Annotated in this window: 61 protein-coding genes, 1 tRNA gene and 2 pseudogenes (2 of these 64 running past the window's edge); 21 read left to right on the top strand and 43 right to left on the bottom strand. The window is 65.0% G+C overall.

Annotation, left to right across the window (positions count from 1 at the left end):
- Positions 1 to 321 carry the 5' end (the start) of a 30S ribosomal protein S2 gene (rpsB, locus tag EST26_RS02440; protein ID WP_291065102.1) on the bottom strand. Its footprint begins 435 nt before the window's first position, so 321 of the gene's 756 nt are visible here — the first part of the coding sequence; it begins with the start codon at positions 319 to 321; its stop codon lies beyond the left edge, outside the window.
- Between the two features lie 353 nt (positions 322 to 674).
- Here rpsB and EST26_RS02435 point away from each other — a divergent pair, with 353 nt between their 5' ends.
- Together EST26_RS02435 and EST26_RS02430 are read left to right on the top strand one after the other, a co-directional pair.
- Positions 675 to 1,943 (top strand): FAD-dependent oxidoreductase, encoded by a 1,269-nt coding sequence (locus EST26_RS02435; RefSeq protein ID WP_291065101.1) that lies wholly within the window; start codon positions 675 to 677, stop codon positions 1,941 to 1,943.
- Positions 1,944 to 1,987: 44 nt separating this feature from the next.
- Entirely contained in the window at positions 1,988 to 3,574 is a 1,587-nt protein-coding gene (locus tag EST26_RS02430) for an NAD(P)H-hydrate dehydratase (RefSeq protein ID WP_291065099.1), read from the top strand.
- Positions 3,575 to 3,588: 14 nt separating this feature from the next.
- Here the strand turns inward: EST26_RS02430 and EST26_RS02425 are convergent, their stop codons facing one another.
- Positions 3,589 to 4,140 (bottom strand): YggT family protein, encoded by a 552-nt coding sequence (locus tag EST26_RS02425; RefSeq protein ID WP_291065097.1) that lies wholly within the window; start codon positions 4,138 to 4,140, stop codon positions 3,589 to 3,591.
- A 39-nt stretch (positions 4,141 to 4,179) separates the two neighbouring features.
- A complete protein-coding gene (rnr, locus tag EST26_RS02420) occupies positions 4,180 to 6,423 on the bottom strand; it encodes a ribonuclease R (RefSeq protein ID WP_291065096.1) in 2,244 nt (747 codons plus the stop codon).
- Positions 6,424 to 6,456: 33 nt separating this feature from the next.
- On the opposite strand from rnr, the gene EST26_RS02415 reads away from it, so the two are divergent.
- Positions 6,457 to 6,541: transfer RNA gene (locus tag EST26_RS02415), tRNA-Leu, on the top strand.
- Positions 6,542 to 6,629: 88 nt separating this feature from the next.
- Here EST26_RS02415 and rimO read toward each other — a convergent pair.
- Complete coding sequence (gene rimO / locus EST26_RS02410) at positions 6,630 to 8,015, bottom strand: 30S ribosomal protein S12 methylthiotransferase RimO (protein WP_291065094.1); 1,386 nt, start codon at positions 8,013 to 8,015, stop codon at positions 6,630 to 6,632.
- Between the two features lie 262 nt (positions 8,016 to 8,277).
- On the opposite strand from rimO, the gene EST26_RS02405 reads away from it, so the two are divergent.
- Positions 8,278 to 8,754 carry a TlpA disulfide reductase family protein gene (locus tag EST26_RS02405; RefSeq protein ID WP_291065271.1) on the top strand — a complete coding sequence of 159 codons (477 nt, stop codon included), beginning with the start codon at positions 8,278 to 8,280 and terminating at the stop codon, positions 8,752 to 8,754.
- A gap of 37 nt (positions 8,755 to 8,791) precedes the next feature.
- Here the strand turns inward: EST26_RS02405 and EST26_RS02400 are convergent, their stop codons facing one another.
- Positions 8,792 to 9,244, bottom strand: a complete 453-nt coding sequence (locus EST26_RS02400; RefSeq protein ID WP_291065092.1) for a cytochrome c — start codon at positions 9,242 to 9,244, stop codon at positions 8,792 to 8,794.
- Positions 9,245 to 9,415: 171 nt separating this feature from the next.
- Here EST26_RS02400 and EST26_RS02395 point away from each other — a divergent pair, with 171 nt between their 5' ends.
- A complete protein-coding gene (locus tag EST26_RS02395) occupies positions 9,416 to 10,090 on the top strand; it encodes a cytochrome b/b6 domain-containing protein (protein WP_291065090.1) in 675 nt (224 codons plus the stop codon).
- Between the two features lie 27 nt (positions 10,091 to 10,117).
- Here EST26_RS02395 and EST26_RS02390 read toward each other — a convergent pair whose 3' ends face one another.
- From EST26_RS02390 to EST26_RS02270, 25 genes and pseudogenes are all read right to left on the bottom strand, one after another.
- Positions 10,118 to 10,636, bottom strand: coding sequence for a peroxiredoxin (locus EST26_RS02390; protein WP_291065088.1), 519 nt, complete (start codon positions 10,634 to 10,636; stop codon positions 10,118 to 10,120).
- A gap of 112 nt (positions 10,637 to 10,748) precedes the next feature.
- Positions 10,749 to 11,018: a 30S ribosomal protein S17 gene (gene rpsQ, locus EST26_RS02385; protein ID WP_291065086.1), complete on the bottom strand. Its 270-nt coding sequence runs from the start codon at positions 11,016 to 11,018 to the stop codon at positions 10,749 to 10,751.
- Positions 11,015 to 11,236: a 50S ribosomal protein L29 gene (gene rpmC / locus EST26_RS02380; protein WP_291065084.1), complete on the bottom strand. Its 222-nt coding sequence runs from the start codon at positions 11,234 to 11,236 to the stop codon at positions 11,015 to 11,017. The genes rpsQ and rpmC overlap by 4 nt, the downstream gene beginning before the upstream one ends.
- A gap of 16 nt (positions 11,237 to 11,252) precedes the next feature.
- Positions 11,253 to 11,669, bottom strand: a complete 417-nt coding sequence (gene rplP, locus EST26_RS02375; protein WP_291065082.1) for a 50S ribosomal protein L16 — start codon at positions 11,667 to 11,669, stop codon at positions 11,253 to 11,255.
- A 2-nt stretch (positions 11,670 to 11,671) separates the two neighbouring features.
- Positions 11,672 to 12,556 (bottom strand): 30S ribosomal protein S3, encoded by an 885-nt coding sequence (rpsC, locus tag EST26_RS02370; RefSeq protein ID WP_291065080.1) that lies wholly within the window; start codon positions 12,554 to 12,556, stop codon positions 11,672 to 11,674.
- 14 nt (positions 12,557 to 12,570) lie between these two features.
- Positions 12,571 to 12,900: a 50S ribosomal protein L22 gene (gene rplV, locus EST26_RS02365; RefSeq protein ID WP_291065078.1), complete on the bottom strand. Its 330-nt coding sequence runs from the start codon at positions 12,898 to 12,900 to the stop codon at positions 12,571 to 12,573.
- A 9-nt stretch (positions 12,901 to 12,909) separates the two neighbouring features.
- Entirely contained in the window at positions 12,910 to 13,185 is a 276-nt protein-coding gene (gene rpsS / locus EST26_RS02360) for a 30S ribosomal protein S19 (protein WP_291065076.1), read from the bottom strand.
- Between the two features lie 12 nt (positions 13,186 to 13,197).
- A complete protein-coding gene (gene rplB, locus EST26_RS02355; RefSeq protein ID WP_291065074.1) occupies positions 13,198 to 14,022 on the bottom strand; it encodes a 50S ribosomal protein L2 in 825 nt (274 codons plus the stop codon).
- A gap of 2 nt (positions 14,023 to 14,024) precedes the next feature.
- The gene (rplW, locus tag EST26_RS02350; RefSeq protein ID WP_291065072.1) at positions 14,025 to 14,339 is read right to left on the bottom strand and encodes a 50S ribosomal protein L23; all 315 of its coding nucleotides are present in this window, start codon (positions 14,337 to 14,339) and stop codon (positions 14,025 to 14,027) included.
- Entirely contained in the window at positions 14,336 to 14,956 is a 621-nt protein-coding gene (gene rplD, locus EST26_RS02345) for a 50S ribosomal protein L4 (protein ID WP_291065071.1), read from the bottom strand. Before rplD ends, rplW begins: the two co-directional genes overlap by 4 nt.
- Positions 14,956 to 15,630: a 50S ribosomal protein L3 gene (gene rplC, locus EST26_RS02340; RefSeq protein ID WP_291065069.1), complete on the bottom strand. Its 675-nt coding sequence runs from the start codon at positions 15,628 to 15,630 to the stop codon at positions 14,956 to 14,958. The genes rplD and rplC overlap by 1 nt, the downstream gene beginning before the upstream one ends.
- Positions 15,631 to 15,851: 221 nt before the next feature.
- Complete coding sequence (gene rpsJ / locus EST26_RS02335; RefSeq protein ID WP_291065067.1) at positions 15,852 to 16,166, bottom strand: 30S ribosomal protein S10; 315 nt, start codon at positions 16,164 to 16,166, stop codon at positions 15,852 to 15,854.
- An 11-nt stretch (positions 16,167 to 16,177) separates the two neighbouring features.
- Entirely contained in the window at positions 16,178 to 17,368 is a 1,191-nt protein-coding gene (gene tuf, locus EST26_RS02330) for an elongation factor Tu (RefSeq protein ID WP_291065065.1), read from the bottom strand.
- 164 nt (positions 17,369 to 17,532) lie between these two features.
- Complete coding sequence (fusA, locus tag EST26_RS02325; protein ID WP_291065063.1) at positions 17,533 to 19,635, bottom strand: elongation factor G; 2,103 nt, start codon at positions 19,633 to 19,635, stop codon at positions 17,533 to 17,535.
- An 85-nt stretch (positions 19,636 to 19,720) separates the two neighbouring features.
- Positions 19,721 to 20,191 carry a 30S ribosomal protein S7 gene (gene rpsG, locus EST26_RS02320; RefSeq protein ID WP_291065061.1) on the bottom strand — a complete coding sequence of 157 codons (471 nt, stop codon included), beginning with the start codon at positions 20,189 to 20,191 and terminating at the stop codon, positions 19,721 to 19,723.
- A gap of 161 nt (positions 20,192 to 20,352) precedes the next feature.
- Entirely contained in the window at positions 20,353 to 20,730 is a 378-nt protein-coding gene (gene rpsL / locus EST26_RS02315) for a 30S ribosomal protein S12 (protein ID WP_291065059.1), read from the bottom strand.
- 93 nt (positions 20,731 to 20,823) lie between these two features.
- Entirely contained in the window at positions 20,824 to 21,777 is a 954-nt protein-coding gene (gene gshB / locus EST26_RS02310) for a glutathione synthase (RefSeq protein WP_291065057.1), read from the bottom strand.
- A gap of 38 nt (positions 21,778 to 21,815) precedes the next feature.
- Positions 21,816 to 22,286, bottom strand: coding sequence for an adenylate/guanylate cyclase domain-containing protein (locus tag EST26_RS02305; protein WP_291065055.1), 471 nt, complete (start codon positions 22,284 to 22,286; stop codon positions 21,816 to 21,818).
- Positions 22,258 to 22,515 (bottom strand): CHASE2 domain-containing protein, encoded by a 258-nt coding sequence (locus EST26_RS02300; protein WP_291065053.1) that lies wholly within the window; start codon positions 22,513 to 22,515, stop codon positions 22,258 to 22,260. The genes EST26_RS02305 and EST26_RS02300 overlap by 29 nt, the downstream gene beginning before the upstream one ends.
- Positions 22,516 to 22,649: 134 nt before the next feature.
- Entirely contained in the window at positions 22,650 to 22,739 is a 90-nt protein-coding gene (locus EST26_RS02295) for a hypothetical protein (protein WP_291065269.1), read from the bottom strand.
- 140 nt (positions 22,740 to 22,879) lie between these two features.
- Positions 22,880 to 23,176 (bottom strand): annotated as a pseudogene (locus tag EST26_RS02290) (CHASE2 domain-containing protein); the annotation flags it as partial.
- A gap of 47 nt (positions 23,177 to 23,223) precedes the next feature.
- On the bottom strand, positions 23,224 to 23,844 hold the full coding sequence (locus EST26_RS02285) for an FHA domain-containing protein (protein WP_291065051.1): 621 nt from the start codon (positions 23,842 to 23,844) through the stop codon (positions 23,224 to 23,226).
- Between the two features lie 44 nt (positions 23,845 to 23,888).
- A complete protein-coding gene (locus tag EST26_RS02280) occupies positions 23,889 to 24,677 on the bottom strand; it encodes a Stp1/IreP family PP2C-type Ser/Thr phosphatase (protein WP_366474156.1) in 789 nt (262 codons plus the stop codon).
- Between the two features lie 527 nt (positions 24,678 to 25,204).
- Positions 25,205 to 26,221, bottom strand: coding sequence for a cytochrome-c peroxidase (locus EST26_RS02275; protein WP_291065049.1), 1,017 nt, complete (start codon positions 26,219 to 26,221; stop codon positions 25,205 to 25,207).
- 162 nt (positions 26,222 to 26,383) lie between these two features.
- Complete coding sequence (locus EST26_RS02270; RefSeq protein WP_291065047.1) at positions 26,384 to 28,498, bottom strand: UvrD-helicase domain-containing protein; 2,115 nt, start codon at positions 28,496 to 28,498, stop codon at positions 26,384 to 26,386.
- Between the two features lie 72 nt (positions 28,499 to 28,570).
- Between EST26_RS02270 and EST26_RS02265 the strand changes: the two genes are divergently transcribed.
- From EST26_RS02265 to hprK, 4 genes are all read left to right on the top strand, one after another.
- On the top strand, positions 28,571 to 29,536 hold the full coding sequence (locus tag EST26_RS02265; RefSeq protein ID WP_291065264.1) for an AEC family transporter: 966 nt from the start codon (positions 28,571 to 28,573) through the stop codon (positions 29,534 to 29,536).
- A gap of 145 nt (positions 29,537 to 29,681) precedes the next feature.
- Positions 29,682 to 30,011: a ribosome-associated translation inhibitor RaiA gene (raiA, locus tag EST26_RS02260; RefSeq protein ID WP_291065045.1), complete on the top strand. Its 330-nt coding sequence runs from the start codon at positions 29,682 to 29,684 to the stop codon at positions 30,009 to 30,011.
- A 146-nt stretch (positions 30,012 to 30,157) separates the two neighbouring features.
- A complete protein-coding gene (locus EST26_RS02255; RefSeq protein ID WP_291065044.1) occupies positions 30,158 to 30,628 on the top strand; it encodes a PTS sugar transporter subunit IIA in 471 nt (156 codons plus the stop codon).
- A gap of 15 nt (positions 30,629 to 30,643) precedes the next feature.
- The gene (gene hprK / locus EST26_RS02250; RefSeq protein ID WP_291065043.1) at positions 30,644 to 31,597 is read left to right on the top strand and encodes an HPr(Ser) kinase/phosphatase; all 954 of its coding nucleotides are present in this window, start codon (positions 30,644 to 30,646) and stop codon (positions 31,595 to 31,597) included.
- A 39-nt stretch (positions 31,598 to 31,636) separates the two neighbouring features.
- On the opposite strand, the gene EST26_RS02245 is transcribed toward hprK, so the two are convergent.
- Positions 31,637 to 31,879, bottom strand: a complete 243-nt coding sequence (locus EST26_RS02245; RefSeq protein WP_291065041.1) for a DUF2789 domain-containing protein — start codon at positions 31,877 to 31,879, stop codon at positions 31,637 to 31,639.
- 159 nt (positions 31,880 to 32,038) lie between these two features.
- Here EST26_RS02245 and fumC point away from each other — a divergent pair.
- Positions 32,039 to 33,456: pseudogene (gene fumC, locus EST26_RS02240) on the top strand (class II fumarate hydratase).
- Positions 33,457 to 33,798: 342 nt separating this feature from the next.
- On the opposite strand, the gene fur reads toward fumC, so the two are convergent.
- Positions 33,799 to 34,239, bottom strand: coding sequence for a ferric iron uptake transcriptional regulator (gene fur / locus EST26_RS02235; protein WP_291065039.1), 441 nt, complete (start codon positions 34,237 to 34,239; stop codon positions 33,799 to 33,801).
- A gap of 113 nt (positions 34,240 to 34,352) precedes the next feature.
- Between fur and EST26_RS02230 the strand changes: the two genes are divergently transcribed.
- The 7 genes from EST26_RS02230 to holA all read left to right on the top strand — a co-directional run bounded on the left by EST26_RS02230 (position 34,353) and on the right by holA (position 41,300).
- Positions 34,353 to 34,955: an outer membrane protein assembly factor BamE gene (locus EST26_RS02230; protein WP_291065037.1), complete on the top strand. Its 603-nt coding sequence runs from the start codon at positions 34,353 to 34,355 to the stop codon at positions 34,953 to 34,955.
- Positions 34,952 to 35,767: a 4-hydroxy-tetrahydrodipicolinate reductase gene (gene dapB, locus EST26_RS02225; RefSeq protein WP_291065035.1), complete on the top strand. Its 816-nt coding sequence runs from the start codon at positions 34,952 to 34,954 to the stop codon at positions 35,765 to 35,767. Before EST26_RS02230 ends, dapB begins: the two co-directional genes overlap by 4 nt.
- A gap of 24 nt (positions 35,768 to 35,791) precedes the next feature.
- Complete coding sequence (locus tag EST26_RS02220) at positions 35,792 to 36,451, top strand: MotA/TolQ/ExbB proton channel family protein (protein WP_291065033.1); 660 nt, start codon at positions 35,792 to 35,794, stop codon at positions 36,449 to 36,451.
- Complete coding sequence (locus EST26_RS02215; protein WP_291065032.1) at positions 36,448 to 36,894, top strand: biopolymer transporter ExbD; 447 nt, start codon at positions 36,448 to 36,450, stop codon at positions 36,892 to 36,894. Before EST26_RS02220 ends, EST26_RS02215 begins: the two co-directional genes overlap by 4 nt.
- Before the next feature lie 72 nt (positions 36,895 to 36,966).
- On the top strand, positions 36,967 to 39,666 hold the full coding sequence (leuS, locus tag EST26_RS02210; RefSeq protein WP_291065031.1) for a leucine--tRNA ligase: 2,700 nt from the start codon (positions 36,967 to 36,969) through the stop codon (positions 39,664 to 39,666).
- Between the two features lie 18 nt (positions 39,667 to 39,684).
- On the top strand, positions 39,685 to 40,233 hold the full coding sequence (gene lptE, locus EST26_RS02205) for an LPS assembly lipoprotein LptE (RefSeq protein WP_291065030.1): 549 nt from the start codon (positions 39,685 to 39,687) through the stop codon (positions 40,231 to 40,233).
- 14 nt (positions 40,234 to 40,247) lie between these two features.
- A complete protein-coding gene (holA, locus tag EST26_RS02200; protein WP_291065029.1) occupies positions 40,248 to 41,300 on the top strand; it encodes a DNA polymerase III subunit delta in 1,053 nt (350 codons plus the stop codon).
- Positions 41,301 to 41,317: 17 nt separating this feature from the next.
- Here holA and EST26_RS02195 read toward each other — a convergent pair whose 3' ends face one another.
- The 11 genes from EST26_RS02195 to EST26_RS02145 all read right to left on the bottom strand — a co-directional run bounded on the left by EST26_RS02195 (position 41,318) and on the right by EST26_RS02145 (position 51,606).
- Positions 41,318 to 41,929: a DUF1566 domain-containing protein gene (locus EST26_RS02195; RefSeq protein WP_291065028.1), complete on the bottom strand. Its 612-nt coding sequence runs from the start codon at positions 41,927 to 41,929 to the stop codon at positions 41,318 to 41,320.
- Positions 41,930 to 42,167: 238 nt separating this feature from the next.
- Positions 42,168 to 42,614, bottom strand: a complete 447-nt coding sequence (locus tag EST26_RS02190; protein ID WP_291065027.1) for a hypothetical protein — start codon at positions 42,612 to 42,614, stop codon at positions 42,168 to 42,170.
- Between the two features lie 28 nt (positions 42,615 to 42,642).
- On the bottom strand, positions 42,643 to 43,557 hold the full coding sequence (locus tag EST26_RS02185; protein ID WP_291065026.1) for a heme ABC transporter ATP-binding protein: 915 nt from the start codon (positions 43,555 to 43,557) through the stop codon (positions 42,643 to 42,645).
- A gap of 9 nt (positions 43,558 to 43,566) precedes the next feature.
- Positions 43,567 to 44,571 carry a tripartite tricarboxylate transporter substrate binding protein gene (locus tag EST26_RS02180; RefSeq protein WP_291065025.1) on the bottom strand — a complete coding sequence of 335 codons (1,005 nt, stop codon included), beginning with the start codon at positions 44,569 to 44,571 and terminating at the stop codon, positions 43,567 to 43,569.
- A 126-nt stretch (positions 44,572 to 44,697) separates the two neighbouring features.
- Positions 44,698 to 45,147: a ferritin-like domain-containing protein gene (locus EST26_RS02175; protein ID WP_291065024.1), complete on the bottom strand. Its 450-nt coding sequence runs from the start codon at positions 45,145 to 45,147 to the stop codon at positions 44,698 to 44,700.
- Between the two features lie 78 nt (positions 45,148 to 45,225).
- Positions 45,226 to 46,326 (bottom strand): iron ABC transporter permease, encoded by a 1,101-nt coding sequence (locus tag EST26_RS02170; protein WP_291065023.1) that lies wholly within the window; start codon positions 46,324 to 46,326, stop codon positions 45,226 to 45,228.
- Entirely contained in the window at positions 46,323 to 47,231 is a 909-nt protein-coding gene (locus EST26_RS02165) for an ABC transporter substrate-binding protein (RefSeq protein ID WP_291065022.1), read from the bottom strand. The genes EST26_RS02170 and EST26_RS02165 overlap by 4 nt, the downstream gene beginning before the upstream one ends.
- Positions 47,228 to 48,325, bottom strand: coding sequence for a ChuX/HutX family heme-like substrate-binding protein (locus EST26_RS02160; RefSeq protein WP_291065021.1), 1,098 nt, complete (start codon positions 48,323 to 48,325; stop codon positions 47,228 to 47,230). The genes EST26_RS02165 and EST26_RS02160 overlap by 4 nt, the downstream gene beginning before the upstream one ends.
- A gap of 32 nt (positions 48,326 to 48,357) precedes the next feature.
- Positions 48,358 to 48,669, bottom strand: a complete 312-nt coding sequence (locus tag EST26_RS02155; RefSeq protein WP_291065020.1) for a hypothetical protein — start codon at positions 48,667 to 48,669, stop codon at positions 48,358 to 48,360.
- A gap of 42 nt (positions 48,670 to 48,711) precedes the next feature.
- Positions 48,712 to 49,266 (bottom strand): pyridoxamine 5'-phosphate oxidase family protein, encoded by a 555-nt coding sequence (locus EST26_RS02150; protein WP_291065019.1) that lies wholly within the window; start codon positions 49,264 to 49,266, stop codon positions 48,712 to 48,714.
- 30 nt (positions 49,267 to 49,296) lie between these two features.
- Positions 49,297 to 51,606, bottom strand: a complete 2,310-nt coding sequence (locus EST26_RS02145) for a TonB-dependent hemoglobin/transferrin/lactoferrin family receptor (RefSeq protein WP_291065018.1) — start codon at positions 51,604 to 51,606, stop codon at positions 49,297 to 49,299.
- A 230-nt stretch (positions 51,607 to 51,836) separates the two neighbouring features.
- Here EST26_RS02145 and bfr point away from each other — a divergent pair, with 230 nt between their 5' ends.
- From bfr to EST26_RS02125, 4 genes are all read left to right on the top strand, one after another.
- Positions 51,837 to 52,313, top strand: a complete 477-nt coding sequence (bfr, locus tag EST26_RS02140; RefSeq protein ID WP_291065017.1) for a bacterioferritin — start codon at positions 51,837 to 51,839, stop codon at positions 52,311 to 52,313.
- Between the two features lie 122 nt (positions 52,314 to 52,435).
- Positions 52,436 to 52,657, top strand: a complete 222-nt coding sequence (locus tag EST26_RS02135; RefSeq protein ID WP_291065016.1) for a (2Fe-2S)-binding protein — start codon at positions 52,436 to 52,438, stop codon at positions 52,655 to 52,657.
- A gap of 52 nt (positions 52,658 to 52,709) precedes the next feature.
- The gene (locus EST26_RS02130) at positions 52,710 to 53,138 is read left to right on the top strand and encodes a CopD family protein (RefSeq protein WP_291065015.1); all 429 of its coding nucleotides are present in this window, start codon (positions 52,710 to 52,712) and stop codon (positions 53,136 to 53,138) included.
- A gap of 122 nt (positions 53,139 to 53,260) precedes the next feature.
- A protein-coding gene (locus EST26_RS02125; protein ID WP_291065014.1) for a VanZ family protein crosses the window boundary here: on the top strand, positions 53,261 to 53,405 show its 5' end (the start). The gene runs 953 nt beyond the window's last position; the window shows 145 of its 1,098 coding nt (coding positions 1-145); its start codon is at positions 53,261 to 53,263; its stop codon lies beyond the right edge, outside the window.

Genomic DNA, 53,405 nt, shown 5'->3' with positions numbered 1-53,405 from the left:
TTTGACGGTTTTGAAGTTGGTCAGCATGCCGCCGAGCCAGCGCTGGTCCACAAAGGGCACACCGGCACGGCGCGCTTCCTGGGCCACGATCTCGCGCGACTGGCGCTTGGTGCCGACCATCAGCACGGTGCCGCGGTTAGCGGTCAACTGGCGCACAAACTTGGCCGCATCTTCGAACAGCGGCAAGGTCTTTTCGAGGTTGACGATGTGGATTTTGTTGCGGTGACCAAAGATGTACGGCGCCATCTTGGGGTTCCAGAAGCGGGTTTGGTGACCAAAATGGACACCGGCTTCCAGCATTTCGCGCATGGAGATAGACATGAGATTTCTTTCCAGAGGTTGAGACTAAAATCCGACCCCGATCACCCGAATGACGCAGCGCAAGAACTGCGACTCGATCCAGGCAACACCCGGTTGGGCCGGTTTGCGATTGAGGATGCCCTCGACTCTGCCAAGCCTGATCCGGGCGTGAACCCAAATCCGTCTGAAGCAAAGCCTGTCGATTATAGCTGCCAGACTGTCACCCGACGGTATGCGACGGACGCAGATTGCCGCCAGCGCCCGCCACCCACTCCCAACCACCCCTTCATGCAACACCTTGTGCAGCGCGCCGAATCCGACCCGTTCAAGACCACGCCAGCCCCGCGGCTGCGCCTCGGCGCAGCGTCTTCGCCATGAAGCTGGCTGTCATCGGCGCCGGCATCGTCGGCATCACCAGCGCTTACGAGCTCACGCTCGATGGCCACGAAGTGACGGTCTTCGAGCGCCGCCAGACCGCCGCCGAAGAAGCCAGTTTTGCCTGCGGCGGCCTGATCGCTGCCGGCTGGAGCGTGCCGCTGCACAGCCCGGATCGGGGGTTGCGTCAACTGCTGCCCGGCCCACACAGCGCTGCGGCGCTGCGCCTGGTCGGCCTGCCGCGCGCCAGCCAGTGGCAGTGGTTGCGCCAGTGCTTGCGCGCCAGCACATCGGGCGCGCACCGCGCTGCAGCGGCGCAGTTGCACCTGCTGACGCGCTACAGCCAGCAGCGGTTGGACGCCTTGAGCAGCAGCTTGCAGTTGACCCACGACCGCGCCCAGGGACTGCTGGTGCTCTGGCGCAGCGAAGCAAATCAGGCTCAGGCCCACAGTGCGCTGGCGTGGCTGCGCGAGCAGGACTGGCCACACCAGATGTTGTCGCGCGCGCAGGCGCACCAGGTCGAGCCGGCCCTGAATGCCCATACCCCCTTGCATGCAGCGCTCTGGCTGCCCGAGGCGACAGCGGTGAACTGCCGTCAATTCGCCCTGCTGCTCAAAGCGCAGGCGCAGCAACGCGGTTGCCGCTTCGAATTTGCCCACACGGTCGAGCGCCTCAGCACAGCGGGCGGCGTGACGCTGACCCACTGCCAAGCGGGGCAGGATGCGCGCCACGAGTCGCGCTTTGACGCGGTGGTGGTTTGCGCCGGAGCCACCAGCGCGGCGCTGCTGCGCCCCTTGGGTTTGCATCTGCCGCTGCAAGCGGTTTATGGACATTCGATCAGCGCAGCGCTGCGCGAACCGCTGGACGCACCGGCCGCAGCGGTGCTGGATGCACACCAGCAGGTGTCTATCACGCGCCTGGGCCAGCGCATCCGCGTGGCTGGCGGCCTGCAATTCGGCGGCGCCCCTGCACGCGAGTCGGCCGCCGAGCTGCGCCGTCTGCACCAGGTCTTGTCGGACTGGTTTCCCGGCGCGGCCCGATTCGGTGGCGGCGGCGTGCAAGAATGGCAGGGTGCGCAGGCTTTTCTGCCTGATGCCGGCTTGCTGCTGGGCCAATCCCGGCTGCCCGCCGTCTGGTTCAACCTGGGCCACGGCGGCAGCGGCTGGGCACTGGCCTGCGGCTGTGCCCGCGCCCTGGCCGACCAGATGCAAGGCCGCGTCACCGATCTGGACCTGGCCGGCTTTGCCCCGCAGCGGCTCGGACTCTGAACCCGAATCTGAACCAGCTCAGACATTCGACACCGCTAGCGCAGATGTACCGAATCGACTCGACCCAGACCCACCCGCTCTACCGCGTCGCGGCCACGCGCGCCATCGAGCAAGCCGCGGCGGTCGGTCTGCCGCCGCACACGCTGATGGCGCGCGCCGGTTGGGCCGTTGCGTGTCTGGCGCGGGCGCTGGCGCCGCACGCGCGGCGCATCTGGATCGCCTGCGGCAGCGGCAACAACGGCGGTGACGGCTTGGTGGCGGCGACCCATTTGCACCAGTGGGCACAGACGCAGGCCGGCGGGCCCGAGGTGCTGGTCACGCACACCTTGCAGCACGGCCCGCAGACCGCGCCAGCGCCACCCGACGCGCGCTGGGCGCTGGCGGCAGCCCAACAGGCCGGCGTGCGCTTTGCCGAACAAGCGCCCGAACAGTTTGACCTGGCGATCGACGCTTTGCTCGGCATTGGCGCGCGCGCGTCGCCGCAGGGTGTGCTGGCGCAATGGCTGGCGCTGCTGCGGCACAGCAGCGCCCCGCTGCTGTGCGTAGACCTGCCCAGCGCGCTGGACGCCGACACCGGCGTGCTGGCCGGCTGGCCGCACACCACCGGCGAGCGCGCACCCAGCGGACCGCGCCACACCCTGGCGTTGCTGACGCTCAAGCCCGGCCTGTTCACCGCCGACGGCCGCGACGCGGCCGGTCAGGTCTGGTTCGATCCGCTACAAACTGCCGCCGCCCAACTGCCGCCGCCCTGCGCCTGGCTGGCCGGCCGCACCGATGGCGGCGCCGATCGGACTGGCCGCCTCCACATCAGTCACAAGGGCAGCCAGGGCGATGTGCTGGTGCTGGGCGGACAAGACATGCGGGTCGACGGCGCCGGCATGACCGGTGCGGCCCTGCTGGCGGCCCGCGCCGCCCTGCACGCCGGTGCCGGGCGCGTGTTCGTCGGCCTGCTGGGCGCACCAAGTGACGCTCCCGCGCTGCACTGGGACCCCATCTGCCCGGAATTGATGCTGCGTACACCAGCGGCGCTGCTCGACAGCGCCTTGTTGTCCAGCGCGGCGCTCGTCTGCGGCTGTGGAGGCGGCGCATCGGTGGCGGCCGTGCTGGCGCGCGTGCTGGCGTGCGCGCCCCGCCTGGTGCTCGATGCCGATGCGCTAAATGCAGTGGCGCACGAGCGTCCCTTGCAAACCCTGTTGCAGCAACGCGGCGCGCGCGGCTGGATCACGGTGCTGACGCCGCACGCGCAGGAAGCGGCGCGGCTGCTGGGCAGCAGCGCAGCGGCGGTGATGGCCGACCGCCTGCTGGCCGCGCACACCCTGGCCGAACGCTACGCCGCCCTGTGCGTGCTCAAGGGTTCGGGCACCCTGATCGTCGCGCCGGGCCAGACGGCACTGATCAACCCGAGCGGCAACGCAGCGCTGGCCAGCGCCGGCACCGGCGACGTGCTGGCCGGCCTGATCGGCGGCGCGCTGGCCCCACTGGGCGGCGCAACGATGGCGCAGGCACTGCCTCGGGTGGCGCAGGCGGTGTTCCAGCACGGCTGGCTGGCCGACCAGTGGGGCGTCGGCTTGCCGCCTCTGGGCACCCTGAGCGCGAGCCGACTGGCCGCGCAGGTGCGGCCGCTGGCCTGAGAGCTTGAGAGCGTTCAGCCCAGCAGCATGAGACCGACTTGCAGCAAGATGATGAGCAGCAGCACAGACAGATCGACGCCACCGATCAGGGGCACAATGCGGCGCACCGGGCGCAACAGCGGGCCGCACAGGCGCTCGAGCAGGGCCAGCACGGGTGCCTGCGGCTGCACCCAGGACAGCACGGCGTAAACCAGCAGCAACACCATCAAGCCTTGCAGCACGGTGCGCGCGAGCATCTGCAAGGCCAGCGCCACGACCGCCAGCAAGGACGCCGCCGGGGCAGGATCGACCGGTACCAGCCAGCCGGCCAGCAGCAGCTCGCAGCCGGCGTGGACCAGCGCCAGCAGCACGGCAGCCAGCAGGCTGCCCCAGTCAATGCGATTTTGCAGCAGGCGGCCCGGCAGGGTGCGACGCAGCGGCCGCACCAGCCAGTCGGTCAGCGCCAACACCAGCCGTCCGGGCTGAACCGTCATCTGGACGCGCTGCTGATTCATCCAGGCACGCAACAGGCACGCCGCCAGCAAGAAGAAAAACAAGGTGTCGAGCAGAAAAAATACGACGCTCATGGGATCAATGGCGGTGGGTTGGAAGCCGGCGGTGGCAGCTCAGGGCCGATTCGGGCGCGATTTTCCCCCAGCGCTGCGCGCGCCCGCTGGAGCTGGAAACTTTTTCTGCCGCGCCGTTTGGGGCGTGGCTGCGGCTGGCTTGGGCGACCCGCGGCGCGGCTTGCCGCTGCGAGCGTCGGGCTCGGGCGGGTCTTCATCCTGCCCGGACTTGTCACGCAGGGCGCGCAGCAGCACATCGTCTTGCGGCGTGACCAGGCGAAAGTCGATCCGCCGACCGTCCAGATCGACCCGGCTCACCTGCACCCGCACCCGGCTGCCGAGTGCATAGCGGATGCCGGTGCGCTCACCGCGCAGTTCCTGACGCGCCTCGTCAAAGCGAAAATACTCACCACCGAGTTCGGTGATGTGTACCAGACCTTCGACATACATGGCCTCCAACGTCACGAACAGGCCAAAACCGGTGACCGAGCTGACCACGCCGCTGAATTCCTCGCCCAGGTGTTCGCGCATGTATTTGCACTTGAGCCAGGCTTCGACGTCGCGGCTGGCCTCGTCGGCGCGGCGCTCGTTGGCGCTGCAATGCAAACCCGCCGCCTGCCAGGCCAGGCTGTCGACCGAGGCTTTCTTGACCGGCTCGGCCGCCCCCGTGCGGCTGCGTCCGGCCAGCCGCTTGCTCAGCTTGGCCTGCGCCTCGCCCGGCGTTGGCAGCACCGGCAACTGATAGCGCTGACCCGCCAGAATGGCCTTGATGACGCGGTGTACCAGCAAGTCGGGGTAGCGCCTGATCGGGCTGGTGAAATGCGTGTAAGCCTCGAAGGCCAGCCCGAAGTGGCCTTCGTTGTGGGGCGTGTAGATCGCCTGCTGCATCGAACGCAGCAGCATGGTGTGAATCTGCTGCGCTTCGGGGCGATCCTTGGTGGCGTTGGCTATCTGCTGAAACTCGATCGGCTGCGGGTTGTCGCTGATGGTCTGCCCCACCCCCATGGCCTTGAGGTATTGGCGCAGGGTTTCCTGCTTCTCGGGCGTCGGGCCTTCATGCACACGAAACAGTCCGATGTGCTTGCTGGTGCTGATGAAGTGGGCCGAGCAGACATTGGCCGCCAGCATGGCTTCTTCGATCAGCTTGTGTGCTTCGTTGCGGCTGCGCGGAACGATCTTTTCGATTCGGCCCGCGTCGTCACACACGATCTGCGTCTCCACCGTCTCGAAGTCCACCGCGCCGCGCAACTGTCGTGCGCCCAGCAAGGCGCGGTAGACCTCGTGCAAATGCAACAAAGCGGGCAGCAAGGCGCTGCGCTGGGCGGCTTCTGGCCCGCGGGTGTTTTGCAGCAGCGCCGCCACCTCGGTGTAGGTCAGGCGGGCGTGACTGAACATCAGCGCCGGGTAGAACTGATAAGCGTGTACCTCACCTTTGGCGTTGACCAGCATGTCGCACACCATGCACAGGCGCTCGACGTCCGGGTTGAGCGAGCACAGGCCGTTGGAGAGCTTCTCCGGCAACATGGGAATGACGCGGCGCGGAAAATAGACCGAGGTGGCGCGATCGTAGGCGTCGATGTCGATCGCCGAGCCGGTCTGCACGTAGTGACTGACGTCGGCAATCGCAACCAGCAAGCGCCAGCCCTTGCCGCGGCCGACCTTGGCCGGTTCGCAGTAAACCGCATCGTCGAAGTCGCGCGCGTCCTCGCCGTCTATCGTCACCAGCGGCACATCGCGCAGGTCGATTCGCTGGACGCGATCAGCGGCACGCACCTGCCCTGGCAACAATCGCGCCTGCGCCAGAGCGGCGTCGGAGAATTCATGCGGCACGCCGTATTTGCGCACCGCGATCTCGATCTCCATGCCGGGGTCGTCCACCTCACCCAGCACCTCCTTGACGCGGCCAACCGGCTGACCGTACAGCGCAGGCGGCTCGGTCAGCTCGACCACCACCACCTGCCCGGTGCGCGCTGCGCCAGTGGCAGCTCTGGGAATCAGAACGTCCTGGCCATAGCGCTTGTCTTCCGGCGCCACCAGCCAGACGCCACCTTCGTTGAGCAGCCGACCGATGATGGGCGCACGGGAGCGCTCGATGATCTCGGTGACGCGCCCTTCAGGCCGGCCCTTGCGGTCTAGCCGCACGACGCGGGCTTTCACCCGGTCTCTGTGCAACACCGCCCGCATTTCGTTAGACGGCAGATAAATATCGGCCTGGCCATCGTCGCGGATGACAAAACCATGTCCGTCGCGGTGACCCGAGACAACGCCTTCATATTCGGCCAACAGGCTGTTTTTTTCGCTCAATTTTTTCTGCTATGATCGCGCCTTTCCTGAGATGCCCAGGTGGCGGAATTGGTAGACGCACTAGTTTCAGGTACTAGCGCCGAAAGGCGTGGAGGTTCGAGTCCTCTCTTGGGCACCAATCATAAAGGCTTGCAAACCCAGCGTTTGCAGGTCTTTTTTTTGGCTGCGAGCAGCCGCACAAAACCCGGCCGATGCCGCAGCGGCGCTCAAAACGGCTCCGCCACCAGGTCGTGGCCTTGCGCCGCAACGACGCGTGCGCGCGTGAATTCGCCCACCCTGAGGGTTTTGCTGATTTTCTGCGGCGGCAACAAACGCACCAGTCCGTCGATTTGCGGCGCGTCGGCGAAGCTGCGCCCCACCCCGCCCTTCTTGCCCAGACCCGGTGCGGCATCCACCAGCACCTGCAAGATTGAACCCACGCGCTGGCGCAATTTTTCCACCGACACCGCTTCGGCCACCGCCATGAAGGCCGCCCGGCGTTGCTCGCGCAGCTCGGTCGGCAGGGCGCCGGGCAAGGCGTTGGCGCTCGCTCCCTGCACCGGCGAATAGGCGAAACAACCCGCGCGGTCGATCCGGGCCTGGCGAACGAAATCGAGCAAATGGGCAAACTCGGCCTCGGTCTCGCCCGGAAAACCAGCGATGAAGCTGCTGCGCAGCACGATTTGCGGGCAGAGTTCACGCCAGCGCGCAATGCGCTCCAAATTCTTCTCCCCGCTGGCCGGACGCTTCATGCGCTTGAGCACGTCAGGGTGGCTGTGCTGCAAGGGAACGTCCAGATAGGGCAGGCACAGGCCCTCGTTCATCAGCGGGATGATTTCATCGACGTGCGGGTACGGATAGACGTAATGCAGCCGCAGCCAGGCACCGTGTTGTTTGGCCAGGGTGCCGAGCGAGCGCACCAAGTCAAACAAGCGCGTCTTGACCGGCTTGCCGTCCCAAAAGCCGGTGCGGTACTGCACGTCAAGCCCGTAGGCCGAGGTGTCCTGACTCACCACCAGCAGCTCTTTGACGCCAGCCTCAAACAACTTGCGCGCCTCGGTCAGCACCTCGCCAATCGGGCGGCTGACCAGGTCGCCGCGCAGCGAGGGAATGATGCAAAAGCTGCAGCGGTGCTTGCAGCCTTCGCTGATTTTCAGATAAGCGTAGTGGCGCGGCGTGAGCTTGATGCCCTGCGGCGGCAGCAGGTCAATAAAAGGTTCGTGCGGTTTGGGCAGGTGCTGGTGCACCGCCGCCATCACCTCGTGCGTGGCGTGCGGGCCGGTGACAGCCAGCACGCTCGGGTGCATTTGGCGCACCAGGTTGGCGCCGTCAGCGGCCTGACGCGCCCCCAGACAACCGGTCACGATGACCTTGCCGTTTTCGGCCAAAGCCTCGCCAATCGTGTCCAGGCTCTCGCGCACCGCGTCGTCGATGAAGCCACAGGTGTTGACGATCACCAGGTCGGCGCCGGCAAAAGTTTTCGAGGTTTGGTAGCCCTCGGCACTGAGTTGGGTCAGAATGAGTTCGGAGTCGGTCAGCGCCTTTGGGCAGCCCAGGCTTACAAAGCCGACCTTGGGTGCAACAGCACCCGGCGTGGCAGGGATTTCGGTCATACGCGCGATTGTCTCAGACTGACGGCTTGCCGGCCTTGAGGATGCAGTGGCGGGGCAGTTTTGTCCCGACGTCGCGAAGCCCATGGCCTGTGCCATGGGCACTGATGAGGGGCAACAATGACCGCCCATGCGCCGCCAGCACCCCAACAGCGCCGCAGCTGCGTCTCATGGACAATCTCGGTTCAATGCTGGTGACTCGCCCAAGCTTTTTCGATCCATCATGACGCACGACACACCTTTGCCTTTGTCCCGCCGCAGCTTGTTGGTGACGCTGAGCGCGTGCGGCCTGGTTGCGTTGCTCAGCGGCTGCGGACGACGCGACGCAGCGCCGAACTCTACCTTTGTCTTGCTCGACGGCAGCCAGATCAGCACCGCTGATTTCAAGGGCCGGGTCACGCTGGTGAATTTCTGGGCCACCACCTGCGTTTCCTGCGTGCGGAAAATGCCCGCGCTGATCAGCACCTACAACAAGTTCAAGGACCGCGGTTTCGAGACCATTGCGGTCGCCATGAGCTACGACCCACCGGCCTGGGTGCTCAATTTCGCACAAACCCGGCAACTGCCGTTCAAGGTGGCGCTGGACAACACGGGCCAGATCGCCCGGGACTGGGGCGACGTCAGGCTCACGCCGACCACTTACTTGGTCGATCGGCAAGGCCGCATCGTCCGTCAGTTCGTGGGCGAGGCCGACCTGGCCGCCCTGCAGCAAATGATCGAGCGCTTGCTGGCGCAGAGCTGACGAGAACGCCCGGGCGTGCGCGCTGCTGCCGCAGCCGTCAATCGCGCCGGAAATCGTCGTGGCAGGCCTTGCAGCTCTGGGCGGCCGGGCCGAATGCTGCTCGCAGGGCTTGCAGATCGCCACTATTGGCCGCTGCGCTGAGTTTGACCACTTCGACCTGCATGCGCTCGGCGCCGGCGCGGAACCTGGCCTGCTCGGCCCAGACATGTGGCAAGGAGCGCGACGGGGCCATCTGGGTGCCAGTGCCGAAGGCAGCCCAGGGCAGCTTGCTGAGCGACTCGACCACGGCCGCATTTTCGGCCGCCACCCGGGCATCAAACGGCACGCGGCCATTGGCCATGGCACCCAGGCGGCCAAAATGTGCCCCCATCACGGTGAAGGCGGCTTGGCGGTATTTGACCGCGTCTTCAGGTTTTTGAAACTGAGCCATGGCCGGCGCCGCCAAGGCGGCAAGCGCGCCGGCCAAAGCCAGGGATGAGAAAATTTTCATGCTGGAATCCTGATCTGGGCTTGTTGCGTCGGTGTGGCCAGCCTGCGCCACTCCGGCCGTGTACGATGTTGCGCGGCGATGGTATCGCATGTCTGTGTCGAATCCGCAGTTGCCACCGCACGGGTGCCGCCGCCCCCAACACCCAGTCACATTTCACCTGCACAGCCTCCCATGCACCACACCCGCGTCTGGGACTTGCCCACCCGACTTTTTCATTGGGCTTTGGTTTTTTGCCTGCTCGGCTTGTACCTGAGCGCCAACCTGGGTGGCAACTGGATGAATTGGCACCTGCGCCTGGGCTATACGATGCTCACGCTGCTGCTGTTTCGCCTGCTCTGGGGTGTGTTTGGCGGCCACTGGTCGCGTTTTTCCAGCTTTCTTTTTGCACCGGCCGATCTGTGGGCCTATCTGCGCGACCGGGCCAAGCCCGAACACCACGTCGGGCACAACCCGCTCGGTGCACTGTCGGTGTTTGCCTTGCTGACGCTGCTGTTGCTGCAAGTCGGCACCGGCCTGATCAGCGACGATGACATTGCCTTTTTTGGCCCCCTAGTGTCCTTTGTCAGTGCAGAAACAGTCAACCAAGCAACTGCGTACCACAAGCGTGTGGGCAAAGTGCTGCTGCTGGTACTGGTGGCGCTGCACCTGTTGGCAATTGCCTATCACCACGTGGTGAAGAAAGAGCGCCTGCTGCAGGCCATGATCTCGGGTGACAAGCGCTTGCCCGAACCCGCTGCGGCCAGTCGCGACACGCTGCGCACGCGGCTGGCCGCGCTGGCACTGCTGGGGCTTTGTGCGCTGGCGGTCTACGCGCTGGTCGGTCTGGCTGGCCCGTCAGCCTTTTGAGCGCCGCCGGGGTCAGCGACCGCGCGTTCAGGCCGCGTTCAAGGACCTGGCCTGCGCCAGCAAGGTGGCGGCGTCGCTGACCTCGAACTTGCCCGGACCTTCGACGTTCAGCGTCTTGACCACGCCGTCTTGGATCAACATCGAATAACGATTGCTGCGCAGCCCCAGGCCCTTGCCGTTGAGGTCGAGCGTCAAGCCGGTGGCGTTGGCGAACGCGGCGTCGCCGTCGGCCAGCATGCGAAGCTTGCCCGCTGTCTTTTGCTCGCGCGCCCAGGCGCCCATGACGAAGGCGTCGTTCACGCTCAGGCACCAGATTTCGTCCACGCCAGCGGCCAGGAAGTCCTGCGCGTGCTCGACATAGCCCGGCAGGTGCTTGGCTGAGCAGGTAGGGGTGAAAGCACCCGGCACCGCAAACAGGGCAATCGTCTGGCCGCTGCTGGCGGCGTGCGTGTCGACCGGGTTGGGGCCGACGCTGCAGCCTTCGCCCGCAGTCTCATGGTATTCGAACAAAGTGCAGGCAGGAATTTTGTCGCCCGTTTGAATCATATGCTGCTCCTGAGGTGTCGCGCCGGCCGCGCTGCGGTCGGTGCGGAAATGAAAAAAGCGACCGAATTGTCGGTCGCTTTTCAATTCAGCGCTGCACGCGGCGCAAACAGGCCTATACCAGTGCGGCCTTTTCCACCAGGCGGCTGACGACCCAGTTCTTGGTGCGCGACAGCGGACGGCTTTCGGTGATCTCGATCACGTCGCCCATCTTGTAGTCGCTGTTTTCGTCGTGCGCGTGGTACTTGCTCGACTTGGCGACGATTTTGTCGTATAGCGGGTGCTTGACGCGGCGCTCGACCAACACCGTCACCGTCTTGCTGCGCTTGTCGCTGACCACCTTGCCGATCAAGGTGCGCTTGAGGGATGTTTTGGCTTCCGTCATGGAGTCGCTCCTTTTGTGGTGGACACTGCGGCGCGCTGCTTATCGGCCAGAATGGTCTTGGCGCGGGCAATCGCGCGTCGGGTCTGGCCCAGCGTGGCGTTGTTCTTGAGTTGTTGCGTGGCTTTTTGCATGCGCAGACCGAAATGGGCCTTTTGCAGCGATTTGACTTCGGCTTCAAGGCCGGCCACGTCTTTTTGGCGCAGTTCAGCAGTATTCATCTGGTGTTCTCCTGAATCACTGACCCAACATGCGCGTCACGAACGTGGTGCGCAGCGGAAGTTTGGCGGCCGCCAGCGTGAAGGCTTCACGCGCCAGCGCTTCGGGCACGCCGACGATTTCGTACAGCACCTTGCCGGGCTGGATCTCGGCCACGTAGTACTCGACCGAACCCTTGCCGTTGCCCATGCGGACCTCGGCTGGCTTTTGCGACACCGGCTTGTCTGGGAAAACACGAATCCAGATTCGGCCACCCCGTTTGACGTGACGCGAAATGGCACGGCGAGCCGATTCGATCTGGCGCGCCGTCAGGCGGCCACGATCGGTCGACTTCAGACCAAAGTCGCCAAAGGCGACGGTAGCACCATTGGTGGCGACGCCGGTATTGCGGCCCTTTTGTTCTTTTCGGAACTTGCGGCGAGCAGGTTGCAACATGTTTATTCTCCTTTGCCGTCCGCAGCTGCAGATGCGGGTGCGTCTTTGCGAACGCGCTTAACGGCGGGTTTGGGGTCGGTGCCCGCCACAGCGGCGGCGGGCTTGTCGCTGCCGTCGGCCGGCGCGGCGTTGGCACCCGGGCGGCGCACGGCGGCGCGCGCAGCCGGGCCAGCCGGACGCTCGCGGCGCGGGCCACGGGGGTCTCTCGGACGGCGATCTTCCTCGGCGCGCGTCTCGCTGGCAGCGGGCAGGTCGGTGCGACCCAGTGTGTCACCTTTGTAAACCCAGACCTTGACGCCGATGACGCCGTACGTGGTCTTGGCTTCCGATGTGCCGTAATCGATGTCGGCGCGCAGCGTGTGCAGTGGCACGCGACCTTCGCGATACCACTCGCAACGCGCAATCTCGATCCCGTTCAGACGGCCCGAGGACATGATCTTGATGCCCTGGGCACCCAGACGCATGGCGTTTTGCATGGCACGCTTCATGGCGCGGCGGAACATGATGCGTTTTTCCAGCTGCTGCGTGATGCTATCGGCGATCAGCTTGGCGTCGATTTCGGGCTTGCGCACCTCTTCGATGTTGACCGCCACCGGAACACCCAGCTTGATTGCCAGTTCTTTCTTCAGCCTCTCGATGTCCTCGCCCTTTTTGCCGATCACCACGCCCGGACGCGCCGAGTGAATGGTGATGCGGGCATTCTTGGCCGGACGTTCGATCACAACGCGCGATACCGAAGCGTTCTTGAGCTTTGTCTTGAGGTACTCGCGCACCTTGATGTCTTCGGCCAACATGCCAGCGAAGTCACGGTTGCTGGCGTACCAGCGGCTGGCCCAGTTGCGCGAGATCGCCAGGCGAAAGCCGGTCGGGTTTATTTTTTGTCCCATATCCTGTGACCTCTTCAGTTGCCAACCGTCACGTAGATGTGACAGGTGGGTTTGCTGATACGGTTGCCACGGCCTTTGGCGCGGGCCGAGAAACGCTTGAGCGTGCTGCCTTGTTCGACGTAGATGGTCTTGACGAATAGCTCGTCGATGTCGGCGCCGTCGTTGTGTTCAGCGTTGGCGATGGCGGAGTCGAGCGCTTTCTTGACGATGCCAGCGGCTTTTTTCTGCGTGAAGCTCAGTATGTTGAGCGCCTGATCGACTTTTTTGCCACGAATCAGGTCGGCCACCAGTCGGCCTTTGTCGACCGACAGGCGCACGCCGCGAACGATAGAGCGGGTTTCCATGGTGAATCCTTACTTCTTCGCTTTTTTGTCGGCCGGATGGCCTTTGAACGTGCGCGTCTGCGAAAACTCGCCGAGCTTGTGTCCGACCATCTGGTCGGTGATGTAGACCGGCACGTGCTGTTTGCCGTTGTGCACGGCAATCGTCAGACCGATGAAGTCGGGCAGCACCATGGAGCGGCGCGACCAGGTCTTGACCGGCTTTTTATCCTTGGTGGCGACGGCTTTCTCGACCTTGGCCAACAGGTGGTGGTCGACGAAGGGGCCTTTTTTCAGTGAACGGGTCATGGTGTGCAGCCTTTACTTCTTGCGACGCGACACGATCATCGACTGCGTGCGGCGGTTGTTGCGGGTGCGGTAACCCTTGGTCAGGTTGCCCCACGGATCCACCGGTGCGCGGCCTTCGCCGGTCTTGCCCTCGCCGCCACCGTGCGGGTGGTCGATCGGGTTCATGGCGGTACCACGCACCGTTGGGCGAATGCCCATGTGGCGCTTGACACCGGCCTTGCCGAGTTGGCGCAGGCTGTGCTCCTGGTTGGAGACTTCGCCCAGGGTGGCGCGGCACTCGACGTGCACCTTGCGCACCTCGCCCGAGCGCATGCGCACCTGGGCATAAATGCTTTCGCGTGCCAGCAGCACGGCGCTGGCACCGGCAGAGCGGGCAATTTGTGCCCCCTTACCGATTTGCAGCTCGATGCAGTGAATCGTCGATCCGACCGGAATACTGCGGATCGGCAGCGTGTTACCCACCCGGATCGGCGCTTCGGGGCCCGAATGCAGCGTGGCACCGACCTCAACACCGCGCGGAGCGATGATGTAGCGGCGTTCGCCGTCGGCGTAGCACAGCAGCGCAATGTGAGCGGTGCGGTTCGGGTCGTACTCGATGCGCTCGACCTTGGCCGCGATACCGTCTTTGTTGCGGCAGAAATCGACCACACGGTAGTGGTGCTTGGCACCGCCGCCCTTGTGGCGCACCGTGATATGGCCGTTGTTGTTGCGCCCGGCCTTCTGGAACTGCGGCTCCAACAGCGGTGCAAAACCAGCGCCTTTGTGCAGGTGATCGCGTGTGACCTTTACCATGCCGCGACGGCCTGGTGAGGTCGGTTTCATCTTGATGACGGCCATGATTAAATGCCCTCCCCGCCGAAGTTCAGTTCCTGACCCGGCATCAGGGTCACGTAGGCCTTGCGCACGTGGTCGCGGCGACCGCTGGTCTTGCCAAAACGCTTGGCCTTGCCTTTTTGGTTCAGCACCGAAATGCCCTTGACCTGCACCTTGAACATCAATTCCACCGCCGCCTTGATCTCGGGTTTGGTGGCGTCTTGCAGCACCTTGAACAGCACGGCGTTGTTCTTTTCCGCCTCTTGGGTGGCTTTTTCGGACACGATGGGTGCCACCAGCACCTGCATCAAACGGCCTTCGTCGTATTTTTTGATGCTCATGCAAACATCTCCTTGAGCTGGTCCATGGCGCCCTTGGTGACGATCACTTTCCTGTAGTGCACCAGCGAAACCGGGTCGGCATAGCGCGGCTCGACAATCAGAATATTGGGCAGGTTGCGCGAGGCCAGGTACAGGTTCTCGTCCACTGCATCGGCAATCACCAGCGCCGACTGCAGGTTCATGGCCTTGAATTTGTCGGCCAACTGCTTGGTCTTGGGCGAATCGACCTTGATCGACTCGACCACCGCCAAGCGGCCTTCGCGCACCAGTTGCGAGAAGATAGAGGCCATGCCGGCACGGTACATCTTCTTGTTGATCTTCTGGGTGAAGTTCTCATCCGGGCTGTTCGGGAAAATACGACCGCCACCGCGCCACAGCGGCGAGGAGGTCATGCCCGCGCGTGCGCGGCCGGTGCCTTTTTGCTTGAACGGCTTTTTGGTCGAGTGCTTGACCATTTGCCGGTCTTTTTGCGCCCGCGTGCCTTGCCGCGCGTTGGCCTGGTAGGCCACCACCAACTGGTGGATCAGCGCTTCGTTGTAAGCGCGACCAAACACGGTGTCGGGCACGTCCACATTGGCGGCGGCCTGACCCTGGTCGTTGAGGAGTTCGACTTGCATCAATTCACTCCTGCTTTGCTGGCGGCCTTGACGGCCGGACGCACGGTCAGAAAACCGCCATTGCAGCCGGGCACGGCGCCGCGGATCAGCAACAACTGGCGCGACTCGTCGACACGGAACACATCGAGGTTTTGCACCGTCTTGGTGACGTCGCCCATGTGGCCGGTCATTTTTTTGCCCGGGAACACACGCCCAGGGTCTTGCGCCATAGAGATCGAGCCCGGCACGTTGTGCGAACGGCTGTTGCCGTGCGAGGCGCGCTGCGAGCTGAAGTTATGGCGTTTGATGGTGCCGGCAAAGCCTTTACCGATCGAGGTGCCTTGCACGTCGACTTTCTGGCCGGGCGCAAACACGGCGTGCGCAGCGACCACGGCGCCGGGCTGGTAGCGGGCGGCGACGTCGGAGGCGACGCGAAATTCCTGGATGATTTCACCCGCTTCGACACCGGCTTTGGCCAGGTGGCCCGCTTCGGGCTTGGTGACGCGGGAGGCGCGACGCTGGCCATAGGTGACCTGCAGCGCATCGTAGCCATCGTTGGCCAGGGTTTTGACTTGTGTCACACGGTTGTTGGAGACGTCGACCACCGTGACAGGAACTGCATCCCCGTCATCGGTGAACAAGCGCATCATGCCCACCTTGCGACCCAACAACCCGAGGGAGTTGCTAAGACTCATTGTTTTCTCCGTTCCCGACTTCAATTGGCCGGGGCTGATGGTGCAGCGACTCACCCGCGAGTGGGTGCTGCGTTTGGGGTTTGCTCCAAGCCTTCTCTTGACCTGGCGCGCTGCTCTGACTGCGCACCTGAATGCTCAATCAGAAAAGCCCGCCAGTATAACCAGCGGGCTTTATTTTTGCAAGCCATTTCAGCGCAAGCGCCGAAAAACAGCAAGGCTGCTTACTGCAACTTGATTTCCACGTCGACGCCGGCCGGCAGGTCGAGCTTCATCAGGGCGTCGACCGTTTTGTCCGTCGGGTCGACGATGTCCATCAGACGCTGGTGGGTGCGGATTTCGAGCTGGTCGCGGCTGGTTTTGTTGACGTGCGGTGAGCGCAGAATGTCAAAACGGCGCATGCGCGTAGGCAGCGGCACCGGGCCTTTGACGATGGCGCCGGTGCGCTTGGCGGTATCGACGATCTCGGCCGCCGACGTATCGATCAGCTTGTAGTCAAACGCTTTTAGGCGAATACGGATTTTTTGCTTGGTAGACATGCGTGTGCTCCTTAAGCCAAAATCTTCGCCACCACGCCGGCCCCGACGGTGCGCCCACCCTCGCGGATGGCAAAGCGCAGGCCTTCTTCCATCGCAATCGGGTTGATCAGCTTGACCGTGATCGAGACGTTGTCGCCCGGCATCACCATCTCTTTGCCTTCGGGCAGCTCGATCGCACCGGTCACGTCGGTGGTGCGAAAGTAGAACTGCGGCCGGTAGTTGTTGAAGAACGGCGTGTGGCGCCCACCCTCGTCTTTGGACAGCACGTAGATCTCGCCGGTGAAGTGCGTGTGCGGCTTGATCGAGCCGGGCTTGCACAGCACCTGGCCGCGCTGCACGTCTTCGCGCTTGGTGCCGCGCAGCAAAATACCGACGTTATCACCCGCCTGGCCCTGGTCGAGCAGCTTCCTGAACATCTCGACGCCGGTGCAGGTGGTCTTTTGCGTCGCCGCAATGCCGACAATCTCGATTTCCTCGCCGACTTTGACGACGCCGCGCTCGATGCGACCGGTCACCACGGTGCCGCGCCCGGAGATGGAGAACACGTCTTCCACCGGCATCAGGAAGGTGCCGTCGACCGCGCGCTCGGGCAGCGGAATGTAGGTGTCGAGCGCGTCGGCCAGCTTCATGATGGCGCCTTCGCCCAGCTCGCCTTTGTCGCCTTCGAGCGCCAGCTTGGCCGAGCCGTGCACGATCGGGGTCGCATCACCCGGAAAGTCGTACTTGTCGAGCAGCTCGCGCACCTCCATCTCGACCAGCTCGAGCAGCTCGGCGTCGTCGACCATGTCGCACTTGTTCAGAAACACGATGATGTAGGGCACGCCCACCTGGCGCGCCAGCAAGATGTGCTCGCGCGTCTGCGGCATGGGGCCGTCGGCGGCCGAGCAGACCAGAATGGCGCCGTCCATTTGCGCCGCACCGGTGATCATGTTCTTCACATAGTCGGCGTGGCCGGGGCAGTCGACGTGGGCGTAGTGGCGGTTGGCCGTTTCGTACTCGACGTGCGCGGTGTTGATGGTGATGCCGCGCGCTTTTTCTTCCGGCGCCGCGTCGATCTGGTCGTAGGCCTTGGCCGAGCCGCCAAACTTGGCCGCCAGCACCGTGGTGATGGCCGCCGTCAGCGTGGTCTTGCCATGGTCGACGTGGCCAATGGTGCCGACGTTGACGTGCGGCTTGGTCCGCTCAAATTTTTCTTTTGCCATTTTTCAATTCCTCAAAAAGAACAAGGCCCGTGTCGGTTTAAGGTTTCCGACCCTGGCCTGCCACGGGCAGCAGGCCAACCGCTGGCGCGGCGTCGAAGACCATCTGAACAGAAGTAGGCCTGGCACGCCGCAGCAAGAACTGCCGTGCCGCTACCGGCCCAGGCTTACTTGGCGCGCGCGGCGACGATGGCTTCTGCCACGTTGCGCGGCGCCTCCGAGTAGTGCTTGAACTCCATCGAGTAGGTGGCGCGGCCCTGCGACATCGAGCGCAGCGTGGTCGAGTAGCCGAACATCTCGGACAGCGGCACCTCGGCCTTGATGGCCTTGCCGCCGCCGGCCATGTCTTCCATGCCTTGCACCATGCCGCGGCGGCTCGAGAGGTCGCCCATCACGTTGCCGGCGTAGTCTTCCGGCGTTTCCACCTCGACCGCCATCATCGGCTCCAGGATCACCGGGCTGGCCTTGCGGCAGCCTTCCTTGAAGCCGAAGATGGCCGCCATCTTGAACGCCATTTCGGACGAATCGACGTCGTGATAGGAACCGAAATGCAGCGTGACTTTGACGTCGACCACCGGGTAGCCGGCCAGCACGCCCGTGGTCAGCGCTTCGAGCACGCCCTTTTCCACCGCCGGAATGTATTCGCGCGGCACCACGCCGCCCTTGATGGCGTCGACGAATTCAAAGCCTTTGCCGGCTTCGTTCGGTTCGATCTTGAACACCACGTGGCCGTACTGACCCTTGCCGCCCGACTGCCGAACGAACTTGCCTTCGGAGTCTTCCACCGTCTTGCGAATGGTTTCGCGGTAGGCCACCTGCGGCTTGCCGACGTTGGCCTCGACGCCAAATTCACGCTTCATGCGGTCGACAATGATCTCCAGATGCAGCTCGCCCATGCCGGCAATGATGGTCTGGCCCGATTCCTCGTCGGTCTTGACGCGAAACGACGGGTCTTCGGCCGCCAGCCGCTGCAAGGCAATGCCCATTCTCTCCTGGTCGGCCTTGGTCTTGGGCTCGACCGCCTGGGCGATCACGGGCTCGGGGAAGACCATGCGCTCGAGCATGATGATGGCATCGGGGTCGCACAAGGTCTCGCCGGTGGTGACGTCTTTGAGTCCGACGCAGGCGGCGATGTCGCCGGAGCGGATTTCTTCCACCTCCTGCCGGTTGTTGGCGTGCATCTGTACGATGCGGCCAATGCGCTCTTTCTTGCCCTTGACCGCGTTGTAGACCGTGTCGCCCTTTTTCAGCACACCGGAATAGACCCGCACAAAGGTCAACTGGCCGACGTAGGGGTCGGTCATCAGCTTGAACGCCAGCGCCGAGAGCTTCTCGGCGTCGGCGGCGCGGCGCGTGGTAGGCGCTTCATCTTCATCTGTGCCCTTGACCGGCGGAATGTCCACCGGCGACGGCAGAAAGTCGACCACGGCGTCCAGCATGCGCTGCACGCCCTTGTTTTTGAACGCGGAGCCGCACAGCATGGGCTGAATCTCGGTCGCCAGCGTGCGCGTGCGTATGCCTTGCTTGATTTCGGCTTCGCTCAGGTCGCCTTCTTCCAGGTACTTGTTCATCAGCTCTTCGCTGGCTTCGGCAGCGGCTTCCAGCATCTTCTCGCGCCACTCTTTGGCCAGCGCCAGCAAATCGGCCGGAATGTCCTGGAATTCAAATTTCATGCCCTGCGAGGCTTCGTCCCAGATGATGGCCTTCATCTTGATCAGGTCGACCACGCCCTTGAAGCCTTCTTCGGCCCCGATCGGAATCACGACCGGCACCGGGTTGGCCTTCAGGCGCAGCTTCATCTGCTCGACCACCTTGAAGAAGTTGGCGCCGGTACGGTCCATCTTGTTGACGAACGCCAGCCGCGGCACCTTGTACTTGGTGGCCTGACGCCAGACCGTCTCGGACTGCGGCTGCACGCCGCCGACGGCGCAGTACACCATGCAAGCCCCGTCGAGCACGCGCATGGAACGTTCGACTTCAATGGTGAAGTCGACGTGACCGGGGGTGTCGATGATGTTGAAGCGGTGCTCGTCGAAAGACAGGTCCATGCCCTTCCAAAAGCAGGTGGTGGCGGCCGACGTGATGGTGATACCGCGCTCTTGCTCCTGCTCCATCCAGTCCATGGTGGCGGCGCCATCGTGCACCTCACCGATCTTGTGATTCACACCGGTGTAGAACAGAATGCGCTCGGTGGTGGTGGTCTTGCCGGCATCGATGTGCGCGGAAATGCCGATGTTGCGGTAACGCTCAAGAGGCGTGTTGCGGGGCATGATGATTCCTGGTTTGAGGTTTGCGCTGCCGCAGCCGACGCCGAGCCACGCGGCTCGGCTGCTCGGACCGGGGCGATTCTGCTGCTTAGAAGCGGAAGTGGCTGAAAGCCTTGTTGGCTTCGGCCATGCGGTGCACCTCGTCTCGCTTTTTCATGGCGCCGCCGCGACCCTCGGTGGCCTCGACCAGCTCGTTGGCCAGCCGCATTGCCATCGACTTTTCGCTGCGCTTGCGTGCCGCTTCCTTGATCCAGCGCATGGAGAGCGCGAGGCGACGCACCGGGCGCACTTCGACCGGCACCTGGTAGTTGGCGCCACCGACGCGGCGCGACTTGACCTCCACCATCGGCTTGACGTTGTTGATGGCGGTCGAAAAAATTTCTACCGGGCTCTTGCCGGTTTTCTTCTCGATTTGCTCCAAGGCACCGTAGATGATGCGCTCGGCGACCGCTTTTTTGCCGCCTTCCATGATGACGTTCATGAATTTGGAGAGTTCGACGTTGCCGAACTTGGGGTCCGGCAGGATTTCACGTTTAGGGACTTCGCGACGACGTGGCATTTTTTACCTCTTGATTGCTTCAGTTGGCGTCTTTTCAGACACCGCAAGGGTCAACAAAACCCTCACTTACTCGACCCACCCGAAATCGTTCGAGCCTGGGGTCACGACGCTGCTTCACCGCGCCACGCGGCAAACAGCACTTTTTGCTCTGCCGAGCAGAATTACTTGGCCTTGGGCTTCTTGGCGCCGTACTTGGAGCGCGACTGCTTGCGGTCTTTGACGCCTTGCAAGTCGAGCGAGCCGCGCACGATGTGGTAGCGCACGCCGGGCAAGTCTTTCACCCGACCGCCGCGCACCAGCACCACGCTGTGCTCTTGCAGGTTGTGGCCTTCGCCGCCGATGTACGAGATGACCTCGAACCCGTTGGTCAAGCGCACCTTGGCGACTTTGCGCAAGGCCGAGTTCGGCTTCTTGGGCGTGGTGGTGTAGACACGGGTGCACACGCCGCGGCGCTGCGGCGAGTTCTCCATGGCCGGGCTCTTGGACTTGGTCTGTTCGACCTCCCGGCCGTGGCGCACGAGTTGATTGATGGTTGGCATGAAACGTCCCTAAACGTCTGGAAAAAGCGAAAACGAAAACTCCTCGGAATATTCCGAAAAGCCCTCAATTATAGCACGCGCCGCTGGCTGGACCTAAGCGCCGGCGCTGATCCGGGCTTCGAGCGCATCGACAAACAGGGCGGCGACGTCAAACCCGGTCTGTGCGCTGATTTCCTGAAAACAGGTCGGGCTGGTGACGTTGATCTCGGTGACGTGTTCGCCGATCACGTCCAGCCCCACCAGCAGCAGGCCGCGCGCCGCCAGTTGCGGCCCCAGGCTGGCGGCAATCTGGCGATCGCTGTCGCTGAGTGCACGCGCCACGCCTTTGCCCCCTGCGGCCAGGTTGCCGCGCTGCTCGTTGCCCTGCGGGATGCGCGCCAAACAGTAAGGCGCGGGTTGGCCGCCGATGATCAGCACGCGCTTGTCGCCGTCTTTGATTTGCGGCAGGTAGCGCTGCACCATCACGCTGGTGGCGCCGCCCTGGTTGAGGGTTTCGATGATGGAGCCCAGGTTCATGCCGTCTGGACCCACGCGAAAAATGCCTGCGCCGCCCATGCCGTCGAGGGGTTTGAGAATGATGTCGCCTTGCGCGGCGTGGAAGTGGCGAATCGCCTCGGGTGAGCGCGTCACCAGGGTGGGTGGGGCGAACTCGGAAAACTCCATCAGCGCCAGCTTTTCCGGGTGGTCGCGCAGCGCGCGCGGTCGGTTGAAGACGCGCGCGCCCTCGCGCTCGGCCTGCTCGAGCAAGTGGGTGGCGTAGAAATACTCGCTGTCGAACGGCGGGTCTTTGCGCATCAGCACGGCGTCGAAGTCGCGCAATGCCGCGCGCTCATGCTGCAGCACACGGTACCAGTCGTCGGCCTGGCCGCTCAGGCGGATGCGCCGCACCAGCGCCGTGACCAGCTGGCCACTGCACCATTGCAACTGCTGCGGCTCGCAGGCCGCCAGCGTGTGACCGCGCCGCTGCAATTCGCGCATCATGGCAAAGCTGCTGTCTTTCTGGGTCTTGAAGGTGTGCAGCGGGTCGGCAACGAAAAGAATGTTCATGGTCGGCCATTGTGCCGGGTTTGTACGCAGGGCAGGAATCATCCGGGCCAGTGGCGGCTGCCGTCCCAGCCCGGATTGCTGCTGGCTCGGGTGCGCGTCGTGGCGACCCGCTCGGCGCTGCGCCGGTACAAGGCCCGCTGCGGATGGCGCGCTTGCAATTCGCGCAACAAGTCCGCGCAACGCTGCCAGTCTGCCGCACGCCAGGCGTCCAGCGTCAACTGCCAGCGCCCGAGTTCTTCGACCTGCTCTTCAGTCTGGGCCTGGAGCGGGCACAGCGGGCTGTAGATGCCAACAGCGCTGTCTTTGCCCTTGCTGTGTACGCGGTCGAGTTCCTGCCAAACAAAGCCGCTGGCCTGCTCGCGGGTGGCCTGGCTGGCCACAATGTCCACGCCGTACTCGGGCGCCAGGCTTTCGAGCCAGGCGCCGAAGTTGACTGCTTCGCCGATCACGGTGTAGCTGCGCCGCTGCGCTGAACCCATGTCACCGACGCACATCGGACCGGTGCCCATCCCAATGCCGATCTCGATGGCAGCCAGCCCCCGTGAACTGCGCCCATTCGTAGCCAAGCGCACAGTCGGGTCTGTGTTTGAGCGTACCGTCGAGCAGGCCGGCGATCAGATTGGCGTGCGTCTCCACGCCAGGGGTGGCCGCGCCCGCAGGCGTGGCGCGCAGATCGAACAGGCCCGGCGCCGAACTGCCCACCAGCACGATCTTGCCTTCGAGCTGACGCGCTGCCACGCGCCCGGCCAGCAAATCACTGGCCGAGATGTACTGAACCTAAATCCGGCAGTTGACCGCGCAGTTTGCGCTGGAAACGCCCAGGAACACACACTCATTTGACCACGAAGGCAGTCACCTGCTGGGTGAGAGCGCTACAGCGCCAGCGCCAGCGACTCGTAATACCGCCCATTGTGTTGCGCCAGCAGCGGCAGCGAACGCACCAGGCCGTCGGCGTCGACCACGGCGTTGAAGAATCCGGCCCGGGGTGCAGCCTGCGCCAGCGGCGCGATATTGGCTGCGTAACCGTCCCACGACGCGGCGCACGCAGCCGTTCGTGCGGGTGCAGAGGAACAGCGCGCTCAGGCTCGGCAAACACCATGTCAAAGCCGAGCACGGCAATGCGCTGCTCTTCAAACAGCGTATCGACCAGCCGCGCCAACTGCTCACGCGACCAGGGCCAGCGACCCAGCTCAGTCAGGCTTTTTTCGTCGATGTCGACGATCACCACCCGCTGCTCCAGCGTGGCAGGCATGAACGCGCGCAAACGCGCATCTTCTATCAGGTGCTCCAGTCGCTGCAGCGCACCCAGCGGCAGCACAGCGCTGGCGTGCAACAGGGCAAAGAGCAGCGGCAGCAGGGCCAGCGCCAGGCGCGGGCCGCGTCGGCTCAGAGCCCGCATGGGAGCGCCGCAACCAAGAGGTCGCCCGCGCGCCGCGCTGCAGCGCCTTACTGCAGCACGAAGCGCATTTGTGTGCCCGCAAGATCAATCAGATCGCCATCGTGCAGGTCGACCGCCTCGGCGCCCAAAGGCCGGCCGTTGACGCTTGGCTTGACAGCACCCTCGACCAGCGCGACCACATAGCCGTGCGGACGGCGCGTGATGGCCGCCACCGCCAGCCCCGGCTTGCCCATGGTGGTGACCACCTTGACCAGCGGCACCTCGCGCCCGGTGGCCGGGCCAGACAAGACCTTGATCAGCGCCTGCCTCAGCGGCACGGCGGCCGACTGCAGCTGGCCGGCCTGGATGACAGCGGCCTTTTCGACCGAATCGGCGGCTCCGCCGTCGTGCGCAAATCTGATTTTGTATTTGCCGATCTCGATCGTGTCGCCGTTGTGCAACTGCTGCTTTTTGATCGCCTTGCCGTTCACGTAGCTGCCGTTGGTGCTGCTGAGGTCTTCCAGAAACACCTCGGCGCCCGACATTTGCAGCACGGCGTGCTCACCGCTGACCGCCAGGTTGTCGATCACGATGTCGTTGTAGGGGCGACGGCCCAGCGTGGTGCGGTCCTTGGTGAGCTGCACCTCTTTGATGACAACGCCATCGATGGAAACGATCATTTTCGGCATGGCCGACTCCTGTGGAATCTGTAAAACCTGTCTTGTCTATAGCGTCAACCCAGCACGCGCGCAAACAGACTCTTGCGCGCTGACGTCGAATCCACACGCACCAATATCACCGAGACATTATCACGCCCGCCGCTGTCGTTGGCGGCGTCGATCAGCGCCTGCGCCGTCTGCGCCAGGGTTCCCGACCGCTCCAGAATGGTTTTGATGTGCTCGTCGCTGATCATGTCGTTCAGACCATCGGAGCAAAACAAGTACCGGTCGCCGGCTTCGATGCGGTATTCATTCATCTCGACCGCCACCTGCTCCTCGGCCCCGAGCGCGCGCGTGACCAGGTTTTTATGGGTGGCAAACAGCGCCAGCTCGGGCGAGATCAAGCCGGCATCGATCTGTTCTTGCAGCAGCGAGTGGTCGCGGGTGAGTTGCGTCAACACGCCCTGGCGCCAGCGGTAGCAACGCGAATCGCCCACGTGCCCGGTCAAGATCTGCGCGTCTTGGAACACCGCTGCAACCACCGTGGTGCCCATGCCGGCGTGGTGCGGGTTGGCGTTGGCGGCGTTGAAAATCGTTTGGTTGGCAGTTTGCAGGCTGAGCTGCAGCGCCCGCCTGAGCTCGCTCTGATTGGCCAGGCGAGCATGTTCAGACAGCCAGCGCCGCATCTCAGACATGACCGTGGCGGCGGCCATGGCGCTGGCGACCTCACCTGCGTTATAGCCCCCCATGCCGTCGGCCAGCACCACCATCTGATGCTGCACGTCATACGCGACCGCATCTTCGTTGTTGTTCCGCACCAGGCCCGCGTCAGTCAAACAAAAATACTCAAAAATCATAGTCATGAATTTATAACTGAAAACCTGGTGCGTATTGGCAAAACACCAAAATGTCTTGTACCGGGCGACCTCAACAAGCGTCACAGCAGCGCACGATCTGGCTCAGAGCCTACGACATTGTGTAGCTTCTGCATTGAAATAAATGAGCACCAAGCTCTTAGGCCCGGCATCGTTCGGGCTTGTACCCCGTTCGGGCTGAGTTTGTCGAAGGGCTTCGACAAGCTCAGCCCGAACGGGGTACAAGCTCAGCCCGAACGGATTTCAAGCTCAGCCCGAACGGATATTAAGACTTCACCGGGCCGGATCAACAGACCAGTCGGTCACATGCGTTTTGGAAGGCATGTTTCTGGAACGGGCTCGGTACCTCTTTGCAAAGCTTCCCACGCGCGGTCAGCCTCATGCAGTGGCGCTTCGCTTTGCGCACGGTGACCCGCTTACGGCGGGATTTGCACCCGCAGGTGTGCGCCCATGCCGGGCGCACCAGGCGCAAAAAAACCGGCCCGAAGGCCGGTTTTCGCTGACGCCTGCGGCGTTCAGTTGAACGGCCGTGGCGGCGGGGTCTTGTCGCTCGAGGGCGGCAGAATCGGCAGCATGAGGCGGGGCTGTTGACCGGTCAGGGTTTTCAGGAAGGCCACGATCTGGGCATTTTCCTGCGCCGTGTACACACGGCCCAACTGCAAACGGCCCATCACGTCGACCGCTTCGGTCAGCGTCCTGGCCGAACCGTCGAAGAAGTAGGGGTAGGTCAGTTCGACGTTGCGCATCGTCGGCACTTTGTGCTTGAAGCGGTCAGCGTCCCTGCCCGTGACGCCAGCGCGACCGATCGGCTGGGGGTTGACGCTTTGAAAGGCTTGCACCACGCCCAGGCGCTGAAACGAGGTGCCGCCCGCGTTGGGGCCGTTGTGGCAGGCCACACAGCCGCTGTCCCTGAACAAATGATAGCCGGCCAACTCGTCTTTGGTGATGGCGTTGTCCTCGCCGTCGAGCCAGCGGTCAAAGCGCGAATTGGGCGTGACCAGGGTTTCCTGGAACGCCGCCAGCGCGGTAGTGACCTGGTCAATCGACATCTGGTCGGTGCGAAACACGGTGCGGAATTCACTCGCATAGCCGGGAATGCTGCGCAGCACGTCCATCGCCACCTCGTGCGTCGATGCCATCTCGCCCGGGTTGGCAATCGGGCCGCCCGCCTGCTCTTTGAGCGTCAGGGCGCGGCCGTCCCAGAATTGCGCCAGGTTCAGGCTGGAGTTGAGCACCGTCGGCGCGTTGATCGGGCCTTGGGACCAGTTGTGACCGATCGAGGTCTTGAGGTTGTCCGAGCCGCCGCGGCTCAGGTTGTGGCACGAGGCGCAGGAGATGAAGCCCGAGCGCGACAAGCGCGGATCGTGGAACAATTTTTTGCCCAGTTCGACCAGAGCCGGGTCAATGTTGCGCACCGCCGGAATGGTCTGAATCATTGAATCGCGCTTTTGCGCCAGCGCCGCTCCTGTACTCATGAGGGTGGCGGCTGCTACGGCGCACAGCACCCAGTGGATGGCTCGCGGGGTTTTCATGGTGTGTCCTCTTTCGGTGGGTCAGGCAAGATCACGGCAGTGCAGCAAAGCGGCAGGGCGCTCGTGCGCAGACACTGGCTCGTGACGAAATCACTCTAATCGGACAAACCCGAACCACGCTTGATGCAAGTCAAGCCATCGCCGCGCATGAATAGCTTTCAGCTATGGAACTTTTATGGCTCTTGCTATCGCCTGCACAACTTCGTTGTGCGCTGCCACTTTCAACGCCGCCTGTTCACTGGCGCGCTGGGCGAATTCGGCGCGCAGCGCACGCAATTGCTCGCGCGGGTCTGCGCGCGTGCTGACCTGATCGAGCGCCATTTCGGCAATGAAACGGCTGGGCTGTCCGGGCACGCTGGCGCGCCCGACCTTGCGCCGCTTGAGCCAGCTCACTGCCAGCGTGCGCTGCGCCCGCGTGATGCCGACGTACATCAGGCGGCGCTCCTCCTGCAGGCGCAGCGCCAGCACCTGTTGGGCGTCGGCGTCCTGGTCTGGCGCTGCTTCGAGCTTGAACGGCAGCAGGCCTTCGTTGACACCCACCAGCAGCACGTGTGGCCACTCCAGCCCCTTGGCGGCGTGCAGGGTCGACAACGTCACCACATTCTGATCTTGTTCGCGCTCCGACAGGGTCGAGAGCAGGGCAATGGTTTGCACCACGTCCAACAGGTTTTTGCGTTCGGACGGCAGCGCTGCCGCACTGCCGTCCTCAAGTGGGCCGCCGCAGCGCTTGGCCACCCAGTCGCAAAAGTCCAGCACATGGGCCCAGCGAACGCTGGCGGCCTTGGCACTGTCTGCGCTGTCGTGCAGGTGTTTTTCGTAGCCGATGTCGTGCAGCCATTCGCCCAGCAAGGCGCGTGCCGCTTCAAAACCCAAGGTGTGGCGGGCGCGGTATTGCAGCTCGTTGACGCTGCGACCGAATTCGTGCAGCGCAGCGAGCGCGCGCGCCGGCAACGCGGCAGCCAGCGAATGGGAAAACAGCGCCTCGAACAAACTGAGCTTGTATTGGCTGGCAAAGTTGCCCAGTTGTTGCAGCGTGCTGTGTCCAATGCCGCTCTTGGGCGTGGTGGCCGCGCGCAGGAATGCCGGGTCGTCGTCCGGGTTGGCCAACAAGCGCAACCAGGCGCACAGGTCACGGATTTCGGCGCGGTCAAAGAAGCCTTGTCCGCCCGAGACGCTATACGGTATTTGTGCACGCCGCAGTGCCTGCTCAAAGACGCGCGCCAGGTGGTTGGCGCGGTACAGGATGGCAAAGTCGCGCCATTGCGGCGCCGCCGACTGCGCGTACAAGCCCTGGATACGCGCCACACAACGCTCGGCCTCGTGCTCTTCGTGGTCGGCTGCGCTTACGCGCACCGGCTCGCCCTCGCCCAGCTCGCTCCAGAGCGTTTTCGGATACAGCTTGGGGTTGGGGCCGATGACGTGGTTGGCGGCGCGCAATATGGCGCCAGTCGAGCGGTAGTTCTGTTCCAGCTTGATGACTTTGAGCGCGGAAAAGTCCTGCGGCAGCCGTTTTAGGTTGTCCAGCGTGGCGCCGCGCCAGCCGTAAATGCTCTGGTCGTCGTCGCCGACGGCGGTCAGCCGCGCGCGCTCACCGACCAGCAGTTTGAGCAACTCGTACTGGCTGGCGTTGGTGTCCTGGTACTCATCGACCAGCACGTGGCCCATCTGTTTCTGCCATTTTTCGCACACCTCGGGGTGCAGGCGCAGCAGCTTGAGCGGCAGGCTGATGAGGTCGTCAAAATCTACGCTCTGGTAAGCGCTCAGGCGTTCTTCGTAGTGCGCCATGAGGGTGGCGCAGTGCTGCTGCTCTGGGTTCTGCGCCGCCGCCAGCGCCTGCTGCGCGTTCAGGCCGGCGCTCTTCCAGCCGCTGATGCACCACTGCCACTGCCGCACCTGCGCCAGATCGGTGCTGGCGCCGCAGTCTTTGAGCAAACTGGTGATGTCGTCGCTGTCCAGAATCGAGAACTGCGGCTTGAGGCCGAGCGCCGCACCGTCGGCGCGCAGCAAGCGCACACCCAGCGCGTGAAAGGTGCAGATCAAGACCTTTTGCGCCGGGCGGCCAACCAACTGCTTGGTGCGTTCGCGCATTTCGGCCGCCGCTTTGTTGGTGAAGGTGATCGCGGCAATGCGCTCGGGCGCCAAGCCAGCCTGGATCAGTCGGCCAATTTTGTGCGTGATGACGCGCGTTTTGCCCGAACCGGCGCCAGCCAGCACCAGCGACGGTCCGCCCAGGTGGTTGACCGCTTCGAGCTGAGCCAGATTCAGTCCGCTGGACATTTCAAGAGATGGGCACGCGCGCCGGTGACAAGGCAGCCGATGATAGTGGAGCTTGCCTGCGACAATGCCGCCGTGCTGCAAATCCTGCTCGTGACTTTTCCGTTTTTTGCGCTCGTGTTGGCTGGCTTTGTGGCGGCGCACCGGCGCTGGCTGCCACTGGAGGCGATCCCCGGACTCAACGGCTTCGTGCTGTACTTTGCGCTGCCGGCCATGCTGTACCGCTTTGGCTCGACCACGCCGGTGGCGCAGTTGCTCGACGCCTCGGTGTTCGGCGTCTATTTGCTGTGTGCGCTGGCCATGGTGGCGTTTGCCATCGCCATGACGATCAACCAGCGCCTGCGCTGGAACGACGCCTCGTTCGGTGCGCTGGTGGCTTCTTTTCCCAACACCGGCTTCATGGGTGTGCCACTGTTGGCGGCACTGCTCGGGCCGCACAGCGTGGGCACCGTGATCGTGCTGATCCTGGTCGACATGGTGATCACCAGCTCGCTATGCATTGCGCTGTCGCGGCTGGATGAAAGCGCGGGTCACAATGGGCGCGCAGCCATGCGGGTGGCGGGCCAAAAGGCGCTGCGCGGCGTCCTCACCAACCCCATGCCCTGGGCCATCATTCTGGGCGCGCTGGCCTCGGCGGTGCAGTTCACGCTGCCCGCGCCGCTGCAAAAAACTGTCTGGCTGCTAGCCGACGCCGCGTCCCCAGTGGCGCTGTTCACCATCGGCGCGGTGCTGGCGCGCGCGCAACTGCAGTCCAGCCACCCGATGCCGCTGAGCGACTACGTGCCGGTGGTGCTGATGAAGCTGCTGCTGCACCCGCTGCTGGTGCTGGCCGTGGGCAGCGCAGCCATACAACTGGGGGTGCCGCTCGACCCCTTTGCCCTTACCGTGATGGTGCTGATAGCGGCGCTGCCCAGCGCCAGCAACGTCTCGCTGTTGGCCGAGCGTTTCGGCGCCGACAACGGACGCATCGCCCGCATCATTCTGGTCAGCACCGCAGCCGCCTTTCTGACTTTTTCGGCCGCGGTGGCGCTGCTCACCTAAAGCATTATTTTTACGTTTTGTTGCCGTCGTGGTTGGTGCCGGCGAAGATTCATGCGGCATAGTGGCCTCGTGACATCCCCGTGACCGCCGGGCAATTTGTCGGCTTGGCGGTTTGTGTCCCACCGGAGCATAAGGAGGCTCTTTTATGAACTTGACGATCAGCGGCCATCATCTTGAAGTTACGCCCGCGCTGCGCAGCTACGTCACCAGCAAGCTCGAACGCATCACCCGCCACTTTGACCAGGTGGTAGATGTCAAGGTGCTGCTGATGGTGGACAACCAGAAAGAAAAAGACCTGCGCCAGCGCGCCGAGTGCAGCATTCACGTCAAGGGCCGCGACCTGTTCGCGGAAAGTGCCCACGCCGACCTGTACGCGGCAGTAGATGAGTTGGCCGACAAACTCGATCGCCAGGTGTTGCGTCATAAAGACAAACTGCAGGAGCACAACCACGAACCGGCCAAGCGTTTGATGTGACGCGCGTCAGCGAGACGCCCGTCTCGACCTCCAGAAAAATATGCTGCACTGCAACAAACCACTTGAAAAGTCAAGCGGCTTTTTTTGTGGCTGCAGTCTAGCCAAGGCCGATCCAGTCGGCATAATTCGCCTCTCAAGAGGCCCGTATGAACCGACTTTCCGCCATTTTGCCCGCCGCGCAAGTTCTTGCGCGCGTGGAAGCAACCAGCAAGAAACGTGCGTTTGAAGAAGCCGGCTTGTTGTTTGAATCCCTGCACGGTCTCAACCGCGCCCTGATCACCGACAGCCTGTTTGCGCGCGAGCGCCTGGGATCGACCGGTCTGGGCCACGGCGTGGCGATTCCGCACGGCCGCATCAAGGGCCTCAAGCAGCCGCTGGCTGCGGTGTTCCAGTTGGCCAGCCCGATCGGCTTTGACGCCCCGGACGAACAACCGGTGCAACTCGTGATCTTCTTGCTGGTGCCCGAAGCGGCAACCCAGAAGCATCTGGAGATTTTGTCCGAAATCGCCGAACTGCTCAGCGACAGCGGGCTGCGCGAGCAGCTCAAAGCAGCCAGCGAATCCCAGGCCTTGCACCGCCTGATTGCGGCCTGGCAGTCGGTGCACGCCGCCGCCTGAGCGGGTGCTGCGGCCGTGAAACCGACCGTCGTCAGCGCCGATGTGCTGTTTGAAGACCACCGCGACAACCTGAAGTGGCAATGGGTGGCGGGGCTGGGTGCCAGCGAGCGCCGCTTTGACGAAGTAGCGGTGCGCGCGGCGCGCTCCGGCGCCGATCTGGTCGGCTACCTGAATTACATCCACCCGTATCGGGTACAGGTGCTCGGCCAGCGCGAGGTCGCCTACCTGAGCAGCCCGAACGAAGACGACAACCACCGCCGCGTCGCCCGCATCGTGACACTCGAGCCGCCGGTACTGGTGGTGGCCGACGGCCAGACCATTCCCGCCAACCTGCTGGCGATGTCCGAGCAGGCACAAATACCGACCTTCTCCACCCAGCAGTCGGCCGCCTTCGTGATCGACGTGCTGCGCGCCTACCTGTCGCGCCATTTCGCCGACCGCATATCCATGCACGGCGTGTTCATGGACATCCTGGGCATGGGCGTGATGATCACCGGCGAATCGGGCCTGGGCAAGAGCGAGCTTGGCCTGGAGCTGATCTCGCGCGGCCACGGCCTGGTGGCCGACGACGCGGTCGACCTGCACCGCATCAACCAAGCCAGCATCGAAGGCCGCTGCCCGGAGCTGCTGCAAAACCTGCTCGAAGTGCGCGGCATCGGCCTGCTCGACATCAAGACCATTTTTGGCGAGACCGCCGTGCGCCGCAAGATGCGCCTGAGCTTGATCGTGCATCTGGTGCGCAAGGAAACCCTGGAGCGCGACTACGAGCGCATGCCGCACGAGCCCTTGTACCAAGACGTGCTGGGCGTTCCGGTGCGCAAGGTGGTGATTCAGGTGGTGGCCGGACGCAACATCGCGGTGCTGGTCGAAGCCGCCGTGCGCAACACCATTTTGCAACTGCGCGGCATCGACACCTACCAGGAATTTGTCGCGCGCCACCGCGCTACCATGCTGCGCGGCGACAACTGAAGCCGGCGGCAGCGCAGGGGCTTTGCGACCCCCGCCCTTTCAGCGCATTGGTTCGCGCAGGGCCAGGTTGAGTTGGTCCACCACTTCGGCCCAGTCGGCGTCGCCCACCAGTTCCTCGCGCAGCAGTGCGGCCTGAGCCGGCGTCCAGAAGGGTGCATCTTCCAGCCGGGTGCGCGGGTCCAGCGGCGAATGCCGCTGGATGAAAACGGCGATGTCTTTCTCGTTGCCGGACAGGCCCAGTTGGGCAAAGAGTTCGCAGAACTGGTGGTAGTGAGGCGACATGGTGGGCTTCCTTTTCGGCCCCGCCTGGCAGGGCAGGCGGCGCAGACTGTATTGAACCGATATTGTCCATTAGACGCACCTGCGGTGCTCTGCGCACAACGGCGGGTGTGTAATAGCCTCCTCGACCAAGTTGTCCGCCACTCCCGCAGGAGCATCGTCATGCCATTGCTCACCCCCACCCCATCCGCTGCCACGCGCACGGAGTGGGACACTTTCGGCCCCATCGAGGTGCCCAAGGAGCGGCTCTGGGGCGCGCAGACGCAGCGCTCGCTGGCCTGCTTCGCCATCTCCACCGAACGCATGCCGCAGGAGATCGTGCGGGCGCTGGCCATGGTCAAGCTGGCCAGCGCCCGCGTGAACCTGGAGCTGACCCTGCTGGCGCCCGATAAGGCCATGGCCATCGTCAGCGCGGCCGAAGAGGTGCTGGACGGCGAGCACGATGCCGAATTCCCACTCTCGGTCTGGCAAACCGGCTCGGGCACGCAGAGCCATATGAATATGAACGAGGTGCTGGCCAACCGGGCTTCCGAGCTGCTGGGCGGCCCGCGCGGCCCCGGCCGTCTGGTGCACCCCAATGACGACGTGAACCTGGGCCAGTCGTCCAACGACGTCTTCCCCACGGCCATGCATCTGGCGGCGGCGCACGACATCATCGTGGCGCTGCTGCCGGCGCTGGCGGGCCTGCGCCAGACGCTGGCGACCCAGGCCGCAGCCTTTGCCGACATCGTGAAGATAGGTCGCACCCACCTGCAGGACGCCACGCCGCTGACGCTGGGCGACGAGTTTTCGGGCTATGCGGCGCAACTGGCGCAGGTGGAGCTGCATATCCAGGCCAGCCTGTCCGCGCTCTACCCGCTGGCCATCGGCGGCACGGCCGTGGGCACGGGCCTGAACACCCACCCCGAGTTCGGGCCACGGGTGGCAGCCGAGCTGGCCCGGGGCGCGCATCTGCCCTTCACCAGCGCGCCCAACAAGTTCGCGGCCCTGGCTGCGCACGACGCTCTGGGGCGATGCACGGGGCCCTGAAGACGCTGGCGGTGGCGTTGATGAAGATAGCCAACGACGTGCGCTGGCTGGCTTCGGGCCCGCGCGTCGGCCTGGGCGAGATCACCCTGCCCGAAAACGAACCGGGCAGCTCCATCATGCCGGGCAAGGTGAACCCCACGCAGTGCGAGGCGCTCACCATGCTGTGCTGCCAGGTGATGGGCAACGACGTGGCCATCACCATTGGCGGCGCTTCGGGGAATTTCGAGCTCAACGTCTACAAGCCGCTGATCGCCCACAATCTGCTGCAAAGCATCCGTCTGCTGGCCGACGGCATGGCCAGCTTCGATGTGCATTGCGTGCGCGGCATCGAAGCGCAGCGCGAACGCATCCAGTCGCTGCTGAACAGTTCACTGATGCTGGTGACAGCCCTGACCCCGCACATAGGCTACGACCGCGCCGCGGCCATTGCCAAACACGCGCACCAAAAAGGCAGCACCCTGCGCGAGGCGGCGCTGGCCTTGGGCGACGTGAGCGCGGCGGACTTCGATCGCTGGGTGAACCCGGCTGACATGGTGCGGCCGCAGGCTTGACGGTGCTTTCGCACCGGAAAGCGTCAGGGTTCGCCAGAAAACCTTCCGAAACGCGCGCGATGGCTGCCGAGTGGGGTCTGAGCGCCGCCAGCGAGTCGCGGCATGCCGCGACTCTTTCTGCAACGCCAGTTGCCGCCTTTTTGCCCTATCCGGTTGGCGCCCTCTGCACACGCGTTGCAACCGGCTCCTGGCCTATTGATCCGGCCCGGTGAAGTAGCAACCGTTCGCCCTGAGCCTGTCGGAAATACCAGCTCAGCCCGAACGGAGCGCAAGACTGCTGCGGGCCGGATCAATAAGCTTGCGACGCATGCTCGGCGTCTGAACCGTCCGAGTCAGGCTCCATCAGCCCCGATCACCGCTTTTGCGGTGCGGGCAATCGGTCTTGTTGCAGTTGGCATAAAGGGATAGGGCGTGCTCCTGCAGAATGAAGCCGCGCGCCTTGGCCACCATTTGCTGGCGCTTTTCGATTTCGGGGTCGAAAAACTCCTCTACCCGGCCGCAGTCCAGGCACACCAGATGGTCGTGGTGCTGGCCCTCGTTGAGTTCGTAGACCGCCTTGCCGGACTCGAAGTTGCTGCGCGTGAGCAAGCCGGCCTGCTCGAACTGCATCAGCACCCGGTAGACCGTGGCCAGCCCGACGTCGGAATGGGCTTGCAGCAGCACGCGAAACACGTCCTCGGCGGTCATGTGGCGCTGCTTGGCGCTCTGGAACACCTCCAGAATCTTCAGGCGCGGCAGCGTGGCTTTGAGCCCGGTGTTCTTCAGTTCATCGATGTTGGTCATGGCTGGCTGGTGCAGGGCACCGACGGCAAAAGAACCTCCGGGGCTACAATGGCCGCATCATATCGTCAGCGCTGCGCTTGACGCTCGTACCGGTGTATTCCATGCCTCACCCCATGCATCATTTCAGTCGTTCTCGCCCAAGCTCCCGCGCTCGCTCGCAGCCCTGGCGCGCCGCTGCGCGGCTGGGCGCACTGGCGACCGTGCTGATTTTGTCGGGTTGCGCCGCCGTGGGCGAGCGGCTGCCCGCCGTGCCCAGCATCACCGGCCTGATCACGCCTTACCGCATCGACATCCAGCAGGGCAACGTGGTCACGCGCGAACAGGCGCAGGCGCTGCAAGTCGGCCTGTCGCGCCAGCAGGTGCGTCAAATTCTGGGCTCGCCGTTGCTGAGCAGCATTTTTCACGGCGAGCGCTGGGACTACGTGTTCACGCTGCAGCGCCAGGGGCAAGAACCGCAGCAGCGTCGGCTGACGGTGTTTTTCAAGGACGACGTGCTGGAGCGCGTGGAGAGCGACGAGCTGCCGACCCAAAATGAATTTGTCGCGGCGCTGGCGCACCAGCGCGTGGTGGCGCGGCCACTGCCGCTGCAAGCCACACCCGAGCAGTTGAGCGCGTTCTTGGAACGGCACCCGCCGCTGGCTGCACCAACCCCGGTGCCGCCCACGCCCGGGCGCGTATTCCCGCCGCTGGAGGCCGGCGCCGGAGCCGCCCGATGAGCGCGCCCGCCCTGCACCGCGTCTGCGTGGCCGGTGCCAGCGGCCGCATGGGGCAGATGCTGGTCGAAGCGGTGCGCGCCAGCGGCGATTGTTGTTTGACGGGCGCGCTCGACCTCGCCAGCAGCTCGGCCATCGGTCGGGACGCGGCCGCATTCGCCGGCCAGACCAGCGGCGTGCCCATCGGCGCCGATTTGGCCACGGGGCTGACCGGCAGCGAATTCCTGATCGACTTCACCCGTCCTGAAGGCACGCTGGCGCATCTGCGCGCGTGCGTCAAACACGGCGTGAAAGCGGTGATTGGCACCACCGGCTTCAACGACGCGCAAAAACAGGAAATCGCTAGCGCCGCGCAACAAATCGCCATCGTCATGGCGCCCAATATGAGCGTGGGCGTCAACGTCACGCTCAAACTGCTGGAGCTGGCGGCGCAGGCCCTGGCAACAGGTTACGACATCGAAATCATAGAGGCGCATCACCGCCACAAGGTCGACGCGCCCAGCGGCACCGCGCTCAAAATGGGCGAGGTGATTGCCCACGCACTCGGGCGCGATCTGCGCGACTGCGCGGTCTATGCGCGCGAGGGTGTGACCGGCGAACGCGACCCCTGCAGCATCGGCTTTGCCACCATTCGCGGCGGCGACATCGTCGGCGACCACACGGTGCTGTTTGCCGGCACGGGCGAGCGCATCGAGATCAGCCACAAGTCGAGCAGCCGCGCCAGCTACGCCCAGGGCAGCCTGCGCGCGCTGCGTTTTCTGGCGCAGCGCCCGCGCGGGCTGTACGACATGTTTGACGTGCTCGGCCTGCGCTGAGCGGTCGGCCGCAGCAGCAGCACCGTGGGCGCCTGGCAAACCCTCAAGCAAGGCGACGCCATCAGCCAGGGCGTGGCCTTGCTGCTGCTGGCCATGTCGGTGGCCAGTTGGGTGGTGATTTTCTGGCAGGGCTGGCGATTGCGCCGCGCCCGCAGCCAACTGCAACTGGCCTGCACCGCCTTTTGGCAGGCCGCGCAACTGGACGAGGCGCAACAGCGTTTGCAGGCGCTCGATCCCCAGCGCCTGCTGCTGCCCTTGCTGCTGGCAGCGCGCCACCTGCAGCGCAGTGCGCCGAACACGCTGGCCGCCGACGCCCAGCGCACGCAGCAACTCACCCGTGTGCTGCGCGATGCGCTGCATCGGGTGTTGGAGCGCTTGCAGTTCGGCCAGGTGTTGCTGGCCTCGGTGGGTGCCACGGCGCCCTTCGTCGGCCTGCTGGGCACGGTCTGGGGCATTTACCACGCGCTCAGCGCCATCGGGCTCGATGAGACGTTTCGCATCGAGCAGGTCTCTGGCCCGGTGGGCGAGGCGCTGGTGATGACCGCTGCCGGGCTGGCCGTGGCCATTCCGGCCGTGCTGGCGTACAACGTGCTGGGGCGTCAGATCGCGCGCATCGAGGCCGATCTGGAAGGCTTTGCGCACGATCTGCACGCCTTGCTTTGCCCAGCCGGGGGCCAGGCATGAGCTTTGGCCGCTTGGAACAGGCCCGCAGCCAGCGGCCAATGAGCGAGATCAACGTCGTCCCGCTGATCGACGTCATGCTGGTGCTGCTGGTGATCTTCATCATCGCCGCCGCCCCCGCTCTGTCCAGCCGGCTGGTGCTGGAGCTGCCGCAGGCGCAGGGCAAGACCGCGACCAGCCCTGCCCCGGCCTATGTCTCGATCGGGCTGGACGCGCAGGGCCAGACCTTTTGGGACGACCAGCCGATCGACAACGAGCAGTTGCGCCAGCGCCTGCAGCAAGCCGCACAGCGCAACCCGGCGACCGAAGTGCAGTTGCGCGCCGATGCCGCCGCGCCCTATGGCCGCGTGCTGCACCTGATCGGGCAGGCGCAGGCGGCGGGCCTGTCGCGCATCGGCTTCGTCGCCGACCCGAGCGCTGCTGCCACGGCGCCAGCAGCGCGCTGAAGCTGTCGGCAGCCAAACGCCTAAAATTCAGCCACCCCCTTTCTCCTGCACCGGCTGGCCGGTTTCTGGTTCATGCAAGAAAAATACGCCCACCAAGACGTCGAGCGCGCCGCGCAAGCGCACTGGAACGCCACCGACGCCTATCGCGTGCGCGAGGACAAGCGCAAACCCAAGTACTACGCCTGCTCCATGCTGCCCTACCCCAGCGGCAAGCTGCACATGGGCCACGTGCGCAACTACACCATCAACGACATGCTCACGCGCTACCTGCGCATGAACGGCCACAATGTGCTGATGCCCATGGGTTGGGACGCCTTTGGCCTGCCGGCCGAAAACGCGGCGCTCAAGAACGGCGTGCCGCCGGCCCAGTGGACCTACGACAACATCGCCCACATGAAGCAGCAGATGCAGGCCATGGGGCTGGCGATCGACTGGAGCCGCGAGATCGCCACCTGCGACCCGACCTATTACCGCTGGAACCAGTGGCTGTTTCTGAAAATGCTGGAAAAGGGCATTGCCTACCGCAAAACCCAGGTCGTCAACTGGGACCCGGTGGACCAGACCGTGCTGGCCAACGAGCAGGTGATAGACGGGCGCGGCTGGCGCACCGGCGCGCCGGTGGAAAAACGCGAAATTCCGGGCTACTACCTGCGCATCACCGCCTACGCCAACGAGCTGCTCGAGCACGTGCAACTGGGCAACCCCAAGGCCACGCTGCACGGCTGGCCCGACAAGGTGCGGCTGATGCAGGAAAACTGGATCGGCAAGAGCGAAGGCGTGCGCTTTGCTTTCCCGCACGAGATCAAAGGCGCCGACGGTGCTTTGATTGGCGATGGCAAGATGTACGTCTTCACCACCCGCGCCGACACCTTGATGGGCGTGACGTTTGCCGCCGTGGCGCCGGAACATCCGCTGGCGCTGCACGCAGCGGCCAGCAACCCGGCGCTGGCGACCTTCCTCGAAAGCTGCAAGACCGGTGGCAGCACCGAGGCCGAGCTCGCCACGCAAGAGAAAAAGGGCATGGCCAGCGGCCTGTTCGTGCGCCATCCGCTGAGTGGCGAACCGATCGAGGTCTGGGTTGGCAACTACGTGCTGATGAGCTACGGCGACGGCGCGGTCATGGGCGTGCCGGCGCACGACGAGCGCGATTTTGCTTTCGCGCAGAAGTACGGCCTGAAGATCCAGCAAGTGGTCGCACCCAACCCGGCGCTGGTGTCCCCCGAAGAGGCATACCGGTTCAGCGACGAAGCCTGGCAAGACTGGTACACCGACAAGCAACATGGCGTGTGCGTCAACTCCGGCGTGCTCGACGGTTTGACCTACAAGGCCGCGGTCGACAAGGTCGCCTTGCTGCTCGCAGAAAAGGGGCTTGGCGAGAAGAAAACCACCTTCCGCCTGCGCGACTGGGGCATCAGCCGCCAGCGCTACTGGGGCACGCCGATTCCCATCATCCACTGCGCCGAACACGGCGCGGTGCCCGTGCCCGAACAAGACCTGCCGGTGCTGCTGCCGCCGGACTGCATCCCCGACGGCAGCGGCAACCCGCTGCACAAGCACGAGGGTTTTCACGCCGGCGTGGTCTGCCCCGTTTGCGGCCAGAGCGCACGGCGCGAGACCGACACCATGGACACCTTCGTCGACTCGAGCTGGTACTTCATGCGCTACTGCGACCCGAGCAACGCCGAGCAGATGGTGGGTGACGGCGCGAACTACTGGATGCCGATGGACCAGTACATCGGCGGCATCGAGCATGCCATTTTGCATCTGCTGTACGCGCGTTTTTGGACCAAGGTGATGCGCGACCTCGGGCTGCTCAAGGTCGACGAACCCTTTGCCAAGCTGCTCACGCAAGGCATGGTGCTCAACCACATCTACTCGCGCCGCACCGAACGGGGCGGCAAAGACTATTTCTGGCCGCACGAGGTGGAAAACGTGCTCGACGAAGGCGGCAAGATCGTCGGCGCCCGGCTTCAATTCGCCGTCGGCGCACTGCCCGCGGGCAGCGCCATCGACTACGAAGGCGTGGGCACCATGTCCAAGTCGAAGAACAACGGTGTCGATCCGCAGGACTTGATCGAAAAATACGGCGCCGACACGGCGCGCCTGTACACCATGTTCACCGCCCCGCCCGAGGCCACGCTGGAGTGGAACGACGCGGCGGTGGAAGGCAGCTACCGCTTCTTGCGCCGGGTCTGGGCCTGTGCACACCGCAACGCCGACGCGCTGCGCACCGCCTGCGCGCAAGACCTGAGCCAGGCCAGCCTGCGCCCCGAAGCGCGCGCCTTGCGCCGCGAGATGCACCTGGTGCTCAAACAAGTCAGCTACGACTACCAGCGCATGCAGTACAACACGGTGGTCTCGGGCTGCATGAAGCTGCTCAACGCACTGGAAGACTTCACTTTCGACCACAGCCCAGGCGACGCCGCGCTGCGCTGCGAAGGCCTGTCGCTGCTGCTGCGCATGCTCTACCCGGCCTGTCCGCACCTTGCCCATGCGCTGTGGACGGAACTGGGTTACGCCCGCGCCCAGGGCGAGTTGCTCGATGCCCCTTGGCCGGCACCGGACGAAGCGGCGCTGCAGCAAGACGAAATCGAACTGGTGCTGCAAATCAACGGCAAGCACCGCGGCAGCCTGCGCGTGGCCGCCGGCGCCGAACGCGCCGCCGTCGAAGCCGCAGCGCTGGCCAGCGCTGCGTTCCAGAAACACGCGCCCGGCACCAGCCCCAAGAAGGTGGTGCTGGTGCCGGGGCGTTTGGTCAACATCGTGCTCTGAGAGGCTGCGCTGCTCGCCATGAATCTTTCCTCCCCCGTCGCTCCCCTGGCGCCTACCCGGCGGCGGCTGCTGCGTGCGCTGACGCTGGGCGGCGCTGCCCTGCTGGGCCTGTCCGGCTGTGGCTTTGTCTTGCGCGGGACACCCCGCTTCGCCTTTGAATCGCTGCGCGTGCAAGGCCACGAAAACACACCGGTGACGCGCGAATTGCGTGCCGCGCTCAGCGCGGCCGGACTGCGTGTGCTCACCCACGACACACCCGCCAACGCCGCTGCAGCCCAGGTCGTGCTGAACGTCATGACCGATCAGCGCGAACGCACCGTGGTCGGCCAGACCGCCGCCGGCCAGGTGCGCGAACTGCTGCTGCGCACACGCTTTCGCTTCAGCCTGCGCCGCGCGGACGGCCAGGAACTGCTGCCCGAGACCGAGTTGCTGCTCGAGCGCCCCATCAGCTTCACCGAAGGCGCGGTACTGGCCAAAGAGGCCGAAGAAGCGCAAATCTACCGCGACATGCAAACCGATCTCGTGCGCCAGCTCATGCGCCGCCTGGCGGCCGTGCCGGCGCGCTGAGCCAGCGCCGCGCCATGCAAATTGCTGCCGCCCAACTTGCAGCCCACGTGCAGCGTGGCCTGCAAAAGCTGTACACGCTGCACGGCGACGAGCCGCTGCTGCTGCAAGAAGCGGCCGACGCGCTGCGCACCGCGGCACGCCAGCAAGGCCACAGCGAACGCCGCGTACACAGCGTGCTGGGTGCGCACTTCGATTGGAGTGCGGTGCTCGCCAGCGTCAACTCGCTCAGTCTGTTTGCCGACAAACAACTGGTCGAAATCCGCATCCCGTCCGGCAAACCCGGCAAAGACGGTGCCACCGCCTTGCAGCAAATCGCCGCCAGCGCGCCCGGCAACGACAGCACCCTCACGCTGGTGCTGCTGCCCAAGCTCGATGGCGCGAGCCAAAAGAGCGCCTGGTTTGCTGCGCTGGAGAGCGCAGGCGTGAGCGTCAAGGTCGATCCGGTGACGCTAAGCGCGCTGCCAAACTGGATCGCGCAGCGCTTGCAGCAGCAGGGCCAGCGCGTCGCCGCCGGAGAAGCCGGCCAGCGCACCCTGCAATTTTTTGCCGACCGGGTCGAGGGCAACCTGCTGGCCGCGCAGCAAGAAATTCAGAAACTCGGGCTGCTGCACCCCGTGGGTGAAATCAGCCTGGAGCAGGTGCAGGCCGCCGTGCTCAACGTGGCGCGCTACGACGTTTTCAAGCTCTGCGAGGCGGTGCTGGGCGGGCACAGCCTGCGCGCGCAGCGCATGTTGGACGGCCTGCAAGCCGAGGGTGAGGCGGCGGTGCTGGTGCACTGGGCACTGGCCGAAGACATTCGCAGCCTCAACCGCGCGAAGCGCGCGCTCGACGCCGGGCGCGCGCTGCCGCTGGCACTGCGCGAAAACCGCATCTGGGGCGTGAAGGAAAAGCTGTTCGAGCGCGTCTTGCCGCACCTGAGTCAGACCCAACTGGCGCACTGGCTGCAAGACGCGCACACGGTAGACGGCATTGTCAAGGGCCTCAAACAAGCCGACTGGCCAACCGACCCCTGGCAGGCGCTGCAGCAGCTCGCGCAGCGTGTGACACAGGCTTGCAGGCGGCACTGAAGTGGCAGCGGGCGCGATCAATCGCCTGCCGGACGAACCAGCAGCACCATCATGGGCGCGCGCCTGAGCGCATCGTTGCGCTGCTCGCCCGTGCCCGTGTGGACCGCCCAGCCATGCATGAACTGCAACTGGTTGACGTTCTGGCCGCTTATGCCTTGCGCAATGTTGTTGTAGTTGTAGATATTGACCGAACGCATCCTGATGGCAGCGGTAGCGCTCCAGCTCCAGCCCTGGCTGGCCACAGGCAGCGTGGCCCGGCCTGCGCCGGGTGATTGCTGGCTCAGGCGGGCCAGTTGTTGCAATTCTTTCAGGTGCGGCAAACGCCAGGCCACACCCTCATCCCTGGCCCGTTGGCGTGCCAGGGCGTTGGCTGCGCTGTGATCCAGCAACAGCAACTGGCCCACGCAATGCCTGCCATTCCAGCGCAGCCCTGCGGCACAGCGCGTCCAGATCAACCGGGAGCTGTGCTGAATGAGGTGGGCACCGTCAGACGTCAGTGTCCACTCGGGCTGGGGCGGCGCTGCTTCGGTCGCCCACGACAGGGCCGAGACACCCAGCAGCACAGCGCCCGCAGCCCAGCGCTGCCAGGCGGGCACCAGACGGGCGCAGGAACGGACGATCGCGTGCATGCTCGCTACATCGGCCAAGCGCAGGAAAAACTGAGCCCGGTTCGGTCATTTTGAGTCATCCTAAATCCGGCAGTTGGACGCGCCCGAGTGGGCCGCCCCAGGGCGGCTCAATCGGGTGCGTAGCGCTCTCACCCAGCAGGTGAGCGCCTTCGTGGTCAAATGAGTGTGTGTTCCTGGGCGTTTCCAGCGCAAACTGCGCGGTCAACTGCCGGATTTAGGTTCATGTCACGTGAGCCGCTCAAGCCCCCTGCTTGCCCGCGTCTTGTTGCTCACAAGCCTGACCGGTGCGAAGACACAGACCGTCGTCTTGCAGCCAGGGGTGGGCGTGGCCGACGCAGCCGGTCTGGCAAATGACCTGACTGGCCTGCGACCAACTGCTCTGGCTGGCACGCGGTCGCGCAGCGCTGGCCGCAGCCGCCCGTGACGCCAGCCGACCCGCCAATCCCAGACCCAGCCCCCACAGAACGCTGCTGCGCGTGATGAGCAGTTGCGCGCGCAGTTGCAGCAACTGGGTCTCCAGCGTGTCGATTCGCTGCGCGCTGTGCTGCAACTGCGCGCCCACCTGACGCTGCAAGCCGCCGATCTGGCGCGCCAGCGCGGCGTGTTCGGCCACCAGCTCGTACACACGGGCGCCCTCGTGTAGGGTGCGCAGGCGCGGTCCGCCCGGTTTGGTGCTGTTACTCATGAATACTCCTTTCGTCTTGGCCACGGGGTCATTGATCAAACGCGGCGGGCAGCGTGTCGTCGCCGCCCGCAATGAGCAACTGCAGCACGCCGTCGGCTGCGTGCACCGGGCTGGCCTGCACCTGCCAGACGCGTTGCAGCAGCGCCGGGCACAGCACGTGCGCGGGTGGGCCGCTGGCAACCAGAGAGCCGCCGTCGAGCACCCAGACCTGGTCGGCGTAGCGCAGCGCGAGGTTCAAGTCGTGCAGCACCGCCAGCACGCCCACCCCCTGCTCGCGCGCCCAGCGCCGCACGGTCAGCAGCACCTCGTGCTGGTGCCGCAGATCGAGCGCGGCGGTCGGCTCGTCCAGCAGCAGCCAGCGGGCGCGACCGTCGGCGCTGGGTTGCCAGATTTGCGCCAGCACGCGCGCGAGCTGGACGCGGGCGCGCTCACCCCCGCTCAAACTGGCGAGTGAGCGCCGCGCCAGGGACGCCACGCCGACGAGCTGCATGGCCGACTGAACGATGGCCGCCTCATGGGACGCCGGCTGCTGGCGGTGTGGGTAGCGGCCGAGCTCGACCACGTCTTGCACGCGAAAGTCGAACGCTACCGCGCACTCCTGCGGCAGCACGGCGCGCTGGCGTGCCAGGCGGTGCAACTGCGCGGCACTGACGGGTTGCTGATTCAGCCAGACCGCGCCCGCGTGCGGCGCCTGCAGCCCCGCCAGCACCGACAGCAGGGTCGACTTGCCGGCCCCGTTGGGCCCCAGCAAGACGCCCACTTCACCGGCGTCCAGATGCAAATCGACCGCTTGCAGCAAACTGGCGCCGGCGGCGTGCACGCTCACCCCCTGCGCCTGCAAGCAGTCGGGGCCGCTCGCAGACGGCGCCCAGGCGCGCGCCCGCGACGCTGCTTGCAGACCGGGCTTGCTGGCCCTGGTGGTCCATAAATCCGTTGTGCGCATGGCGGCAGCTCAATCGACGCGCACGCCCAGGCGACGTATCAGTGCCGACCAGCGCGCCACCTCGCGCTGGTTGTGCGCCGCAAAATGCGCCGCCGTGCCGCCCAGAATGCTGGCTCCGGTGGCGCGCAGGCTGGCTTGCAGATCGCTGCGCTGCAAGACCCGGTTCAATGCCGCGTTCAGGCGTTCGACCACTGGGGCGGGCAACTGCGGCGGGCCGTAGATGCCAAACCAGCCGCTGGCCTCGAAATCGCGCAGCTCGGCCAGGCCCGACTCCTGCAGGGTCGGCAGTTCGGGCAAGACGTGCGAGCGTTGCGCGGAAGTCACGGCCAGACCACGCGCACGGCCGTCTTGCACCAAGGGGCGCGACATCACCACGGTGTCGAACATCAGCGCCACCCGCCCGGCAATGAAGTCCGGCAGGCCCTGAGCCGACGAGCGGTACGGAATATGAACTGAAAAGGTACGGGTGGCGGCCTTGAAAGCCTCGGCAATCAGGTGCGAGATGGTGCCGTTGCCCGAACTGGCGTAGTCGAAGCGGCCCGGGTTGGCGCGCAGCAGCGCAACCAATTCGGGCACGTTGCGCGCCGGCACGCTGGGGTGCACCATCACCACATGCGGCACGCTCAGCAGCAGCGCAACGGGGGTGAAGTCGCGCAGCGGATCGTACAGGGGTTGGGTGAACAGGCTGGGCGCAATCGCGTGGTTGCTGACCGTGCCCCAGGCCAGGGTCAGGCCGTCAGGCGCGGCGCGCGCCACCTCGGCCGCGCCCAGCATGCCGCCCACGCCGGGTTTGTTTTCAATCACGATGGTCTGGCCGAGCTCGCTTTCCAGCGCGGCCACGATCGGGCGGGCCAGCAAATCGGACGTGGCTCCGGCCGAAAAAGGAATCACCAGCCGGATGCGGCCGCTGCTGCCGGGCGCGCGGGCCCAGGCCGAGGGCAGGACCAGGGCAGCGGCGGCCGCGCCCAGCAGGTGGCGCCGACGCGCTGTGTTGGGGGGTGGTGCAGGTGTCATGGCTTGCGTCTCTGAGGGGTGATCGGCAGGCGCTGCGATCAGGCGCGCGCGCCGTGTTTGAGTGTTCTGGTGTTCCTTGGCCGCTTGCTCAGGCAGCCAAGGAGCGGGAGCATCGCCGGCGCCGATTCACGCCTCGGTAAAGGCCTGCGTCTGGCCGGGCTGGCGCAGCATCTTGTCAACCGCGTCGTGGTGCGCCAGTTCTTCGCCAATCATGTCGCGCGCATAGTCTTCCAGCCGCACGTTGCGCCCCTCGGTCAGGGCCAGCAATTCTTCGTAGGCCTGCAAGGCATGGGCCTCATGGGTCAGCGATTCGCGCAGAATGGCGCCGATGTCGTGCTGGTGCGTCTCCAGCAGCGGCCCAATGGCAAGCGAGGGATGGCCGCCCAGCCAGGTAACCAATTCACCGGCGGTGCGGGCATGAACCAGACCTTCATCGGCCTGCTCGCGCAGCCAGTCGACGATAGGGATGCGGTTGTAGCCGTACACCATCAGCGCGTAGTGCGTGTAGCGCACCACGCCGGCGAGTTCGAGCTCCATGATGCGGTTGAGAGTGTTGAGCACAGCGGTCTTGTCCATAAGGGCTTCTCCTGGGGTGAAAGGCCGCGGCGGGATTGCCGCTGCCGGGTGATGGGTGATGTGGGTGATGATCTGGGTTCATAGGAGGCGGCTGCCGTGTGTGCTGCGCAGCAGCAGCAGAAAAAACGGCACCCCAATCAGGGCGGTCAGCACACCCAGCGGCATCTCGGCCGGCTGCAGTGCGGTGCGTGCCACGGCGTCGGCCAGCAGCACCAGCACGGCGCCCAGCAGCGCCGCGCCGGGCAGAACCCAGCGGTGGTCGGGCCCGATCAGCAGCCGCACCATGTGCGGTGCGACCAGTCCGATAAAGCCGATGATGCCGGTGGTGGCAGTGATGGCGCCAACCGCCAGCGCCGCCACCACGATGGCGATTTTTTTCACGCGCTCGACCGGCACGCCCAGCAACACCGCCTGCGCCTCGCCCAGCGCCAGCGCGTTGAGCGCGTGCGCCAGCCGCAGCCCGATCAGACCCACCACGGCAGTGATGCCCAGCACCAGCCAGACCGCGCTCCAGCGCGCGCCGCCCAGGCTGCCCAGCAGCCAGAACTGCAGGTTGCGCAACTGCTCGTCGCTGGCGAGGAAGCTGAGCATGCCCAGCCCCGCGCCGGCCAGTGCATTGATGGCAATGCCGGCCAACAGCATCAGGCCGATGTGGGTACCCGCAGGACCGCGCGCGAGCAGGTAAATCAGCAGCGTGACGCTCAGACCACCTGCAAACGCCATCAGCACCAAGGTCCAACTGCCCAGGCTGCGCGGCAGGTCGGGAAACCACAGGCTGCCGAGCACGATGGTGACGCCGGCGGCCAGCGCGGCGCCGCTGCTCACGCCAATCAGGCCGGGGTCGGCCAGCGGGTTGCGAAACAAGCCCTGCATCAGCGCACCGGCCAGCCCCAGCCCGGCGCCGGCTGCGACGGCAAGCAGCAGGCGCGGCAGACGGATGTGAAAGAACACCAGCTCGCTGACGCTGTGCTCGACGGCCGCGGCGTCTTGTTGCAGCGCATTCCACAGCAAGGGCGGCAATTCGCGCAGCGGCAGGCTGTAGGCGCCCTGGCCGGCGGAAAACACGAAGGTGGCCACCAGCAGCAGAGCCAGAGCGGCGAGCAGCAGCACGCCGGCCGCAGGGTGAGCGCGCAACGGCACGCGCTGCGCCTGCGTGAGCGTGAGCGTGCTCGCTGTCATGCCAGCACCACGCGCTGGTGTAGGCGCAGCACCACGTCGGGCAGCCGCGGACCAAAGCCGAGCAGTTCAAGCGCGTCCAGGTGCACCAGCGCGCTCGCATGTCTGCGCCGCCGAAAGGCCGGCGTCAATGCGAGTTCGGGGCGCTGCCAGAAGCGATCTGCGCCCCCCTGGGCCAGCAGGCCCTGGGTGGTGGTGAGAATCGTATCGGGTGCGGCCCGCGCCAGGGCTTCGCTGGTCATGGGTCGGTAGCCGGCAAAGCCGCTCAGCGCGTTGCGTGCGCCTATCAGGCCGATCATGGCGTGCGCAGCGGTTTGCTCGCCCGACACCAGCGGACTGGCGCCATGCGCCAGCACGAACAACACCCGCGGGCCGGGTTGGCGGGGGGATCGTTGCAACTGCTCTTGCACCGCGGCCCAGCGCTTGTCGAGCTGTTGCTGCAACCGGGCAGCGCTGGCCTGTTGCTGTGTCACCCGTCCCACTGCAGCCACCTTGCGCCGCAGATCGTCCCAGTTGTGTTCTGAGGCCACCCGTTCGACCTGAACGCCGGCGCTGCGTATTTGTTCCAGCACCAGCGGCGGGCCGGCGTCGGCGCTGGCGACGAGCGCGTGCGGGCGCAGCGACAGCACGCCTTCGGCCGAGAGTTGGCGCATATAGCCCACCTTGGGCGTGGCCTGCGCTGCCAGCGGGTACAGGCTGGTGCTGTCGGTGCCGACCAGCAGGTGTTGCAGGCCCAGGGCAAAGAACACCTCGGTGATGCCGCCCCCGACGCTGATCAGCCGCCGGCTGGGCGGCTGCGCCCAGGCTGCGCCCAAGCCCCAGCCGCCGGCTGCGCCCAGCAGCGCGCGGCGCGACCAGCCCGCCCCCCCTGTGGGCCGCAGCGGCTCGCTGACGACGCTGGCTTTCATGCCTGCACCGCAAGGGCTTGGTCGTCGAGTACCGGCAAATGCGCCAGAATCTGCCGCCAGGCCATCAGCTCGGGCTGGCCGGGCTTGCGCGCGCCGAAAAACATGGCCATGAGTTCACCTTGGCGGTCGAACAGCTCAAGCGATGTCACCGTTGCGTTGTCGCTCGGCTTTTCCACCACCCAGACGTTCTCGATCAGGTCTTCGCGCAGGTGCAGGCTAAAGCCGGGGTCGAGCACGTTGAGCCAGCTCTTGCCGTCGTGCTCGAGCGGCTCGACCTGGCGGATCGGTCCGCTGTGGATTTGAATGCAGCCCGGGCTGCCGACGAAGCACATGATGGGGGTGGCGTCGAAGGCCGCTTCCAGCAGCGTTTCGCGCACCGCTCCCGTGCCTACCCGGTGCGTGTAGCGGCCCTGTGCCAGCCAAAAACTGGCCTGGCGTGCCAGCCCGAACTGGCGCAACAAGGGGAAAAATTGGTGCGTGTCGGTCATTGCACCCCAGGCACTGAGAAAGGCATCGGCGTTGGGGTCCGGCGCGGTGCGTGCGTCCGCGCGCGGCGCTGCGGGCAAGAACGCCACCGTTCGTTGCGGTGCGACGGCACGGTTGACACGCTGCGTCCATGCCATGTGATCGGTCTGCGGAGTCGGAAAAATTTTGTGTACCGCCACGCCATAGCGGTCGAAGAACTGCAAACTGATACGGTCTGCTGCGCCGCTGGTGGCCGTCTCACGGACGGCAAATCCGGCCTGCCACTGGTCGAAGAACAGTCGCAGGTCGATGTCTGGGCCCAAGGCCAGGCCGATCGATTCATTGGCCGAAATCTTTTGGTAGACCCCGGTTTTTTCATGCACCACGCTGTCGTTTCGGGTCAGCGCCAGCAGCGGCCCGCAGGCCTGCAGCGACTGCAACAGCTCCAGCCAGTTGCCATGCAAGGGCACGGCCTGCAGTGCTTGCTCGTGCAAGCCGACGTGGGCCGCCAGCGCGGCGCCCTCGCTTTGGCCGATGAATGCCGCGGCTTCACGCGCGCGCAGGCCCAGGGCGCGCGCTTGGGCAAACTGTTGGCGGATGCTTGCTGCCGGTTGGGGGTCTGGTTTCATGGTGGTTTTCCTCGTTTCGGTGGAGCGGCACTTCATTGCACGCGCTGCGCTGCCTCGTGCCAATGGCAGGCGCTCTGGGTTTGGGAGCGGTTGGGCTCGAATTTCTCCTGCTCGAGCTGCCAGCGCGTGCGCAAGTTGCCCAGCATGGTGCGCATGGGCGGCGACAGGAGTGGATGCGCGGCCAGGAAATACAGGTTGGAGACCAGTTTTCGCGCCAGCAATGGGCGGTTTGCGCAGTCGGGGGCTGACTGCGCGTAGCCGGTCAAGAGCGCCAGCGTGCCGGCCAGCAAGGCTTCGACCGATGGCAGGGTGTATTCCTCCTCGCAATAAGGCGCAGCGTTCATGGACGACTCCGGTTGTTGGGGTTGAAACAGGTGGCGGGACGATCAGGAAGGCAGTTGCTCGCTCAGGCGGCGTTCGGCCTGAGCGTCCGGCGCCCGATGGCCTTGCTCGTTGCGGTGACGCAGCCGCCCCAGGTCGTCGCCATCGAGCGTGTAGGCGCGGGCAAAGCCCGCCACGTACGAGCCCGACACGGGCACCAGCTCGAACAGGAGGAAGTCCTCGAGCGGCCGGATCACCTGCATGAACTTGCCAAAGCGCTGGCCGAACAAATCCAGGATCACCTCGAAGTGCGGGCTGCCACGCGGGCACTCGCTGGCCTGACAGGCCAGCGTGAGCCGTTCGCGGGCGAACAGGTGTGCGGCCTGCTGCTCGCCTTCGATGAACAGCACGCTGGCGCGCGCCGTGGCGCGCAGGTTGGCGGTGTGCCGCGCCAGCTCGCTCAGGTACACGAAGTAGCGTCCCGCGTCGCTCACATAGGGCGCGTAGCTGGCCTCGGGCAGACCGTCGGCGCCGACGGTGCCCAGGTGCAGGGTTTGAAAGCGGGCCGGGAAGGCCCGGCAGGCCGCCTGCACCTGCGTCAGATCATGGTTTTTTGACATAGCTGGAGTGGGTTTGTGGTGCGGGACGGGTCAGAAGTCGGCCGAGAGCGCGACGGTAAAGTTGCGACCGGGCGCGGTGAAGGCGTCGAGCACGGGAGAGTTGGCGGCGATGCCGCGCACATTGGCCCACTCCCAGTATTTGCGGTCGCTCAGGTTGTGTACGGCGGCGCTGAGCCGCAGGCCGGGACGCATTTGCCAGGCCGCCGTCAACCCCAGCGTGGTGTAGGCCGGTGGGGCAAAGGGAGCAGATGCGGCTTGACCGGGCGGCACTGCTGCGGCTGGCTGCGCGATGTCTTCCACCCGTTTTCTGGCCGTGTGCGTGAGCGTGGCACCGAGCTGCCAGGGGCCTGTGCGGTGTTCCAGTCCGAGCACGAGTTGAGCCGGGTTGACCGAGTTGAGCGGCTGCTTTGCCACACTGTCCCGGCCTTGGGTTTGCCCGTAGGCCAGGCGCAGATCGGTCGCCGGGCTCAGCGCCAGCTTGCCCTTGAGCTCAAAACCGCTCAGGCGAACCCGAGCCCGGTTGACCGACTGGAACTCGGTCGGACTGGCCCGCGTGCCCGCGCCGCCGACCCGCACGTTTTCTTCAATGAAGTCTTGGTAGCGCCCGGCAAAGACCGCTGCGTCCCAGCTCAGCGTGCGACCACGCTGGCGCAGGCCCAGCTCCAGCGTGCGGCCCGACTCCGGCCGCAGATCGGGGTTGGGAATGGTTCGGTACGGGCTGGGACTGGTCAGGTTCTCAAAAAAGCTGTTGAGCTGGTGCGGGCTGGGCGCCCTGAAGGCAGCGGCCAGGTTGCCGTACACGCTCCAGCCCGGCGCCGGGCGGAAAATCACCCCCAGCTTGGGCGAGACGGCATTCTCGGACAGCGAAGCCGGCACCCGGTTGTTCATGTAGAGCGGGCTGGCGCTGGCCTTGAGCGACACCTGGTCGTAGCGCAGCGCCGGGATCACGCTCCAGCGTTCGCTGAGCAGCTCGGATTGCACGAACAGGGCCGACAGGCGTTCGGTGCTGTCGGGGAAGCGCTTGAGCGGGAAAGTCTCCCCCGCAGGCGGTGCCAGCCCGGTGGTCAGGTCGCTCATGTCGGTCGACGACAGGTCCAGCCCGTACACCAGCTTGTTGTTCCAGTGAGCGCCCAGGGGGGTGCTTTTTTCGGCTTGCAGCGCCAGTTGCAGCAGGCGCTCGGTATAGGTCTGATCGCGGCTGCGCAGCGGCAGGGCCACGCCCGCGAGCGTGTTGCGCCGCTCGAACGTGACGGCGCGCGACTCGGCCTCTTGCCAGGCCAGCGTGGCGCGCACGTGGTCGGCCCAGGGCTGGCCGAGCCGCCAGCGGCCCTCCCAGCTCAGGCGGCTGCGGCTCAGCTCGGTGCTGCCGTCCAGGTCGGTCACGTTCCACAGCGTTCGACCAGCGATGATCGTGGGGCCGCGGCCGCTGTAGGCCTCGACTTCGCTGCTCCTGTCCATGTGCTCCAGCGTGAACGTGTGCTGCCAAGCAGCGCCGGGCTTGAGCACCAGCTTGCCCAGCACGGCACTCTGACGGTCCTGTTGCGGGTTGGGCGCAGTACGGCGGAAGTTCTGCTCGGTGTTGCCGCCCATGTTGTCCAGCTCGTGGCTGCGCGCGGTGTGGGCGCCGAGCAGCCACTGCAGCGACTCGCTGGCCTGCCCGGCCAGGGTGGCGCCGACGCGGCTCATGCCGTCTTCGCTGGCGTGGCTCGCCAGGGCGCGACCGCCCAGGGTCTGTCCGGGTTGGAGCAGGTCTTTGGGCTCGGTGGTGAACATGGCGACCATGCCCGCCAGCCCGTCCGACCCGTGCAGCGCCGAGCTGGCGCCGCGCACGAGCTCCACCCTGGAGATCAGGCCCAGGTCAAAATAGTCGCGCCCGAAGGCAGCAGGGCCAAACCCGTAACTGCGCGGCATGCGAACGCCGTCCACCGTCAGCAGCACGCGGTTGCCCTCCAGGCCGCGGATGTTGAAGCCGGCGTTGCCGTCGCGCCCGGTGGAACCCAGTACGCCACCGAAGCGCTGCGGGGCGCGGCGCACGCTGACGTTGGGCAGATCGCGCACCAGGTCGCGTATGTCTTGCACCCGGGCTGGATCGAGCGCGTCGCCTTCCAGCAGGTCTATGCTGGCCGGCACGTCTTCCAGCGCGCGCTCGCTGCGCGCACCAGTGACCACTGTTTCAGCCAAGATGGGCGCCGCTGCGGCGCTGCCCGTTCTGGCCTGGCTGGCTTGCGCCCACGCCAGCGGATTGGCCAGCAGCACGCCAGCAGCCAGCAGCAGCGAACGCCCTGTCGCGCCGGCCGGCAGCGGCCGCTTGTCAAAATGTGTCTTCGAATCGTCGTTCATGCCCAAACCCATGCGATGAGAGTTGTGAATCGGGCTGGCGGGCACCAGGCCAAAGCGGCGCGGCTTCGGGGTGTTGGCTGGCTGGAAAGTTAGCCAAGTATATAAGAATCATTCGCATTCACAAATTATTTTTTTATTTTTTTTCGTCCTTTTGCGCGGCTGCGCGCGCTGCGGCGCAAAGTCGGACAATTACCGCTCGCCTCCCCCTCTGCGCCACACAAGGACAAACCATGAAAAGCGACCCACAAACCATTGCCCACTTGCAAGCGCAACTCAAGAACGAGCTGACCGCCATCAACCAGTACTTCGTGCACTACCGCATGCTCAAGCACTGGGGTTTTGACAAGCTGGCCAAGAAGGAATACGCCGAGTCGATCGGCGAGATGAAGCACGCCGACCGGCTGATGGACCGCATCTTCGTGCTCGATGGGCTGCCCAACCTGCAAGACCTGGGCAAACTCGGCATCGGTGAAACCGTGCCCGAACTGCTGGCGTGCGACCTGGCGCTCGAGCGCGCCGCACAAGCCACCATCAAGGACGGCATGGCGCACTGCGAGTCGGTGCGCGACTATGTCTCGCGCGAGCTGCTGCAAGACATTCTGGACGACACCGAGGAGCACATCGACTTTCTGGAGACCCAGCTCGAGCTGATCGAGAAAGTCGGTTTGCCCAACTACCTGCAAAGTCAGATGGGCGAACTGAGCTGAACCGCGCGCCGGGGGCGGTCTGGGTCAGCGACTGGCAAGACCATGCGATAGATATGGGTATTGCGGCAATGAATACGATCAATTATCATTTGCTATCCATTTCAAGCCGAGGGATCGCCGCCATGATCGTTTGCGTCTGCCGCCGTATCAGCGACCAAGTCATCGCACGCGCAGCGCGTGCTGGCATGGGATTTGACGACATTCAGCTCGAATTCGGCGTTGCCACGCAGTGCGGCAAGTGCGAAAGCTGTGCGCGCTCGGTCTGGGCCGAGTGTCTGCCCGGCCGCCCCGTGGCACACCTGTTGCGCAGCGAACACGAGCGCACAACGCCGGCGTCGAACTGAGCGCCTGAGCGGCCTGGCCTGCACCCGGCTGCGCCGGGGCTACACTGGCGACATGCTCTGGATCAAAGCCTTTCACATCGTCTTCGTCGCCAGCTGGTTTGCCGGTCTGTTTTATTTGCCGCGCATCTTCGTCAACCTGGCCCTGGTTGCGCCTGACAGCGCCGCCGAGCGCGCGCGGCTGCTGCTGATGGCGCGCAAGCTGCTGCGCTTTAGCACCCTGCTGGCCTTTCCTGCGCTGGCGCTCGGACTGTACTTGTGGCTGGGTTATGGCATTGGTTTGGGCGCCGGCAACGGCTGGATGCACGCCAAGTTGGCGGTCGTGCTGCTGACCCTGATCTACCACGCCAGTTGCGGCCTGCTGCTGCGCCGCTTCGAGCGCGGCGAGAACCGGCGCAGCCACGTCTGGTACCGCTGGTTCAACGAAGTGCCTGTTATCTTGCTGGTGGCGGGCGTGTTGCTGGTGGTGCTCAAGCCATTTTGAGGCCTGCAGGCCCCAGGGTGCTGCGCCCCGGTTCGTCAAACGCATGGCTGCTGCACCCCTTTTCCGGCGCCACATGAGGAGCCTGGCGCGCGTTGGGGCGGCGTGCCGGCGGCACTGATGGCATGAAAATGCGCACGTCTGCCTGGCCTTTGGCGCTGCTGTACGTTGCGCTGGTGCTGTACGCCAGCCTGTTTCCTTTCACCGGCTGGCGACTACAGGGAGTGTCTGCGCTGGCGTTTTTGACCGCCCCGTTGCCGCAGTTCTGGA

It is taken from the genome of Hydrogenophaga sp., assembly GCF_014773545.1.
In the GTDB taxonomy this organism is placed as follows: domain Bacteria; phylum Pseudomonadota; class Gammaproteobacteria; order Burkholderiales; family Burkholderiaceae_C; genus Hydrogenophaga.
Note: the sequence above shows the minus strand (reverse complement) of the source record. Positions and strands in the feature narration are given on the sequence as shown.

What these genes read in the sequence shown, in the direction of transcription:
- bfr (WP_291065017.1), top strand. Translation starts at nt 51,837, where the DNA reads ATGAAAAGCGACCCACAAACCATTGCCCACTTGCAAGCGCAACTCAAG.
- EST26_RS02130 (WP_291065015.1), top strand. Translation starts at nt 52,710, where the DNA reads ATGCTCTGGATCAAAGCCTTTCACATCGTCTTCGTCGCCAGCTGGTTT.
- EST26_RS02400 (WP_291065092.1), bottom strand. Translation starts at nt 9,244, where the DNA reads ATGAAAATTTTCTCATCCCTGGCTTTGGCCGGCGCGCTTGCCGCCTTG.
- EST26_RS02280 (WP_366474156.1), bottom strand. Translation starts at nt 24,677, where the DNA reads ATGACTATGATTTTTGAGTATTTTTGTTTGACTGACGCGGGCCTGGTG.
- EST26_RS02180 (WP_291065025.1), bottom strand. Translation starts at nt 44,571, where the DNA reads ATGACACCTGCACCACCCCCCAACACAGCGCGTCGGCGCCACCTGCTG.
- EST26_RS02230 (WP_291065037.1), top strand. Translation starts at nt 34,353, where the DNA reads ATGCATCATTTCAGTCGTTCTCGCCCAAGCTCCCGCGCTCGCTCGCAG.
- EST26_RS02145 (WP_291065018.1), bottom strand. Translation starts at nt 51,606, where the DNA reads ATGAACGACGATTCGAAGACACATTTTGACAAGCGGCCGCTGCCGGCC.
- EST26_RS02185 (WP_291065026.1), bottom strand. Translation starts at nt 43,557, where the DNA reads ATGCGCACAACGGATTTATGGACCACCAGGGCCAGCAAGCCCGGTCTG.
- EST26_RS02255 (WP_291065044.1), top strand. Translation starts at nt 30,158, where the DNA reads ATGAACCGACTTTCCGCCATTTTGCCCGCCGCGCAAGTTCTTGCGCGC.
- EST26_RS02175 (WP_291065024.1), bottom strand. Translation starts at nt 45,147, where the DNA reads ATGGACAAGACCGCTGTGCTCAACACTCTCAACCGCATCATGGAGCTC.
- rpsQ (WP_291065086.1), bottom strand. Translation starts at nt 11,018, where the DNA reads ATGACGGAAGCCAAAACATCCCTCAAGCGCACCTTGATCGGCAAGGTG.
- lptE (WP_291065030.1), top strand. Translation starts at nt 39,685, where the DNA reads ATGAATCTTTCCTCCCCCGTCGCTCCCCTGGCGCCTACCCGGCGGCGG.
- rpsG (WP_291065061.1), bottom strand. Translation starts at nt 20,191, where the DNA reads ATGCCACGTCGTCGCGAAGTCCCTAAACGTGAAATCCTGCCGGACCCC.
- gshB (WP_291065057.1), bottom strand. Translation starts at nt 21,777, where the DNA reads ATGAACATTCTTTTCGTTGCCGACCCGCTGCACACCTTCAAGACCCAG.
- rpmC (WP_291065084.1), bottom strand. Translation starts at nt 11,236, where the DNA reads ATGAATACTGCTGAACTGCGCCAAAAAGACGTGGCCGGCCTTGAAGCC.
- EST26_RS02195 (WP_291065028.1), bottom strand. Translation starts at nt 41,929, where the DNA reads ATGCACGCGATCGTCCGTTCCTGCGCCCGTCTGGTGCCCGCCTGGCAG.
- rplV (WP_291065078.1), bottom strand. Translation starts at nt 12,900, where the DNA reads ATGGAAACCCGCTCTATCGTTCGCGGCGTGCGCCTGTCGGTCGACAAA.
- EST26_RS02395 (WP_291065090.1), top strand. Translation starts at nt 9,416, where the DNA reads ATGCACCACACCCGCGTCTGGGACTTGCCCACCCGACTTTTTCATTGG.
- EST26_RS02150 (WP_291065019.1), bottom strand. Translation starts at nt 49,266, where the DNA reads ATGTCAAAAAACCATGATCTGACGCAGGTGCAGGCGGCCTGCCGGGCC.
- rimO (WP_291065094.1), bottom strand. Translation starts at nt 8,015, where the DNA reads ATGACCGAAATCCCTGCCACGCCGGGTGCTGTTGCACCCAAGGTCGGC.
- fur (WP_291065039.1), bottom strand. Translation starts at nt 34,239, where the DNA reads ATGACCAACATCGATGAACTGAAGAACACCGGGCTCAAAGCCACGCTG.
- leuS (WP_291065031.1), top strand. Translation starts at nt 36,967, where the DNA reads ATGCAAGAAAAATACGCCCACCAAGACGTCGAGCGCGCCGCGCAAGCG.
- rplW (WP_291065072.1), bottom strand. Translation starts at nt 14,339, where the DNA reads ATGAGCATCAAAAAATACGACGAAGGCCGTTTGATGCAGGTGCTGGTG.
- holA (WP_291065029.1), top strand. Translation starts at nt 40,248, where the DNA reads ATGCAAATTGCTGCCGCCCAACTTGCAGCCCACGTGCAGCGTGGCCTG.
- EST26_RS02245 (WP_291065041.1), bottom strand. Translation starts at nt 31,879, where the DNA reads ATGTCGCCTCACTACCACCAGTTCTGCGAACTCTTTGCCCAACTGGGC.
- rplD (WP_291065071.1), bottom strand. Translation starts at nt 14,956, where the DNA reads ATGCAAGTCGAACTCCTCAACGACCAGGGTCAGGCCGCCGCCAATGTG.
- EST26_RS02430 (WP_291065099.1), top strand. Translation starts at nt 1,988, where the DNA reads ATGTACCGAATCGACTCGACCCAGACCCACCCGCTCTACCGCGTCGCG.
- rpsC (WP_291065080.1), bottom strand. Translation starts at nt 12,556, where the DNA reads ATGGGACAAAAAATAAACCCGACCGGCTTTCGCCTGGCGATCTCGCGC.
- tuf (WP_291065065.1), bottom strand. Translation starts at nt 17,368, where the DNA reads ATGGCAAAAGAAAAATTTGAGCGGACCAAGCCGCACGTCAACGTCGGC.
- EST26_RS02425 (WP_291065097.1), bottom strand. Translation starts at nt 4,140, where the DNA reads ATGAGCGTCGTATTTTTTCTGCTCGACACCTTGTTTTTCTTCTTGCTG.
- EST26_RS02285 (WP_291065051.1), bottom strand. Translation starts at nt 23,844, where the DNA reads ATGCCGAAAATGATCGTTTCCATCGATGGCGTTGTCATCAAAGAGGTG.
- rplB (WP_291065074.1), bottom strand. Translation starts at nt 14,022, where the DNA reads ATGGCCGTCATCAAGATGAAACCGACCTCACCAGGCCGTCGCGGCATG.
- EST26_RS02155 (WP_291065020.1), bottom strand. Translation starts at nt 48,669, where the DNA reads ATGAACGCTGCGCCTTATTGCGAGGAGGAATACACCCTGCCATCGGTC.
- rplP (WP_291065082.1), bottom strand. Translation starts at nt 11,669, where the DNA reads ATGTTGCAACCTGCTCGCCGCAAGTTCCGAAAAGAACAAAAGGGCCGC.
- rpsJ (WP_291065067.1), bottom strand. Translation starts at nt 16,166, where the DNA reads ATGTCTACCAAGCAAAAAATCCGTATTCGCCTAAAAGCGTTTGACTAC.
- EST26_RS02270 (WP_291065047.1), bottom strand. Translation starts at nt 28,498, where the DNA reads ATGTCCAGCGGACTGAATCTGGCTCAGCTCGAAGCGGTCAACCACCTG.
- EST26_RS02165 (WP_291065022.1), bottom strand. Translation starts at nt 47,231, where the DNA reads ATGAAAGCCAGCGTCGTCAGCGAGCCGCTGCGGCCCACAGGGGGGGCG.
- EST26_RS02215 (WP_291065032.1), top strand. Translation starts at nt 36,448, where the DNA reads ATGAGCTTTGGCCGCTTGGAACAGGCCCGCAGCCAGCGGCCAATGAGC.
- EST26_RS02135 (WP_291065016.1), top strand. Translation starts at nt 52,436, where the DNA reads ATGATCGTTTGCGTCTGCCGCCGTATCAGCGACCAAGTCATCGCACGC.
- rpsS (WP_291065076.1), bottom strand. Translation starts at nt 13,185, where the DNA reads ATGACCCGTTCACTGAAAAAAGGCCCCTTCGTCGACCACCACCTGTTG.
- rplC (WP_291065069.1), bottom strand. Translation starts at nt 15,630, where the DNA reads ATGAGTCTTAGCAACTCCCTCGGGTTGTTGGGTCGCAAGGTGGGCATG.
- fusA (WP_291065063.1), bottom strand. Translation starts at nt 19,635, where the DNA reads ATGCCCCGCAACACGCCTCTTGAGCGTTACCGCAACATCGGCATTTCC.
- EST26_RS02170 (WP_291065023.1), bottom strand. Translation starts at nt 46,326, where the DNA reads ATGACAGCGAGCACGCTCACGCTCACGCAGGCGCAGCGCGTGCCGTTG.
- EST26_RS02275 (WP_291065049.1), bottom strand. Translation starts at nt 26,221, where the DNA reads ATGAAAACCCCGCGAGCCATCCACTGGGTGCTGTGCGCCGTAGCAGCC.
- EST26_RS02390 (WP_291065088.1), bottom strand. Translation starts at nt 10,636, where the DNA reads ATGATTCAAACGGGCGACAAAATTCCTGCCTGCACTTTGTTCGAATAC.
- dapB (WP_291065035.1), top strand. Translation starts at nt 34,952, where the DNA reads ATGAGCGCGCCCGCCCTGCACCGCGTCTGCGTGGCCGGTGCCAGCGGC.
- EST26_RS02190 (WP_291065027.1), bottom strand. Translation starts at nt 42,614, where the DNA reads ATGAGTAACAGCACCAAACCGGGCGGACCGCGCCTGCGCACCCTACAC.
- rpsL (WP_291065059.1), bottom strand. Translation starts at nt 20,730, where the DNA reads ATGCCAACCATCAATCAACTCGTGCGCCACGGCCGGGAGGTCGAACAG.
- EST26_RS02435 (WP_291065101.1), top strand. Translation starts at nt 675, where the DNA reads ATGAAGCTGGCTGTCATCGGCGCCGGCATCGTCGGCATCACCAGCGCT.
- raiA (WP_291065045.1), top strand. Translation starts at nt 29,682, where the DNA reads ATGAACTTGACGATCAGCGGCCATCATCTTGAAGTTACGCCCGCGCTG.
- EST26_RS02305 (WP_291065055.1), bottom strand. Translation starts at nt 22,286, where the DNA reads ATGGGCACCGGTCCGATGTGCGTCGGTGACATGGGTTCAGCGCAGCGG.
- EST26_RS02160 (WP_291065021.1), bottom strand. Translation starts at nt 48,325, where the DNA reads ATGAAACCAGACCCCCAACCGGCAGCAAGCATCCGCCAACAGTTTGCC.